Raw genomic sequence first — 56,250 nt, 5'->3', positions numbered from 1 at the left:
ACCAAGTATAGGAGTGCAGCACTCCCTAAGGTTAGCAGTAAGAAGTTTAGACTAAGCAGTCCCCAAGAAAGTGCTAGGACAAAAAGACTGATGACCAAGCGATTGCTCTCAAACCAAGATTGATTTAGGGCCTGTGTCCAAGTATTCGGGCTGCTTAAATCTTTGGTTTCTAGTTTATCATAAGAAAGGCGAGCAATCTCCTGATTGGATTGGAACAATCGTACATCGTCTTCCCGGAATTCCCAGACAAAATCTGGACTCTGTGGAGCCTCTTCCCCAATGACAATCCAATCTTCTCCAACCTGCCAGGAGGTTTTCTGAGAAATTTGAGCCCGTCCCTGGTTAAACGTGATTCCAGTAGCAGCTATTTTCTCCACCTGTTCTTGGTCAAAGACACGATAGGCTTGAGGGACCAGCTGCTCCAAGGGATAGGAAGTCCGTTGCAAACTTGTCCAACAGACAGGAATACAGGTAAGAGCTAATAGGAAAATACAGGTAAAGAGCAGCTGAGGCCAGCTGAGGAGTCTCCGTTGCTCAAAGGCTCGGCGAAAAGGGAAAAGATTTTGGAAATAGCTAAAGGGGTAGGGCAAGGTTGTGTCCTTTCTAAGTGGCGAAAAAGGTGGGACAAGCTTATCCCTTGTCACCACCGCTAGTTAAACCAGAAACAAAGTTCTTTTGTAGGAAGAAGAAGAGGATACAGATTGGCAACGCCGTTAACACGGCCCCGGCAGCGAAGAAGGAGATTTTTAGATTCTTAGGATCGCTGACGAAGGTACGGAGACCAACAGCCACTGTATAATATTCTTTTTCCCGTAAAAGGAAACTGGAGAGAATGTAGTCTCCAAAAGGTCCCATAAAGGCCCAAAGTGCTTGAACTGCAACCATAGGACGAACAAGGGGGAGGACAATCTGCCAGAAACGGCGGAAGTGTCCAGCACCATAAATCTTGGCGGACTCATCCAAAGAAATAGGGACTGTATCAAAGTAGCCTTTCATCAACCAAGCATTCATTGGGATGCCACCACCAACATAGAGGAAGATGAGGAACCAGCTTTGGTTTAGAGCATTGAGCATCAAGGCCATAACAAAGAAGGCTGTGAGGGCTGCAATGGTCGGTACCATTTGAATGATGAGGAAGAAGACCAAACTTTGTTTACGGGCAATAAAGTTGTAACGGCTATAAGCATAACCAGCTAATACAACAATAGAGGTTTGAATCAACATTGTCAAGACAGCAATGATTAAAGTATTGGTGTACCAAGTTCCAAAGAGGGTGTCGGTAAAGAGACCGCTAAAGTTATCTAAGGAAAGCTGAATGTTGCTGTCCAATTTAAAGGCAACCACGTTCCCAGATTTGAAGGCTGAGGAGATGGTGATAGCCAAAGGGTACAAAATAATCAATGATAGGAGGCCCAAGTAAAGGTAGGTCAACCCTTGATTGAGGCGTCTTTTAAAGGTGATGGAACGTTGCATTATACATCCTCCATATCAAAAGCGTGTAGTTTCTTGAAGGCAATCATGGAGATACCGATGACGATGATGGAGATAATAAGGGTCACAGCCGCCGCCATGGAATATTGCGGAGCAGTACCAGTGGTAAGTCGGTAAATCCAGGAAATCAAGATGTCAGTAGAACCAGCACCTCCCCCAACACTTCCGGGACCTCCTTCATTGAAGAGGTAGATAATGGAGAAGTTATTGAAGTTGAAGGTGTATTGACTAATCAAGGTTGGAGCAGCGACTGCCAAAATCATTGGGAAAGTAATCTTGGTGAATTTTTGCCAGCTATTCGCCCCATCAATGTAGGCTGCCTCATATAAGTCATTTGGAATGGATTGTAGGATACCTAGAGTAAGGACATAAATATATGGGAAACCTAGCCAACCTTGCATCATAATGAGAGCTACCTTGCTCCAGAAAGGATCCGTCTTCCAAGGAATAAGGACGCCGTCTAAGAAGGGAATGACCTTGGAAATGGCAGGGATAACTTGGGTATTGATTGCTCCAATGGAATCATTAAACATGTTGGAGAAGGTCATGATTGTAATGAAGGCTGGAACTGCCCAAGGAAGGAGGAAAATAACCCCAAAAATTCGTTTCCCTTTGATAAAAGGTTGATTAGAGATAATAGCAGTAAAGATCCCAATGATGATTTGCAGGGTAGTAGCTGCCAAGGCCCAGATAATGGTCCAGCTTAAAACAGAACCAAATGCTGAGCGGAAGGTAGACAGTTGCCAAATGTTCATGAAGTTGGTCAAGCCGCCCCATTCCAATAGTTTAGCCGGAGGCAAATGCTTGAAATCATAATTGGTAAAGGCAATCAAAATGGTTACCAAAACCGGGAAAACAATGGCGAAAATCATAGCCACATAAGAAGGGACAATTAGTAAATAAGGGAATCCATTCTCATAAATGGAGTGACTCATTTCCTGCCAGCTTGTAGCGACAGGTAGTCCTTGATTCCAACGATTGGCAGTCTTGTGAGCATCCCATAGATTAAAGCCATAAAAGACCAGATAGGCAATGACAAAAATCAAGTGGAAGGTTCCTTGAATTAAGAGGAAGAGGGAATTATCTCGGCCCCTCATGGATCCAAGTGTCACCAAGCCTTGCAATTGGAATAGCGCTGTTGTAAAGAAATAAATTAAGAATAAGAGTGTTATCCCTAAGAAAATTCCTCCCTTAACTTTCTGGCGATTGTAAATCTGCCCCAGTCCAGGAATAAGGGATAAAAGAAGTGCTTTTTTTGCGTTTTGTTGTTCCATAAATCAGTCCTCGTAGAGATAGGATTGTCTGGGGATAAAGAGTAGTGTTGGGATTGTTATACTCTTTTAGTTTATCTTTTATTACTGTGTTAGCTCGTCTTGCCGTACTTTAGTACTGCCTGCGACTCGCTGCCTTGTACTAAAAGCAAACTAAAAGACTATATCTCAACTTTCCCTATTTTAGTTCGTGAACATACTTTGACTGAACCCTATAGAAGTAAGTTCTAAAATAATAGAGAGGCCAAGACTTTAGAGTCCCAGCCTGCTCTCACTAACAGTTAAGGGTTCTGAGAAATTTGTCTCTTATCACCCGGTATAGAGAGATGGGCTACTCTCCGAATTTTTGATCAATGCTATCTTTGATGAGTTTTACAGCATCGTCAGCAGCAGCTTTAGGGGCTTTTTTACCACTTACAGCTTCAAAAAGCATTGTTGCTGCTGGATCCCAAACAGTAGACATTTCAGAAATACTTGGCATTGGTTGAGCAGAGTCGAACTGTTTCACAACGGCATTTGCCAACTCATCTTTGCTATCTACAGCATATTTACGAGCTTCAGTATTTGCAGGAACTTCATGGTTCTTGTCATAGAAAGCTTTTTGTTGATCGGTTGAAGTCAAGAAGTTTAGGAATTCTTGAGCGCCATCGATGTTCTTAGAAGCTACAGGGATAACCCAAGCTTTACCGCCTGCAAATGCTTCATAGTTGGCTCCACCTGGAAGAGTTGGGATTGTTGCTACACCGTAGTTGATGCCTGCATCCTTATAAGCAGCAGCCTTCCAAGGCCCATCAATCACAGTAGCTGTTTTCTTTTCTTGGAATTGAGACTCAATCAAGTTGGCAGCACCTTTTTGGTCTTGCATCCCTTTAGGCCATTTTTCATACCAAGTTTTCGCATATTCTAGACCTTTGATAGAACCGTCGTTAGCAAGACCGATATCTTTGGCATCTGTACCATCCTTACCAAAGACATAACCACCGTTACCACCTAGAAGTCCGTATGCATAGTAGAAGTTTACCCAGTCAGCAAGGAAGGCCGTGTTTTTACCTTCTTCTCCTTCAAAGTTGTAGGCTGGATCTTCGGCTAATTTTTCAACTTCTTCGAAAGTCTTAGGAGCTTCTTGGATTAAATCCTTGTTATAGTAGAGGACCAACGTTTCGATAACAGCAGGAGCTCCATAAACATGACCATCGGCAGCTGTTACCAATTTTTTGGTTGTGTCGTCAGTCATGCTTTCTTCAGCCGATTCAACTTCTGCTAGTTGGCCATCGTTACCAAGGCTTCCGACACGGTCGTATGGCGCCATCATAACATCCACAACATCACCAGATTGGTTATCCAAGGAAAGATTATCCAAGCCAGTCAATTGATCTCCAGTCTTGATGTTGATTTTTGTTCCGCTTTCTTTTTCAAAAGCCTGAGCAGCTTCTTCGATGTAAGGTTTGTATTGTTCTTCAACATAAACCGTTAGTTCTTTACTACCGGAGTCAGAATTTTGTGAACCATTACTGCAGGCTACCAAAACCCCTGCAAAAGCAATCGTTGAAAGAAGGGCGGTCGTTTTAAGAATTCTCTTCTTCATGATGAGTGTCTCCTTTATCTAGCTCATTAGAGCAAACGTTTTCTCTTGACAAAAAAATTATATCAAAAATTGCAAGCGGTTGCAAGCGGTGTAGAAAAAATTTTTATGATAAAATAAAACAAGGGAAATCTTCTTTATATAAAGGGATTTCCGAGCAAAACCCAAGTGATTTTTTCAAGAAATTTTCAAGAAAAAATGAAAGTGGAAAAATTATCCAAATTCATCTTGCTTTTGTGAGTCAAAAGGGATATAATGGCGATGCAAACGTTTTCGCAAAGTGCTTGCGTAACGTGATTGAAAAAAACAGGCGAGGTATACTTATGAAGCAACGTCAAAGTGGTGTCTTGATGCACATTTCTTCCCTTCCAGGGAAGTACGGGATTGGATCCTTTGGCCAAGCAGCTTATGACTTTGTGGACTTCTTGGTCCGTACAAAACAGCGCTACTGGCAGATTCTTCCATTAGGAACAACTAGTTACGGAGATTCTCCTTACCAATCATTTTCAGCATTCGCTGGAAATACTCATTTTATTGATTTTGATATCCTCATCAAGGAAGGTTTGCTGATGGAAGCCGACTTGGAGGGAGTGGACTTCGGTGATGATCCTTCTACAGTGGATTACGAGAAATTATTCTATAACCGTCGTCCATTGCTAGAGAAGGCAGTGGCGAACTTTATGGCCCGGGGTTATAACCCAGAGTATCAACATTTCTTAGTGGACTCCGCTAGTTGGTTGGATACGTTTGCGGAATACATGGCTATTAAAGAACACTTCCAGCAAAAATCATGGTTGGATTGGCCAGATGAAGCTGCTAAAAGTCGCGAACCACGTGCAATTGCAGAGTATCGGGAAAAACTTGCTCCTGCTTTGAATTACCACCGTGTCACTCAATACTTCTTCTTTAAACAATGGTTAGCTCTTAAAGGCTATGCCAATGAGAATCACGTTGAGATTGTTGGAGATATGCCAATTTATGTGGCAGCTGACTCTTCTGAAATGTGGTCTCAACCTCATTACTTCAAAACAGATGAAGAAGGCCGTCCATCATGGGTTGCCGGAGTTCCACCTGATGCCTTTACGGCTGAAGGTCAGCTCTGGGGTAATCCAATCTATGATTGGGAAGCTATGAAAGCTGATAACTATGCATGGTGGATCAAACGTTTGGAAGAAAGCTTTAAGGTCTATGACGTTGTCCGGATTGACCATTTCCGTGGATTTGAGTCCTACTGGGAAGTGCCTGCTGGTGCAGAAAATGCTATCGGTGGTCGTTGGGTCAAGGGTCCAGACTATGACCTCTTCAAGACAGTCAAGGAAGAATTGGGTGATTTAAATATCATCGCCGAAGATCTTGGCTATATGACCCAAGAAGTCTATGACTTCCGCGAGAAAACTGGCTTCCCAGGAATGAAGATTTTGGAATTTGCCTTTGATCCAGACGGTGATAGCCAAGATATGCCGCACCATGCTAAGAATAACTCTGTTATGTATACAGGTACCCATGACAATGAGACAGTTCTTGGCTGGTATGAAAATGAGGCGGACGAAGCCACTCGTCGTTTTATGGAACTCTACACCAATAAACGACCTGATGAGTCTGTACCGGCAGCGATGTTGCGGACCGTCTATGCATCTGTCAGCTTTATGGCGATTGCGACTATGCAAGATCTTCTTGGCTTAGGTAGCGATGCCCGAATGAATACCCCATCCACACTTGGTGGAAACTGGGTATGGCGGATGACAGAAGAACAACTAAACCAAGAGGTAGAAGATTTGTTGACCTACCTCACTGTGACTTATCGTCGTTCTAACGAGAACCTGTCTAAGTAAGAAAGGTAGGGACAATTCCTATGGCAACTTTATCCCTTAAAAACATTTACAAACGTTATGATAATGGATATGAAGCCGTGAAGGATTTTAACCTGGAGGTGGCTGACAAAGAGTTTATCGCTCTAGTTGGTCCATCTGGGTGTGGAAAATCAACGACCTTGCGGATGATTGCAGGTCTAGAAGATATTACCCAAGGTGAATTTTACATCGATCAAGAACTGGTAAACGATGTGGAACCTAAAGATCGTGATATCGCTATGGTTTTCCAATCCTATGCCCTTTATCCACACATGACCGTTTTTGAAAATATGGCCTTTGCTTTGAATTTGCGCAAAGAATCAAAAGAGGAAATCAAGAAAAAGGTGGAAGAGGCTGCGGAAATTTTAGGACTCAGTCATCTGCTAGACCGTTTACCTAAAGCTTTGTCTGGTGGGCAACGGCAACGGGTTGCTTTGGGACGGGCTATCGTCCGCGCTCCCAAAGTCTTCTTGATGGATGAGCCCTTGTCTAACTTGGATGCCAAATTGCGCGGAGACATGCGGGCAGAAATTATCCGCATCACGCAACGCTTAGGTGCGACAACCATCTACGTAACGCACGACCAAACCGAAGCCATGACCATGGCAGATCGGATTGTCGTGATGAACATTGGTGAGGTTCAACAAATCGGAACTCCAAAAGAAATTTATGAAAATCCACGCAACTTGTTCGTGGCTGGTTTCGTTGGAGCTCCGACCATGAACTTCATCCAGGGGCGGATTCAGGGAGACCATTTTATTTCCGAGGATGGGACTGATTTCAAATTGGCGCAAGGGCAGTATGCACAGTTGAAGACCAAAGGGTATGACGGAAAAGAAGTAACTTTGGGAATTCGTCCGGAAAATATTTCCAATGACCCACTGGTGTTGGAAACTTATCCTCAATCCCAATACAAGGCAGAGGTTGATTTTGCGGAGCTTTTGGGAGCGGAGTACATTGTCCACACACATCTGGGTGAGACTACTCTCAAGGCTATTGTTCACAGTCGACAAGATGTGCACATGGGGCAAGAAATGACCTTGGCCTTTGATATGAACCGGGCCCATTTCTTTGACCGGGAAAGTGAAGAAAATATTTTACATTCATAAATAGAAATTATATTTTTTAGGAGATAGAAATCATCATGCTTAATTTTAGAGACTATATGAGTCAAGTTCAGCAGAAAAACTTGGCGGATTGTTCAAATGAAGAGATTTATGTAGCCTTGTTGAACTATACCAAAGAATACAGTGCTGAGTTGCCCTACAACGATGCAAAGAAAAAACTCTATTACATCTCTGCAGAATTCCTTATCGGAAAACTCTTGTCCAATAACTTGATCAACCTTGGCTTGTATGAGTCAGTGAAGGAAGACTTAGCTGTTGTAGGTAAGAGTTTGGCAGAGGTGGAAGATGTTGAATTGGAGCCATCTTTGGGTAACGGAGGATTAGGACGTTTGGCAGCCTGCTTCCTAGATTCAATTGCTACTCTTAACTTGAACGGAGACGGTGTTGGTTTGAACTACCATTACGGTCTTTTCCAACAAGTCTTGAAAAACAATGAGCAAACAACGATTCCAAACCACTGGTTGGAAGAGCAAAACTGGTTAATCCGTTCAGAACGTACCTATGATGTGCCATTTGCTCACTTCAGTCTTCGTTCAACGCTGTACGATATCGATGTGCCAGGATATAAAACTGGTAAGAAAAACCGTTTGCGTCTCTTCGATTTAGATACAGTTGACGGCGCTATCATTCATGATGGCATCCAGTTTGATAAGACGGATATCTTGAAAAACTTGACCCTCTTCTTGTATCCAGATGATTCGAACCGCCAAGGTGAATTACTCCGTATTTTCCAACAATACTTCATGGTTAGCAATGCAGCTCAGTTGATTTTGGATGAAGCGGTTGAAAAAGGAAGCAACTTGTATGATCTTCCAGACTATGCTGTGATTCAAATCAATGATACTCACCCATCCTTGGTAATCCCAGAAATGATTCGCCTTTTGCAAGAACGTGGACTTAGCTTCACAGATGCTGTAGCCATTGTGAAACGCATGACTGCTTATACAAACCACACGATTCTTGCAGAAGCTTTGGAAAAATGGCCGTTGGAGTTCCTTGAAGAAGTAGTTCCACACCTTGTTCCAATCATCAAACAATTGGATGCAGATGTAAAAGCGAACTACAAAGATGCATCTGTAGCCATCATTGATGAAAATAATCGTGTGCACATGGCTCATATGGACATCCATTACGGATACTCTGTTAACGGGGTAGCAGCTCTTCATACAAATATCTTGAAAGATACTGAGTTGAATAACTTCTACAAGTTGTACCCAGAAAAATTCAACAACAAAACAAACGGCATTACTTTCCGTCGTTGGTTGATGCACGTTAACCCAGAATTGACTAAATTGATTGACCAAGAAATTGGTCGTGACTGGCACCATAATGCAGAGCTCTTGCAAGGTCTTTTGGATGTAGAAAACCGTGCTGCCGTTAAAGAACGTTTGGAAGTGATCAAACGTGAAAACAAAGAGAAATTGGCAAAACACTTGAGGGAAAAACAAGGGGTTGAATTGAATACCAACGCCATCTTTGATACCCAAATTAAACGCCTTCATGAGTACAAACGTCAACAAATGAATGCTCTTTATGTCGTGTACAAGTACTTGGACATTAAGGCTGGAAATATTCCTGCTCGCCCAGTAACGATGCTCTTCGGTGGAAAAGCAGCACCTGCCTATACGATTGCCCAAGACATCATTCATATGATCATGACCCTTTCTGAAATTATTAAAAATGATCCAGAAGTGGCACCACACTTGCAAGTGGTTATGGTTGAGAACTACAACGTTACAGAAGCAAGTTATTTGATTCCTGCGACTGATATCTCAGAACAAATCTCCCTTGCTTCGAAAGAGGCATCCGGAACTGGTAACATGAAATTCATGTTGAACGGTGCCCTTACCTTGGGAACATCAGACGGTGCGAATGTGGAAATCCATGAATTGGTTGGCGACGACAACATCTTCATCTTTGGACAAGATAGCCAAACTGTTATCAATCTATACGAAACACACGGCTACGATTCTTACCACTACTACGAAAAAGAAGCTATCCGCCCATTGGTAGACTTCATTGTTAGCGATCAAATGCGTGCAACTGGACATCCAGAACGCTTGGAACGCCTCCATAATGAGTTGATGAACAAAGACTGGTTCATGACCCTTCTTGATTTGGAAGAATACATCCAAGTAAAGGAAGCAACCTTGGCAGCTTACGAAGACCGTGATAGCTGGTTGGATAAAGTCTTGGTTAACATTGCCATGGCAGGATTCTTCTCATCTGACCGTACTATCGCTCAATACAATGAGCAAGTATGGCATTTGGAGCCAACTAAATAACTGAAAAAGCAAAAGGTTTGAAAACGACGTTTTCAAACCTTTTTCAAAACAGGACTTTGCCTTTACAAATAGCAGGGCAAGGGTTAAAATAGTAATAGAAAGTCTACCAGGAGGTCCCACATGCGAACACGATTGTTTCTACTGTTTACCAGTTTCACTATTATTTTAGCCGCTTGTGGTGCTAAGTCTGCATCGGAGTCGAAAGAGAGTTCTTCTACCAGTGTAAAACAAGAGGTCTCCAGTAGTTCGAAGGCTTCCTCTTCAAGCGAAACAACCAGCTCAACTCAAATCCAAGAGTCCACAATTGATACTCAGGGGATTTTAGCTGGGGACTATTCCACATTAGTCGGTACTTGGGTCAATGATAAGGGGGAGGCTCTTCGTATCGAGCCGGATGGCAGTAGTGATCGCTTCGATGCCTCTATTTTTAATGGACTAGAGGAGAACGAGGGTACCCTGGTATCTGACCACTATAAGATTGGTGGGGCCTCCTCTGCCCTCACCATTGTTCCAGCAGGGCAAAAACTGCCCTTTCATGACCAAGTCGCTACTGTCGACAGTCTGGTTATTGGAACAAGCGCGGAGGCAGCCAAGCATGCCTTTACGCGAGCACACTAATTTTTCCTATGGTTAAAGAGGCTGGATCCCACAATCCCGCCTCTTTCTTGCTATCTAGAAAGAGGATTTATTGTGACAGAAATTCTTGAATTACCAGAAGTCCTGGCTAACCAAATTGCTGCTGGAGAAGTGGTTGAGCGCCCCAGCAGTGTGGTCAAGGAACTCTTAGAAAATGCCATTGATGCTGGCAGCCAGTCTATTGAAATCCGCTTACAGGAGGCTGGACTTAAACTCATTGAGATTCGTGATGATGGTCGAGGAATTGCTTTCGGAGAATTATCTTTGGCCCTTAAACGTCATGCAACCAGTAAAATTAAACGTCAGGCTGATTTATTTCGGATTCGGACTTTAGGTTTCCGTGGGGAGGCTCTGCCTTCTATCGCTTCCGTCAGTCGCTTGACCCTGGAAAGCCAGGAGGCTGGTGCTCATAAGGGGCAACGGTTGGTGACGCAGGCTGGTGAGATTTTGGAAGAAGAGACCATTAGCCGTGCTCAAGGAACGACCGTTCGAGTGGCGGATCTGTTTTACAATACTCCAGCTCGGCTTAAGTATATGCGCAGTCCCCAGTCGGAGCTTTCTCATGTTGTGGATGTGGTCAACCGTCTAAGTCTAGCCCATCCAAGCATATCATTTACGCTCATTCACGAAGATAAGCAGCTGCTTCAAACAAGTGGACAAGGAGATTTGCGTCAGGTTTTAGCAGCTATTTATGGCTTGACAACTGCACGAAAGATGGTTGAAGTGGAGGCTCACGACTTGGATATTTCCGTTCATGGTTATGTGAGTTTACCGGAATTGACCCGTGCCAACCGTTCTTACATCACCCTGCTCGTTAATGGCCGTTATATCAAGAACTTCCTGCTGAATCGGGCTATACTTGAAGGTTACGGCAGTAAGCTCATGGTTGGCCGTTTCCCTCTCGTTGTTTTGGATATTGAATTGGATCCCTTCCTTGCCGATGTGAATGTCCATCCGACCAAGCAAGAATTGCGTTTGTCAAAAGAAAAAGAAGTGATGGATTTGATTCGCCAGGCTATTCAAGAGGCCCTAAAAGAGCAGGATCTGATTCCCGATGCCTTGGAAAATTTAGCCAAATCAGCGGTTCAGAAAGTAAATAAACCGGTACAAACCAGCCTGGTTTTGGAAGAAAATCCTATCTATTTCCAAGTCCCTTCCCAAGAAGAGGCTCAAGGTTCAACCCCTGAAGTAGTAGTGGAGGAAGCGCCTCCGGCATCTAACTCTGTTCACTTTGCCCAAAGACAGGAAGCTGATTATGGTGATTTAGACCACCCTGAATTGGATTTAGCCAGTCTAGAAAAGGCATATGGGAAACTAGAAGGAGAGGAGACAGCAACCTTTCCCCAACTAGAATACTTTGGCCAAATGCATGGGACTTATTTGTTTGCCCAGGGGAAAGAAGGTCTCTATATTGTGGACCAACACGCAGCCCAGGAAAGGGTTAAATACGAAGAATATCGCCAATCCATCGGAGAGGTTTCTGGTGATCAACAACAATTGCTGGTACCTTATATTTTTGAATTTTCAGCGGGAGATGCCTTTCGTATTAAGGAGCAGCTACCGGTCCTCGCGGAAGTTGGTGTTCATTTATCTGATTACGGAAACAATCAGTTTATTTTGCGGGAGCACCCGATTTGGTTCAAGGAAGAGGAGATTGAAGCTGGTGTTTATGAGATGTGTGATATGCTCTTGATGACCAAGGAAGTCTCTATCCATAAGTATCGAGCTGAATTAGCGATTATGATGAGCTGTAAACGATCAATTAAGGCCAACCATGCCTTGGATGAACATTCCGCCCGCCATCTTCTCTATCAATTAAGACTCTGTCAAAATCCTTATAATTGTCCTCATGGGCGGCCAGTTTTAGTTCATTTTACGAATAGAGATATGGAGAAGATGTTCCGGCGCATCCAGGAGAATCATAAGAGTCTTCGAGAATTTGGTAAATACGAATAGAAAGTAAGAAAGTCATGTTTGAATATATGAAAGGTCAGCTGACCAAGATTCGCACCAATGCTCTTGTTTTGGAGGTTGGGGGGATTGGCTACTTAATCCATGTGGCCAACCCTTACGCCTACAGCGGTCATGTCAACCAAGAATTGACGGTTTACCTCTATCAAGCGGTACGGGAAGATGCCCAGACCCTTTATGGTTTCCGAGATGAGGCAGAGAAGGAGCTCTTTTTACACCTCATTTCAGTGTCTGGGATTGGGCCTACTTCAGCCTTAGCCATTATTGCTGCGGATGATCATGAAGGTTTGGTTCAAGCCATTAGCGAGAAAAATAGTACCTATTTAACCAAATTCCCTAAAATTGGGAAAAAAACTGCCCAACAAATGATTTTAGATTTGGAAGGCAAACTACAGGCGGGTGAGGTTCAGCCGCTTAAGACTGCTGTGGCAGCCGATAATCAGGCATTGGATGAAGCTATGGAAGCCTTGCAAGCTTTGGGTTACAAAGCTACGGAATTGAAGAAAATTCGGAAGTTCTTTGATGGAACTTCGGATACGGCTGAAAATTATATGAAATCAGCCTTGAAAATGTTGGTGAAATAAAGGAGACGGCCATGAAGGCAGAGATCATTGCAGTAGGGACGGAGCTTTTGATGGGGCAAATTGCCAATACCAATGCTCAATTCCTGTCTCAAGAATTGGCAGGTTTGGGGATTGGGGTTTATTACCACACGGTTGTTGGGGATAATGTCGAACGGCTGACAGAGGTGCTAAGTCTGGCAAAAGAACGAGCGGATTGGGTGATTTTATCCGGGGGTCTAGGTCCGACAGAAGATGATTTGACCAAACAAACCTTGGCTACTTTTTTAGGTCGGGACTTGGTGCCAGACCCAGAAGCCATGGCCAAGATCGATGCCTTTTTTGCCAGCAATCCTAAGCGAATCCGGACAGCAAATAATGACCGTCAGGCAGATACTATCGAAGGGGCGCGTGCCCTCCCCAATCGAACAGGCTTAGCCGTGGGGAGTCTTGTTGAGAATCAGGGGGTTACCTATGTCCTTCTTCCTGGTCCACCAAGTGAACTCAAGCCTATGTTTTTAGAACAGGTGGCCCCACTTTTGAAACAAGAGCAAGCTCTCTATTCGCGCGTGCTTCGTTTCTTTGGGATTGGTGAAAGTCAGTTGGTGACCCGCCTCGCTGACCTAATTTCCAATCAAACCAACCCTACTCTAGCTCCTTATGCTAAGGTAGGCGAAGTGACTCTACGACTGACCGCTCAAGCCGCCAGCCCAGAGGAAGGAGAGTCTTTGTTAGACCAATTGGAAACGGCCATTCTGCAAGAAGGGGATTTGCAAGATTATCTCTATGCTTATGGAGATCATCAGAGTTTAGCTCAGACAGTCCTCGATTTGCTGAAGGAGAAGGAGTTGACCTTGACAGCAGCGGAAAGTTTAACGGCTGGATTGTTACAGGCCGAATTAGCCCAATTACCAGGGGCTTCTGCAGTCTTTCCTGGTGGTTTTGTGACCTACAGTCTAGAGCAGAAAAACCAGATGCTAGGGATTCCTCTAGAGAAATTGCAGTCGGCTGGTGTCGTCTCCGCCTGGACTGCTGAACAGATGGCTGCAGGTGCCCGAGCCCGCACGGGAGCGGACCTAGCCCTTAGCCTGACAGGGGTTGCGGGCCCTGATCAGTTGGAGGGACAAGAAGTGGGGACGGTCTGGCTAGGTTTGGCTGGTCCCCAAGGGACCAGCAGCCACCGTCTTTATTTAGGAGGTCGAGACCGCAACACCATTCGCCAGATGGCTGTTCTAGAGGCTTTTAATTTAATACGGAAAACTTTAATCAAGTAAGAGAGTTTGCTATAATGGAAGAAGTGTCTTGTATTTGAAATAAGGAGAAAAAATGGCAAAAAAACAAAAAAAATTACCTGAAATTACCAAAAAATTTGGTGATGAACGGAAAAAAGCCCTTGAAGATGCGATGAAAGTCATCGAAAAGGATTTCGGTAAAGGGTCGATCATGCGTCTAGGTGAACGGATGGATCAGAAGGTTCAGGTCATGAGTTCAGGAAGCCTGGCTTTGGACATTGCTCTGGGTGCCGGTGGTTATCCTAAAGGTCGGATTATCGAGATTTATGGACCAGAAAGTTCTGGTAAGACGACGGTTGCCCTGCATGCGGTAGCCCAAGCGCAGAAGGAAGGGGGCATTGCTGCTTTTATTGATGCTGAGCATGCATTGGATCCAGCTTATGCCCAGGCTCTTGGAGTGAATATTGATGAGCTTCTGCTCTCTCAACCAGACTCTGGGGAGCAAGGTTTAGAAATTGCTGGAAAGCTGATTGATTCTGGAGCGATTGACTTAGTGGTGATCGACTCGGTAGCAGCCTTGGTTCCGCGAGCTGAAATCGATGGAGACATCGGAGACAGTCACGTTGGTTTGCAGGCCCGGATGATGAGCCAGGCGATGCGAAAATTAGGATCTTCCATCAATAAAACCAAGACCGTTGCGATCTTTATCAACCAGCTTCGGGAAAAAGTTGGAGTTATGTTCGGAAACCCTGAAACCACACCGGGTGGCCGTGCCCTTAAATTCTATGCTTCTGTCCGCTTAGACGTTCGTGGCAATTCTCAAATTAAGGGAACGGGTGACCAGAAGGATGAGAATATTGGTAAAGAAACCAAGATTAAGGTTGTCAAAAATAAGGTTGCGCCGCCATTTAAAGAAGCGGTCGTTGAGATTATCTACGGTGAGGGGATTTCTGCGGCCGGGGAACTGGTCAAGATTGCTAGTGATTTGGAAATCATTAAAAAATCGGGAGCTTGGTATTCTTACGGAGACGATAAGATTGGTCAAGGTTCTGAGAATGCTAAGAAGTTCCTTAAGGAAAATCCAGCTATTTTTGAAGAAATTGATCGCAAGGTCCGTCAACATTTTGGCTTGCCAGTAGCTGATCTTCCAGAAGGAGAGGCTGCAGATAGCTCGGAACAGCCTCAAGTCGATGAGAAGGTTTTGGAAGAAGCTGCGGACATGGTTCAAGATCTTCCTTTGGATTTGGAAGAGATTGAAATCGAAGAATAAATGCAAAAGTCGGTCTGGGGACCGATGGCCTTTTTTTCAAAATCCGCTAAACTAACAGTAGTGTAGCGAAAGGAGGATTTTGTATGATCAAAATTTACACAGTTTCAAGTTGCACAAGCTGTAAAAAAGCAAAAACCTGGTTAACTCAGCATCAATTAAGTTATAAAGAAAAAAACATTGGAAAAGATGGTATTACAAGAGAAGAACTAATGGCAATCCTCTCTAAGACCGATAATGGCGTTGCTAGCATTGTTTCTTCTAAAAATCGCTATGCCAAGAGCCTAGGGGTTGATTTAGAAGATCTACCGCTTAGTGAGGTAGTGGATATTATCCTTGAGAACCCACGAATCCTTAAGAGCCCGATTATGGTAGATGAGAAACGTCTACAAGTAGGTTACAAAGAAGATGATATTCGAGCCTTTCTCCCACGATCTGTTCGCAATGTTGAAAATGCAGAGGCTCGCTTACGTGCGGCTCTCTAACTCCAAAAAAGCTGGCCTTATTTGCGCCAGCTTTTTTGTCAGTAGAAAGACAGTATGATAAAATAGAGGCTGAGAGGAGACTCAAATCATGAAAAAAATACTCATAACAGCCACGCTAAGCCTCCTTGTGCTAGCAGGGTGTGGTCAAGCTAGAAAAGAAAACAAGGAAGCTCAAAAGGAGATTGAAATTACTTCGACTCTTCCAATTTTGACGGAAAAGGTCGATGAAAATGCTGTGCAGAAAAAACGCCTGGAGTTTCCAACAGCTGCAGATGGAACGACCACTGTTCAAACTCTGACTTATCAAGGAGACAACTATCTGACGTTTGAAATAGAGCTCATTAGTCCTTTGACCGATGAATTGAAACAATCCGTTGATGAAGTAGGAGTAGCGGAAACCAACAACCGTTTACGAGCTGGCCTTGAAGAGGATGAGAACTATAAGGCAGCGACAGCCGTTCGAGGTTTTACCAATAATGTCGAGGTCTTAGAGGATCAGCGGCTTAAAAATGTTTCGACTTACAACTTTCAAGACTTGGATTTAGATGCCATCCGATCAATCGCCTACTTCCAAGGCAGTGGTATTGTAGAGATGAGCGAAGTTACTCCAAGTAAATTCTTGGAAGTTCGGCAGACGAACGGTGCCGTTGTGACTGATGCTCCGTAACCCCCAATTGTTTTCCCCTCTGGAGTGTGGTATAATGGGGAAATACTATATGAGAAAGAAGGTGTAATAGTGAGTTTTACAGATGAAACAGTTCGTTTTAATCTTGATGATTCCAATAAAAAGGAAATCAGCGAGACTTTGACCCATGTTTACACGTCCCTAAGCGAAAAAGGTTATAACCCAATCAACCAGATTGTCGGGTATGTTTTGAGCGGGGATCCAGCTTATGTGCCTCGTTACAACGATGCTCGGAATCAAATCCGTAAATACGAACGCGATGAGATTGTTGAAGAACTGGTCCGCTATTACTTGAAAGGACAAGGAGTCGATTTTTAATGAGAATTATGGGGTTGGATGTGGGCTCTAAAACAGTTGGAGTCGCAATCTCCGATCCCTTGGGATTTACTGCCCAAGGCTTGGAGATTATTCCCATTGATGAAGAGAAGGGTGAATTTGGCTTGGACCGCCTTTCTCAACTTGTCCAAGAATACACAGTAGATCAATTCGTAATTGGTCTGCCTAAGAATATGAACAATACCAGCGGTCCTCGGGTTGAAGCTAGTCAGGCCTATGGAGAATTACTGACCAAGGAGTTTGGCAAGCCAGTATCCTACCAAGACGAGCGCTTGACCACTGTGGCCGCTGAGAGAATGCTGATTGAACAAGCGGATATCAGTCGTTCTAAACGCAAAAAAGTGATTGATAAATTAGCGGCTCAATTGATTTTACAAAATTATTTAGACCGCCATTTTTAGGAGGAAACCATGTCACATTCACACGAAGAACACGAACGCGATGTTATCACTCTGGTAGATGAGGCCGGGAATGAAAGCTTATTTGAAATCATCTTAACCATCGATGGGCGAGAAGAATTTGGTAAGAACTATGTTCTCTTGATGCCCGTCAGCGCTGAAGAAGACGAAGATGGCCAAATCGAAATTCAAGCCTATTCCTACACAGAAAACGAAGACGGCACCGAAGGCGACCTCCAACCGATCCCTGAAGATTCCAACGCCGAATGGGACATGATTGAAGAAGTCTTCAACAGCTTCATGACAGAGGAGTAAAAAGGTCCTGCGGACCTTTTTACCAGCCGACCGGAAATGAAGACTTGGCTCAGGTCCTGTGGACATTTTCAGGGGTTGACATGAAATTGAGACTCACCCCAATCTCTTTTTATAGTCTTTTAGTTTGCTTTTAGTACAAGGCAGCGAAGTCGCAGGTAGTACTAAAGTACGGCAAGACGAGCTAACACAGTAATAAAAGATAAACTAAAAGAGTATACCAGCCAGCTTGAAAGAAGCTAGGTAAAGCAATTAAACTGAAGAGAAAAACGATTTGTAGGGGTCGGGGCAGGTACTTGCCTCGGCTTTTTCTGTATTCGACTAACGAGGGTCGGATGGATGCTGGAGGGAGTAGCTATTCCAGTTTCGGCCAGCGGGTCTGTATATTGATGAACCGATCGGCTAATTTGTTTCAGGAGTGTTTTAGAAAAGGGGGTTCTAATCATGAATCTGGAGGCGTTAGAGTCTTGGTTTGATAGTCGGATTGGACTGAATTTTCATAAGGGTCAGGAGCGGTTGTTGGAAGCTTTAGAACTTCTGGACCATCCTGAGCGACAGTTTGCGAGTATCCAGATTGCGGGGACAAATGGCAAGGGGTCAACCCAGGCGATTTTAGGCCAACTGTTGCTGGACCAGGGTTATAAGGTGGGCGCTTTTACCTCTCCGCACTTAGAAGATATGCGGGAACGGGTGTGCTTGAATGGACACGTACTTCCGTTGGAGCGTTTGTCTCAGTTGGCCCTGCGTCTGCAGGAGGTGGAGGCTCAGATGCAGTTGGGGCCTCTGTCCTATTTTGAGCTGTGGACTTGTGTGGCCTTTCTCTATTTTGCGGAGGAGGCCGTGGATGTGGCACTTTTAGAGGTTGGGATTGGCGGTCGCCATGACGCGACTAATGTGGTGGCAAGTGAATTGGCTCTCATCACTTCTATTGGCTTGGATCATCAGGAACTCCTGGGGTCTAGCTTGACTGCGATTGCGTGTGAGAAAGCAGGGATTGTGAATGCAGAGCAGGAGTTGCTCTTGGGCCCGCTGTCCGCAGACTTGCTTCCAGTTTTTGAAGAAGAAGTGGCTCGTTTTGGGAATCCTATTTTCCGCTTTGGTCAGGAGTTTGTGTGGCAGGACCAGACTTTCTGGACGAATGGGTTGACCTTGGAAGAACTCAAGTTGAGTCTGCCGGGGGCTTATCAGAGAGAGAATGCAGCCCTAGCCTTGATGGCTGCCCTTCGCTGGGCTCGGATCAGGGGACAAGACCTTGACCTGGCTCAGATGCGACGGTCGCTGGAGCGTGTGCAGTGGCCGGGCCGTTTGGAACTGTTGGCACCGGGAGTTTACCTTGATGGGGCCCACAATGTGCCAGCCTTGGAGCGCCTGGTCGAGTTTATAAAGGCCCAGGCCTGGGACACGCCGATCTTCCTTTTAGGTTTTTTACCAAGAAAAAATTACCAGGAGATGGTCGCTTATTTACGGCACCACTTACCACATGCAAGCTACTATCTTGTTCCTTTTGATGGAGGCTTAGAGGATGGATCTTCCCTAGGACTGGAGCGGCTTGAAAAAGGGATAGCGACCTTTATCCGGGAAGAGGAAAGGCGGCCAATCTTTATTACAGGTTCTTTACATTTTGTCGGTCAGGTGCGTAAAGGTTGGATAAGTGAGTAAATTAGCTAACATTTTGGTAAAAATGGTGTATACTAGATGGGAGAAAATAGATTAGGAGTAGCAGAATGTCCAAGAAATGGCTGACCGTAGGGTTGACGTTATTGGTTGCCCTAGGATTGACAGCCTGCTCGGCACGATCCAGTCAAGAGCAACCGGTTGAAGAAGAGACGGTATTGGCAATTCCGGAAAATCTGGATGGAACCTATGCAGCTTCAACGGAAGATGAAAACTACCATTTGACCATGAAAGATGGTCAAGGGACCTTGATCTCGGACGATGGTGCTGGGAATAAAATTGTACGTCAGGTCCAGGTGGTTGATCCTGAAGGCATGATGGTGGACGAAGAGTACATGCTCTATCGTGTGGAGAACCATCAACTTTACATCCAAGATATTGAATATGATTATGATGGGGAGCTAGAGGCTGAGAAGGTCTTTAAGCGAACAGGATAAGTGATAAAGAGGAAGAAGTGTGCGTAAATTACGATTAATCATGTGGAAATATGGTTTTAGTGTTGCAATCATGTTGGCGGAATTAACCTTGGTTTTAGCCGCCTTCTTTTATTTCGGCCGTATGTTTCCCTATATTTGGCTGAGTTTGATTTTCTTAATCACAATAGCCACGATCATTTCCATTTTTAACCGTAATATGGCCCCTGATAGCAAAGCTACTTGGCTCTTAGTAGCCCTTTTGCCAGTACTTGGTCCCCTACTCTATATCATGTTTGGGGAGCGCCGTCTGTCTCGCAAGGAGATTCAGCAATTAGAAACGATTGGACAGTATGATTTCTTTGTACCCGCATCACAGGAAAGCCTGGATGAGGTGCGAGAGGAAAATCAATCAGTGGCGGGGATTATGCAAGCTCTTTTGAAGATTGACCCTAGCTCGGCCATTTACAAAGGGACTCAGTCTGATTACTTTGCTTTAGGTGAGGACTATTTTCAGGCCCTCTTACAGGATTTGGAAGCTGCAGAGAAGTTTATTTTCTTGGAGTACTACATCGTGGAACCAGGGATTATGTGGGACCAGATTTTGGATATTCTCAAGCGAAAGGCAGTCCAGGGGGTGGAAATCAAGTTCCTCTATGATGACATTGGCTGTATGGCTACCCTTCCAGGTAACTATGCCCGCCAGTTGCGTGATCAAGGTATTGAGGCTTACCAGTTTAATAAGGTCATTCCCCGCATGACCGTGGCCTACAACAATCGAGACCATCGTAAAATTCTGGTCATTGATGGCCACATTGCCTATACCGGCGGAGTCAACCTAGCGGATGAGTATATCAATGAGCGCCTTCGCTTTGGCCATTGGAAGGATGGCGGAATTCGACTTCAAGGTGACGCAGTTCAAGCTATGGTTCGCCTCTTCCTCACGAACTGGTACATTAACCGAGGTGAGCTGGAAGACATTGATCGCTATCATTTCTTAGAAGAAAAAGAAGAGGGGCAGGGCTATTACATTCCGTATGGTTCTGGACCAAAGCCTATGTATAAGGAGCAGGTAGGAAAAAAAGTTTACCAAAACTTAATTACCCAGGCCCAGGACTATATCTACATCACCACTCCTTATCTGATTATGGACTACGACTTGACCGAGGATATCAAAAATGCAGCCCTCAGGGGTGTAGATGTTCGCATCGTGACACCATATATTCCAGATAAAAAGGTTATTCAACTCGTAACGAGGGGAGCTTATCCTGACTTGCGGAGTGCGGGAGTCCGGATTTTTGAGTATGAGCCTGGATTTGTTCATTCGAAAAATGTCTTAGTGGACGGTCATCTAGGAGTAGTGGGAACCATTAACTTTGACTACCGTAGTCTAGTACATCATTATGAAAATGCGGTGCTCATGTACCAGACCAATAGTCTAGAGGCTATGCGTCAGGATTTCCAAAGTATTTTTGATGAATCTATTGAAGTTACGGATCATACTATCAAGCCGGTTTGGTACCAACGTTTGATCAAGGAAATAGTGCAGATTTTTGCTCCTATGTTGTAAAAAAAGTGATAAAGAAGGGAGGGACTTTCAGTTGAAGGTGCCCGCCTCCCTTCTTTTTTGGTATACTAGAGAGGAATGAAAAAGGAGAATACGATGACGGAACAAATCATGGAATCTAGAGGAGACCGGCGGTCTTATCAGCGATCCAACCGGGAATCAAAAGAGAATGTTCAACTTCCTTTTGTAACTCCCTTAATTTGGAGCTTCCTTCTGGCCTTTTTTAGTGTGGCCAATCCTTTCCTGACTCAACTAGCGACGAATTTGCAAGAGCAAATCCTGTATGGGGGCTGGGCCCTTCAGCAAGGGCAGATGGTCTATGAGAATTTTTATGGAACTGCAGGTATTTTATTTTACCTCTTGATATGGCTAGGTTCCTTTTACCAGGGAGCAGCTCTCCTAAGTCTCTTTCAGTTTGTATTCTTTTATATCAGTGGACGTAAGGCTTATCGGTTCGCTTATAACCTAACAGGGAATCAACAAGTTGCTGGGGCCTCCACCCATTTCTTTTATTTCTTGACATTGATTTTGGGATTTGGCGGTCTCTATGCTCCTCTTTTTACCCTTCCACTTTTATTGGTAGCGCTAGAGACTTTACTGCAGATTTCCCAAGGAGAAGTAGGGAATAAGATTTTTCTTAGGTATGGTGCTTTGGCGTCTATTGTAGTGATGATAGATCCGTTTGTAGGGACTTTCTTTTTTGGAATCAACTTCCTCTACCTAACCTATCACAATCTTCGACAGCGTCAGATTGGTGTGGGCGTTTCCCAGCTCCTATCCGGCTTGATTGGTTTTTCGCTGGTCTTTTATCCTTTAGGCTATGTGACAGTTTTTAATGGAACCTTTGGGTTGGCTTTGAATCAAGGTTCTTATATCTGGCAGACCATGAATTTCCATATGGCTAGTTTCTGGCAACCAGCTCTTTTCTATTTCTTGGTTTTATTGGGCTTAGGTCTTCCAATTGGTTTGTGGGGTCTGCGGCAGGCGCCCCGGACCCGAGAAGGGCTCTTTTTCCTCCCTCTTGGTGTCCTGGGGTCTTTGGCTACCTGGCTTGTGGCCAGCAGTCAGGCTGAATTTGGTTTCCACCAGTTATTGCCAGGTTTAGTCTATTTCTGGCTGATCCAAATTTTTCTCTTTGATCGCTTGCAGGCAGGTGTCCAACATGGACGGCACAAAAAAGCTCAGACAGAACGTCCCCTATTCCGGAAGTATGTCGCCACCCTTTTCTACCTTCCCCTACTCTTGGGAACTGTTTTAGTTCTTCTTCCTTTAGGCATTCGAACTATTGGAGAAGCCGAGGTGCAAGAGGAACGTCAAGAATTGCGATCCTATATCCAAGCGGAGGCGGATCGCTCTGATACTCTCTATGCTTGGGATAGCCGGGCTAATTGGTACCAGGAGGTGGAGATGTGGTCGGCGTCCTCACTTTTGAGTCCGGATTATTATTTGGCTTTACCGGAAAATCAAATCCGCCTGACTAATGATTTGGAAGGCGGCCGGCCGCGCTACGTGGTGGTTAATCAGTCTCAACCGCTCTTGGATGAGGTGGAGCGAGAGCTGTCGACCAACTACTCTGAGATTGAGACAGATTTGAATCAATTCAAACTTTACGAAAGAAAGTGATATCGATGGGTAAATATCAATTAGATGATAAGGGCAAGGCTCAGGTTCGTCGCTTCCATGAAAAACAAGCACGAAAACAGGAAGCAAAACCAACTTCAAAGACAGCCTTGCTTGAAAAAATGAAAAAATTGCAGTCCCAGCAAAAAGAGGGATAACTGTGAGAGGCTTCTGGCCTCTTTTTTGGTTTAGAAAGCTTGACAAATCAGGATTTGTGGTATAATAGGAGAGATTGAAGAGTGGTCAGATTTTCTTGCAAGATAAGTGAGGCTGGGAGTGACCACCTTTGAACGGAATCCATTTTTGGATTGGTTACGACCGCTACCGGGTATGAAATCTGGGCGGGAGTGTAAGAATTTTGAAAAAAGTAAGGATGGAGCCCATTGGGTTTCCGAAAGGAAAAGATGTCAAGAAGTAGAAGAAATCGGGTTAGGTCCAACCCTGTTTTGCAAATCGTCAACTGGTTCCTATGGGGCTTAGTCTTTCTGCTATCCGCTTATCTGATTTACAGTGTGATTCGCTATAACATTTTAGCGGTCTACCATGTTAATTTGATGTTGTCCTTCCTGGCCATAGTAGTTTTAGGAATTCTATTCTGGGTGCTTTTGCGTTTCCCTGGGCGTGTTTGGGTAACGCTAGTTTTGGTAGTCGGATTGGTGTCAACGGGATTGTCTTCGATTGGGGTCCAACAGTTGGTAGGTCTTTCCACGCGCCTCAATCATCAGGCCAACTACACAGAGTATGAATTGACCGTCTATGTTCCTAAAGACAGTGACCGTAAGGACATTAGTCAGGTGGAGAAAATTTTAGCACCAATGGATACCGACCGGGATAACGTGACGAAATTGCAGGAAGACTTAAGTGCGAAAAAGCAGGTGACTCCAAATTTCGACACCTCATCCTCTTACGTAGATGCTTATAAGCAATTGCAAGAAGGTCAAGCACAGGCCATTGTCGTCAATAGTATTTTTGCCGATACCATCGAAAGTGAGTATCCAAACTTCCAGGACAATTTGACTCCTCTTTACACCATGAAGGTAAGACGGAAGTTGGAGACAGGTCGTCAAGACCCGAATGCTCAAGCCTTCACCATCTATATCAGTGGGATTGATACTTATGGGCCCATCACTTCTGTATCTCGCTCAGATGTTAATATTTTGATGACTGTTAACCGTGAGACCCAGAAGATTCTCTTGACGACTACTCCTCGGGACTCCTATGTTCCCATTGCAGATGGTGGAAACAACCAGCCAGATAAATTGACCCATGCAGGTATTTACGGTGTGGATGCCTCTATCCACACGCTGGAAAATCTTTATGAGATACCAATCAATTACTATGTCCGCCTCAATTTTACATCCTTCCTCAAATTGATTGACTTGGTTGGAGGGGTCGATGTGGAGAACGATCAAGCCTTTACCAGTCTTCATGGGAATTATGAATTTCCAGTTGGCACTGTTCATCTGGATTCAGATAAAGCGCTGGCTTTTGTGCGGGAGCGCTATGGCCTTGATGGTGGAGACAACGATCGTGGTAAGAACCAAGAAAAGGTTATTGCAGCTGTCTTGCGCAAACTGATGTCCACCGAGGCTTTACGAAACTACCCACAAATCATTCAAGGTCTGCAGGATTCTATCCAAACCGACATGAGTTTGGAAACCATGATGACCTTGATGAACAGCCAGCTGGAATCAGGTGGTCAATACCAGATTGAGTCACAGGCAATTGAAGGAACCGGAACCATGGACAAACCATCTTATGCCATGCCAGGTTCCCAGCTCTATGTCATGGAGATTAACCCCGATAGCCTAGCAAATGCCAAATCCAAAATCCAAGCAGTTTTGGAGGGACAATAAGATGATTGATATTCACTCACACATTATTTTTGATGTGGATGATGGGGCTCAGACACTCGAAGATACCAGGGCTCTTTTGGAAGAATCCTATCGCCAAGGTGTTCGAACCGTCATTGCGACCTCCCATCGTCGTAGGGCTCTCTTTGATACCCCGGAAGATAAGTTTGAGACAAATTTTCAGCAGATCAAAGCCTTAGAATCTGAAATTGGCCCTGGATTCACCATTCTTTATGGTGCCGAGATTTATTTCAATTCAGATGCTTTGAAAAAATTAGAAGAGCGGACCATTCCTACTCTAGGTGGGACTGGATATGCCCTAATCGAATTTAGCATGGACACGCCCTACCGGGACATTCATAAGGCTCTTTCAGCTATTCTGCAATTAGGGATTACTCCTGTGGTGGCCCACATTGAACGCTACCATGCCTTGGATATGGATGCTGACAAGGTCAAGGAACTCATTAATATGGGCTGCTACATGCAGATTAATTCCTCGTCCGTGCTTCCCCCCAAGCTCTTTGGGGATAAGTACAAATTCATGAAGAAAAGGGCCCGTTTCTTTTTGGACCAAGATTTGGTCCATTTTGTCGCAAGCGATATGCACAATTTGGATAGACGACCTCCATACATGGATCAGGCTTATAAACTGATTCGGAAAAATTATGGCTTGGAGCGAGCGCATCGGCTCTTTATCACCAATCAAGAATTGTTACTAGAAGATGAAATTATATAGGAGAACTCATGAAAAAGCAAAATAACCAAGTGGAAGTGGACGTGCTTAGTTTGATACGTACCGTCTGGAAACGCAAGTTTTTGGTCCTCTTCTTCTCCTTGCTCGTGGCGATTATGGCCTTGGGTTATAGCCTCTATGTAGCCACTCCCATGTACCAAAGTACAACTCGGATTTACGTGGTGAACCGCCAGCAACAAGACAATCCGGGTTTGACCAACCAAGACCTTCAGGCCGGTAGTTACCTGGTTAAGGACTACAAAGAAATCATTCTCTCCCAAGATGTGATGAGCCGGGTTGTATCTGAACTCGGTTTGGACATGGGAACCTCTCAGTTGGCCTCTAAAATCAACGTAACGGTGCCGGCAGATACGCGGATTGTATCGATCAGTGTACAAGATGAATCAGCTGAAGAAGCCGCGCGGATTGTTAATGGTGTCCGTCAAGCAGCGGCTGATAAGATTATTGAAGTTACTCGCGTGTCTGATGTAACGACCTTGGAAGAAGGACAAGTCAACAGCCAGCCCGTTTCACCAAACATTCGCCGCAATGTTCTCCTTGGTTTTGTAGCCGGAGGAGCCTTGATGGTTGTGATTATCTTGGTTGCAGAAATCGTCGATGACCGCGTGAAGAAGCCAGAAGATGTGGAAGAGATGATGGGCTTGCCCCTTTTGGGTGTAGTGCCAGATTTTGCCAAACTAAAGTAAGGGAGCTAGCTGTATGCCAACATTAAAACTAAATCGGACGCGTCGAGAGGATGCGGAAAAAACCGAAGAATACTATAACGCCCTACGAACCAATATTCAGTTGAGTGGTGACAGCATTGATGTCATCTCCATTAGTTCCGTACAGCCTGGAGAGGGGAAGTCAACGACCTCCGTGAACTTGGCCATTGCTTTTGCTCGGTCTGGTTACCAAACTCTTCTGGTGGATGCGGATATTCGGAACAGTGTGATGTCTGGTGTGTTTTCAACGCGGGATAAAATCACAGGTTTGACAGACTATCTGACAGGAAAAACCGATTTATCGGAAGGGCTCTGTGATACAGACATTGAGAATCTCTATGTCATTCAATCTGGTCCGGTTTCCCCAAACCCGACTGGACTCTTGCAAAGCCTGAACTTTAACAAGATGATTGGTATTTTACGCAAGTACTATGACTATATCATCATTGATACTCCACCGATTGGGATGGTTATTGATGCGGCGATCATCACTCAACAAGGAGACGCGACTATCTTGGTGGTGGAGTCGGGTTCTAATAAACGCCGTGCTGTTGAAAAAGCGGTGGAGCAATTGGAGCAAACCGGAACACCTTTCCTTGGTGTGATCCTCAACAAGGTGGACACCAATATGGAGCGCTATGGTTCCTACGGTTCCTACGGTGATTACGGAAATTACGGAAAAAAAACTCAAAAAGAAAAGAAAAAATCCAAGAGAAATAAAGAAAAACGAAGCAATTCACGTCGAAACCGCGATAAGAAGAAATAAGGGAAGGGGAAGAGCGGATGGCAGAAACAATCTTGGTGACAGGTGGGGCCGGTTATATCGGTTCTCATACCGTTTTAGAGTTGTTGGAGACCAGCCATCGAGTGGTGGTCTTAGACAACTTCAGCAATTCGCATCCCAAAAGCCTGGAAGTGGTCAAGGAATTGACCGGCCAGGCTTTCCCTGTTTATGTAGGAGATGTGCGGGATAAGGGTCTGCTAGAGCAGATATTCCAAAAAGAAGAGGTGACAGGGGTTATTCACTTTGCTGGCTTTAAGGCAGTTGGGGAATCTTCACAGATACCCCTGGCTTACTATGACAATAATCTTGTAGGCCTGCTTCATTTGCTGGAAGTCATGCAAAGTGTTGGCTGCCGAAACCTCATTTTTTCCTCCTCTGCCACCGTTTACGGGGATCCCCAAGAACTGCCCTTGACAGAAACAGCCCCTCTATCTGTTACCAATCCCTATGGCCGAACCAAGCTTATGGGTGAAGAGATTCTTCGAGATCTATTTGCTGCTGATGGAAGCTGGAATCTGGTCATTCTCCGTTACTTTAATCCCATTGGTGCCCATCCTAGTGGACGTTTAGGAGAGCATCCCCAAGGAATTCCCAGTAACCTAGTTCCCTACATCACTCAGGTTGCCTGTGGATTACGTGACCATGTTCGGGTCTTTGGGGATAATTATGCCACTCCTGATGGAACAGGTGTGAGGGATTATATCCATATCCAAGACCTTAGCCGGGGGCACGTGGCAGCAATGAAACGATGGGCAACAGGATCAGGCCTATCTGTTTACAATTTAGGGACTGGTCAAGGCTATTCCGTTTTGGAAATGATTAGAGGTCTTAGCCAAACAGCTGGTCAGGAAATACCCTATCAGATTTATTCTCGGAGACCCGGCGATATCGCTGCCTGTTACGCAGACCCCACTAAGGCTCGAGAAGAGTTGGGCTGGGAGGCCCAACTCGGACTGGAAGAGATGTGTCGTCATGCCTGGAAGTGGCAGCGCTTGAACCCCAATGGATTTCAGGATTAAGGAATTCCAAAACTTGTTCGTTTCTCCATTTTGTGAATGATGAGAGTGGTGACGAACAAGTTTTTGTAATTTCATAGTCTTTTATAGTCTTTTATAGTCTTTTAGTTTGCTTTTAGTACAAGGCAGCGATTCGTAGACAGCTCAAAATCTCTGGGGGAGATTTTGAGCTTGCCGATACAATTTTCGAAGAAAGTTTCAAATAAGTACGGCAAGACGAGCTAACACAGTAATAAAAGATAAACTAAAAGAGTATATACTCATTGGATTTCAAAATCTGACTTTGTCAAGCCTCTTTGATGAACTTATTGATTGCATGCCTTGCATGCTTAATGGATAAAATTCAACAGGTCTCCCAGACCTGTTGCACTATTTTCTCCCTCCTCTGGAAGCTAGGGGTGAGGGAGTTTTTAGAAAGGATTGTATGACACGCCATCACCTCCCCGGCCTTGTGGCCGCTCTTTTTGTAACAATCTTAGCCGTTATTTTGGCTCAGTTTATTCCCTTGGTTGGAGTTGCTCCCTTGACCCTTGTACTGGGGATGATCCTGGGGAATACGCTCCTTCGGTCTCCCCAATTAAACTTGGGAACGAAATTGGCGGAACGTCGATTCTTGGAATATGCCATTATTCTTCTAGCCTTTACCATGGATACCAAAAATTTTAGCCAGATGGGGATTCCCTCTATGGCTTTTGTGAGCTTCGTGTTTATCCTATCTTTAGGAGCTAGTTATAAACTGGCTCAGAGGCTAGGTTTCTCGCAGGATGCGTCGATATTGTTGGCTGGTGGAACGGCCATCTGTGGATCATCAGCGATTGGGGCTCTAGCTCCTATGACCAAGGTTTCCGAGCAGGAGAAGGGGACAGCCATTGTTCTAGTGAATCTCTTGGGAACCTTGCTCATGTTTCTCTTCCCTCTAGCCGCTGCTCTGCTCCATTTCCAAGAACTACAGCAAGCTGCTCTCATTGGCGGTACCCTGCAATCTGTTGGGCAAGTTGCTGCAGCGGCCACCCTTCTTGCCCCGGCCGTGCTTCCCTTGGCTATGCTCTTTAAACTGACCCGCATTCTTTATCTGGTTCCTGTCCTTTTTTTCCTTGAATTTTGGAAAAAAGAAAAAGAAGCGGGAGCAGTCAAGAAGGCTTGTCTCTTGAAAAAAGTTCCTTATTACCTCTACGGATTTATCTTGGCGAGTCTGCTAAACACCTTATTGGAGTTACCAGAGGCCTTAACGTCTAACCTTCAAAGTTTGATGACTTGGTTGGAATGGTTGGCTCTGGCAGCCATTGGTCTCCGACTAGATTTGCGAACTTTTATGAAAAATGCTCCAATCTATGGCTCCTATATTCTGGTCATTGGACTGGTTCAATTGATGTTAGCCTTAGTTGGAATTTGGATTTTTGGATTGTAAGAGGTGCTCTCTTAATACTTGACTCTTGTCACATGGAGGATTATACTGGGGGTACGAATTGTCGGGAATAGCTTGAATCAATTAAGGTGTCACCGGACTCATTCTGAAAGCTAATCCAAATGCTGTTCCACCTACAAAACTAGGAAGTTTAGACTCCCTACCTATGGGGAGGAAAATCGTAGTCAGAGTCCTTGTCGACCGTCATCAGTGGATGAATTTGTTTTTTGAGGAGGATAAAGTATGGAGAACAACTATTACACCAAGACCGAAATCGACTTAAAATTTGATGCGATTCAAAATGAGTTGCGCTACAATCGCGAACTCACCCAATTGGGTTTTGAGAAAATCAATGAACGCTTTGAAAGAGTTGATGAAAGATTCGAAAGAGTCAATGATCGTATGGATGATCTATTGACCAAAACCCAACTCATGTTCTCCAACTTTAGAGAAGAACAGTCTCTTGCAAGGATTGATGAATTAGAGCGTGAACGCAAGATCAAACGAGAGTTCATCTTGTGGTCTATAGGGACCACTATAGCTCTCTTAGCGGTACTAATTCCGCTGATTATCCGTTCTTGATAGAGAAGGGGGGAAGAACATGGAGAACAACTACTACACCAAGACTGAAATCGACTTAAAATTTGATGCGATTCAAAATGAGTTGCGCTACAATCGCGAACTGACTCAGCTGGGTTTTGAGAAAATCAATGAACGATTTGAAAGAGTTGATGAAAGATTCGAAAGAATAAATGATCGTTTTGAAAGAGTTAATAACCGAATGGATGATCTATTGACCAAAACCCAACTCATGTTCTCCAACTTTAGAGAAGAACAGTCTCTTGCAAGGGTTGATGAATTAGAGCGTGAACGCAAGATCAAACGAGAGTTCATCTTGTGGTCTATAGGGACTACCATAGCTCTCTTAGCGGTACTAATTCCACTGATTATCCGTTCTTGATAGAGAAGGGGGGAAGAACATGGAGAACAACTACTACACCAAGACTGAAATCGACTTAAAATTTGATGCGATTCAAAATGAGTTGCGCTACAATCGTGAACTCACCCAATTGGGCTTTGAAAAAATCAATGAACGATTTGAAAGAGTCAATGATCGGATCGATGATATGGCTACCAAAACCCAACTCATGTTTTCCAGCTTTAGAGAAGAACAGTCTCTTGCGCGAATTGATGAATTAGAGCGTGAACGCAAGATCAAACGAGAGTTCATCTTGTGGTCTATAGGGACCACCATAGCCCTCTTAGCGGTACTAATTCCGCTGATTATCCACTCTTGAGAAGGAGTCTAAAAAAGCACTTGAATTTTTCAAAGTTCAAGTGCTTTTTAATCATCTTTTACAGATTTTACATTTGTTCAGGTGCTTCCACTCCCAATAAACGAAGGGCTTCTTTAAGAACGATACCGGTTGCGTAGCTGAGGGCTAGGCGGCTTTCACGTTCGGGGCTGTCTTCCAGGATGCGGGTGTGGGCATAGTATTTGTTGAAGTGTTGTGCCAGGTTGATGGCATATTTTGCGATGATCGATGGTTCGAACTGGTTAGCTGCCCGTTCGATAACGCGGCTGAAGTCTTGAAGAATTTTCAAGATTTCCCAGCTTTCGCTGTCTTCTAAGTGATAGTGAGCAGCTGGATCTGGTTGATAGTCTGCCTTACGTAGAATAGACTGAATACGTGCATAGGCGTACTGCACATAAGGACCAGTTTCACCTTCGAAGGATAACATGGCTTCCAAATCGAAGTCATAACCGTTCATACGATCGGTTTTCAAGTCGTAGAACTTGATGGCTCCTACACCAACTTGGCGGGCCACTTGCTCCTTGTTTGGAAGATCTGGATTTTTCTCAGCAATTTGCTTTTCTGCCCGTGCAATCGCCTCAACGATGGTTGGCTCGAGCAAGATGATGTTGCCCTTCCGAGTGGACAATTTTTTCTTATTTTTCGTTACCAAGCCAAAAGGAATATGGGACATGTCTTTGACCCAGTCATAGCCCATTTTCTCCAAAACGGCATTGAGTTGAGCAAAGTGGCCAGATTGTTCGTGCCCAGTAATGTAGATGTTTTTGGCGAAATCGTAAGTCCGTTTCCGGTAGAGGGCAGTTGCTAGGTCACGAGTGATGTAGAGGGTAGCCCCGTCAGACTTTTTAATCAAAGCTGGGTTGAGGTTGAATTCCTCCAAATCAACAATAGAAGCTCCTTGTGATTCCTGAAGGAGGCCTTTTTCTTCCAAGATTTCAATGACTTCATCCATTTTGTCATTGTAGAAAGCTTCACCGTTGTAGCTATCAAAGGAGACATTGAGAAGTTCATAAATGCGGTTGAATTCAACCAAGCTTTCAGAACGGAACCATTCCCAGAGTTCCCATGCTTCCTGGTCGCCCTGTTCCAATTTGAGGAACCATTCCCGTCCTTGTTCGTCCAATTCTGGTTTGGTTTCCATTTCCTCGTTGATGCGGACATAGAGTTTAAGCAACTCGTCAATCGGGTTGGCTTCAACAGCTGCCTTATCCCCCCAAAGTTTGTAAGCCACAATCAAAAGTCCGAATTGTTTTCCCCAGTCTCCAAGGTGGTTAATCCGGATAGCGTTGTAGCCTAATTTAGAAAAGAGGTTCGCTAGAGAATCACCGATAACGGTTGAACGTAAGTGTCCGACTGAGAAGGGTTTTGCGATGTTGGGACTAGACATGTCAATGGTGATATTTTGTCCCTGACCGATCGTTTGAGATCCATAAGTGTCTTTTTCTTCAATGACAGAACGGAGAATTTGGTCTCCCATGCTGACCTTGTCTAGGAAAAAGTTGACATAAGGTCCAGTTGCGACCACTTTTTCAAAACCAGTTGCGTCAATGGCGTCAGCGATTTCTTGGGCAATCACAGCAGGTGCCTTGCGAAGAACCTTGGCCAAGCTGAAGGCAGGGAAGGCGATATCTCCCAAATCAGAAGATTTTGGGGTTTCTAAAAGGTCCAGAATGGCTGCTTCATCAAGGCTTTCAATTTGAGCCGCTAGCCGTTGGGCCACTAATGATTTTTGGTTCATAATTTCTCCTTTTTTCTCTTTATTTTATCATAAGGCTGGACTTAAATCCAACAAGGACAGGCTGATAAAAAATTTGTTATAATTGAAACAGAATGCATGAGGAAAAGCTATGAAAAAAGCAGATAGACAGGATTTGATTGGACAACTTTTGAGCGAGCGGCGGTTTCATCGGCAGCAGGAACTACAAGCTGCTCTCAAGGAAGCTGGTATTGAGGTGACCCAGGCAACCTTGTCCAGAGATATGAAGGAGCTAGGGGTGGAGCGCTATATGCCAGCTCAAGGTCCGTCTTTTTACCGCCTGCCGCGGACGGGACCTGAGACGAGTTTGGGGGATGTTGCCCTCTATGTGAAGAGAGTGGACCGGGTTGAGTTCAGCCTGGTTTTGCATACTGGATTGGGGGAGGCTTCCGTTTTGGCCAATAGCCTAGATGCCAGTGGCGATTGCCGAATTTTGGGCACGATTGCAGGGGCTGACACCCTTTTGGTGGTGACACGTTCCAGTCAAGATGGTGCCAGTTTAGAAGAAGATATTCGCTCTTATGTCGAGGAGGCCTTATGAGTCAAGCTAAATTATCACCTGGCATGCAGCAGTATGTCGACATGAAAAAAGATTACCCCGATGCCTTTCTGTTCTTCCGCATGGGGGATTTTTATGAGCTCTTTTATGAAGATGCGACTAGAGCGGCGCAGATTCTTGAGATTTCCATTACGTCGCGAAATAAAAATGCGGAGGAACCCATTCCCATGGCGGGGGTTCCCTATCACTCAGCCCAGCAGTACATTGACACCTTGATAGAACAGGGCTACAAGGTAGCCATAGCTGAGCAAATGGAGGATCCCAAACAGGCCAAGGGCGTGGTGAAACGTGAGGTCGTTCAAGTAGTGACTCCAGGAACTAGCTTGGACGGGCCTAGTCGTGATGGCCAGAACAATTTCTTGGTTGGCCTTTATACCCAGGGGCAGGCCTATGGCTTGGCCCACTTGGATTTGGCTACGGGGGAATTTGCGGTGACCCAGTTGGATCGCTGGGAGTTGGTTTTGAGTGAAATCCGAAATCTCCAGGCTAAAGAAGTGGTTCTGGCAGGCCAGGTGTCAGAGGAACAAGAGGCGGTTCTAAATCAGCAGCTGCAACTCCTAGTCTCCTGGGTAGACAAGCCATTGGATGCCAGTCCTCTCTTGCCGATTAGCTTAAAGGAGCTGGAATTTACGGCAGCTGCGAGCTTGCTGGCTTATATTTACCAGACCCAGATGCGGGATCTGGACCATTTGAAGCCGGTTGAAGTCTATCAAATTGCGGATTCTCTCCGGATGGATTTTGCGACCAAACAAAGCTTAGATCTAACCGAGAATGCTCGGAGCGGCAAGAAGCAGGGCTCCTTATTAGGGGTCTTGGATCAAACACGGACGGCCATGGGCTTGCGGCTCTTACGCCGATGGATCCAACAGCCACTCCTGGATCGAAAGCAGATTGAGCAGCGGCAAAATCAGGTGACGATTTTGTTAGAGGCCTTTTTTGAGCGCCAGGACTTGGTAGAGAGTCTGAAGGGGGTCTACGATATTGAACGCTTGGTTAGCCGGGTTTCCTTCGGTAAGGTCTTGCCCAAGGATCTCTTGCAGCTATCTGCGACCTTGGGGCAGGTGCCACAGATTCGGCACCTGCTGACCAGTTTGCAGCAGTCAGCCTTAGAGCCTCTGATTCAAGGTTTGGATCCCTTGGAGGAATTGTATACCTTGATTGATGCGGCTATCGATCCGCAGGCTCCAAATCAACTCATGGATGGAGGCCTTATTAAGACAGGATTTGATCCAGTTTTGGATCAGTACCGAAAGGCCTTGCGGGAAGGAACTTCTTGGTTGGCGGATTTGGAAAGCCGGGAACGTCAGGCGACGGGCATCAATAATCTCAAGATTGATTACAATCGGAAGGATGGCTATTATTTCCATGTCACTCAGTCCCAACTTAGCCATGTGCCTGACCATTTTTACCGTAAGGCAACCTTGAAAAACTCGGAGCGTTTTGGAAGTCAGGAATTGGCCCAAATTGAAGGCCAGCTCCTAGAGGCTCGAGATCAGTCGTCTCAGTTAGAGTATGACCTCTTTATGCGGATTCGGGAAGAGGTGGCCAAGTATATGCCCCGCCTGCAAAGTCTGGCTGGAGCCCTGGCCAGTATCGATGTTCTCCAAAGTTTAGCCTCGGTTGCAGAAAGTCAGCTTTGGGTCAAACCGACTTTTAATGAGACAGGTCAGATTCGAGTACTGGAAGGCCGCCATCCGGTGGTGGAGGCAGTCTTGGGTCGCCAGTCCTATGTTCCTAACAGCCTAGTCATGTCGGTAGAGGACCGGATTCAGTTGATTACAGGTCCTAATATGAGCGGGAAGTCGACCTACATGCGACAGATTGCAATGATGGTTATCCTAGCTCAGCTAGGCTCCTATGTTCCCGCTAAGGAAGCAGATTTGCCGATTTTTGATGCCATCTTTACCAGGATTGGAGCTGCTGATGATTTGGTTTCTGGCCAATCAACCTTTATGGTGGAGATGATGGAAGCCAACCAGGCTGTGCAGCATGCTAGCGCCCAGTCCCTCATCCTCTTTGATGAGTTGGGCCGTGGAACCGCAACCTATGATGGCATGGCCTTAGCTCAAGCTTTGATTGAATATATCCATGATAAAGTTGGAGCCAAGACTTTCTTTGCCACCCACTACCATGAGTTAACGGAATTGGAAGAGGATCTCGCGGGACTGGCCAATGTGCACGTTGCCACACTAGAAGAAGGAGGTACGGTGACCTTCCTCCACAAGATTGAACCTGGCCCTGCCGATCAATCTTACGGAATCCATGTGGCTAAAATTGCAGGTCTACCTCCAGCTCTCTTGGCTCGAGCCCAGGTTATCTTGGATGGATTGGAAAATCAGGAGTTTCAGCCTCAGACGGGGCAATTGGATTTATTCCAAGTGCCAGAAGTCTTGCCTAGTCAGCCCCACCCTCTACTGGAAAAATTAAAAACAATCAATCTGAGCCAAATGACTCCTTTGGAAGCTTTGCTGTTTTTGGATCAGGTTCAGAAAGAACTAGAATAGAATAATACCTCTATCAGTGAGGATTAGCTTGAAAGGAGGAACTATGCTCTATATTTGGAACTATTTGAAAAAATACCCTCAGCTGCTGGCCCTAGATATTTTTGCGGCTTCGCTGTTTGTGATTGTAAACCTGGGTTTACCGACTTTTTTGGCTCGAATGATTGACCAGGGAGTGGTCGCGGGAGATGAGTCACGGATTTACTTCTGGGGAATCACAATGGTTATTACAGCCCTTGTCGGAATTTTGGGGCGTTTCTTGCAGACCTACGCCGGGAGTCGCTTGACCAATAAGATGATCCGCGATATGCGTTTGGATGTCTATAAACGGCTTCAGTACTATTCGCATCAGGAATATGAACAGATTGGTGTTTCCTCCTTGGTCACTCGGATTACCAGTGACGCCTTTACCCTGATGCAATTTGCGGATCAGACCTTGAAATTTGGGGTTATTACGCCGATTATGCTCTTTTCGAGTTTGGTGATGGTCTTTATGACGAGCCCGTCTCTTTCATGGATTGTGGCCTTTTCTATCCCATTCTTGGTGCTGGTAATCTGGTATGTGGCGGTAGCCAGTCGTCCTTTATCGGAGAAACAACAGGAGAGTTTGGACCGGATTAACCATTTTGCGCGGGAAAACTTGACGGGTTTGCGCGTGATTCGGGCCTTTGGCCGGGAAGAATTTCAGGAGGATCGGTTTGCTCAGGAGAATGACATTTACCAAGCCAACTCCAATCGCTTATTCAAATTGACGGGTTTAACCGATCCCCTTTTTGCTCAGATTATTATTGCGATGATCGTGGCCATTGTTTGGTTTGCTTTGGATCCGTTGAATCAAGGTCAGATTCAGATTGGGGTCGTGGTCGCCTTTATTGAATATAGTTTCCATGCTCTCTTGTCTTGCCTACTCTTGGCCAACCTCTTTACGACCTACCCACGGACGGCTGTATCAGCTCGCCGTCTGCAAGAGGTGATGGATATGCCTCTGTCTATTTCGCCGAATGAAGACGGAGTGACTGAAACCGAAACCAAGGGATATTTGGAATTTGACCGGGTGACCTTTGCTTATCCGGGTGAAACTGAGAATCCAGTTTTACATGATATTTCCTTCGAGGCCCAGCCAGGTCAAACCATTGCCTTTATTGGTTCAACGGGTTCTGGGAAGTCTTCCTTGGTGCAGTTGATTCCCCGCTTCTTTGATGTGACCTTGGGGCGCATTTTAGTGGACGGAGTCGATGTTCGCTCCTATAACCTCAAGGCTCTGCGGCAGAAGATTGGGTTCATCCCGCAGAAAGCCCTGCTCTTTACCGGAAGTATCGCTGAAAACCTCCGCTTCGGGAATGCCCAGGCGGATCAGGAAGATTTGGAAACTGCCTCTGATGTGGCCCAAGCCTTGGACTTTATCCAAAGCAAGGAAGATCAGTTTGAGACCCATCTGGCAGAAGGTGGAAGCAACTTGTCGGGTGGTCAGAAGCAACGCTTGTCCATTGCCCGTGCCTTGGTGAAGGAGCCGGAAATCTACATTTTCGATGATTCTTTCTCGGCCCTGGATTACAAGACGGATGCCCTTTTGCGCCGCAGACTTAAAGAAGTGACCCAGAACGCTACCGTTTTGATTGTTGCCCAAAGGGTTGGAACCATTATGGACGCCGATCAAATTATTGTCCTGGATAAGGGTGAGATTGTGGGACGTGGAACCCACGAAGAACTCATGGAATCCAATGCGATTTATCGTGAAATTGCTAATTCGCAGCTGAATAGAGGGGAGGAGTAAGGCATGAAAGAAAATAATTTTAAACGTCTGTGGTCCTACCTTCGTGCCTACCGAGGCAGTGTTTATTTAGCAGTGGCCTTCAAAATCTTGAGCATTGTCATGTCAGTCTTGGAGCCCTTTGTTCTGGGATTGGCCATTACAGAGTTGACCCAGAATCTTCTGGATATGGCGCAAGGAAAGGCCAGCGGTCTCAATGTCTCCTATGTCTTCTGGGTGCTGGTTCTCTACCTGATTCGGGGAACGCTCTATTCAGTTGGTGCTTATTACGCCAACTACTTTATGACCAATGCGGTGCAGGCCACCGTTCGTGACCTGCGCAAGGAATTGAGCCACAAGGTTAACCACCTGCCGGTATCTTACTTTGATCGCCAGCAGTTCGGGGATCTTTTGGGCCGCTTCACCAGCGATGTGGAGACCGTCTCCAATGCCCTCCAACAAAGTTTCTTGCAGATTGTGAATGCCATCGGCACCATTATTTTGGTTCTGGTCATGGTCTATTCCATCAATCTGCCCCTAGCCCTTGTCGTAACCCTAATTATTCCGCTCACCTATTTAACTTCGAGCCAGATTCTCAAGTTGTCTCAACCGTCTTTTAAGCGTCAAGCAAATATTTTGGGAAAATTGAATGGGTTTGTACAGGAACACCTGACAGGTTTCCAGATTGTAAAACTCTATGGCCGTGAAGAACAGACCGTAGAAGAATTTCAGGACATCGTGGATGAGTTAGAAGAAGTCGGCTTCAATGCCAGCTTCCGCTCAGGCCTCATGGCCCCCCTCCTTCACGGACTCTCTGATTTTGCCTATGTTGTGGTGGCCTTTCTCAGTGCCCTCCAAGTCTTGGCAGGTCGCTTGACCATCGGAAACATGCAGGCCTTTGTCCAGTATGTCTGGCAAATTAGCCAGCCCGTACAAATCTTGACCCAGATTGCGGGTCAACTCCAAAGTGCCCAGTCCTCTCTGGACCGTATCTTCCAAGTCTTGGATGAGCCAGCTGAAAATCAAACCGGTGAAAAAGCTCTTGCCCAACCCCTCAGCGGTCAGGTATCCTTTGACCAGGTCTCCTTTAGCTACACTGCGGATAAACCGCTGATTCAAAACTTTAACCTTGAAGTAGAACCAGGACAAATGGTGGCGATTGTCGGACCAACAGGAGCCGGAAAAACTACCTTGATTAACCTGCTCATGCGCTTCTATGACGTGGACGGCGGCGTTATCCGAGTCGATGGCCAAGACATCCGCACCATTGACCGCCAAGAATACCGCCGGCAATTCGGCATGGTCTTGCAGGACGCCTGGCTTTACGAAGCCAGCATTGAGGAAAACCTCCGCTTCGGGAATTTGGAGGCCACCCATGAGGAAATCGTGGCAGCCGCTAAAGCTGCCAATGTGGATTACTTCATTCGCAGCCTCCCAGGTGGTTACAAGATGCAGATGAATCAAGAATCCAGCAACATCTCACTCGGTCAGAAACAACTCCTGACCATCGCCCGTGCCCTCCTAGCGGATCCTAAAATCCTTATCCTAGATGAGGCCACCAGCTCCGTGGATACCCGCTTGGAACTTCTGATTCAAAAAGCCATGAAAACACTCATGCAGGGTCGCACCAGTTTTGTCATCGCCCACCGCCTTTCCACCATCCAAGAAGCTGATAAAATTCTGGTCCTCAAAGACGGCCAGATCATCGAACAAGGAACCCACCAAAGCCTCCTTGCCGACCAAGGCTTCTATTATGACCTCTACCAAAGCCAATTTGCGCGTGAAGAGGAATAATACTCTTTTAATTTCAAAATCTGAATGTGTTAATTCTCTTTGCCGAATTGATTGATTGCGTGCCTTGCACGCTTAATTGGTAAAATTCAACAGGTCTTCCAGACCTGTTGAACTATCCCCAGCTGCCTTCAGCTGGGGATTTTTGAAAATGGATGACGAAAATGACTGGTTGTTAGTTGGCAATTTTCATGCTATAATAAATTGAGTATGAAAACACTTACAACGGGAGGGACTTGTATGATTAACAAAGAAGAATTAGGATTAAGAATCCGCCAAGAACGTGAAAAACAAGGCCTCAGCCGCGAAGCCCTTTGTGGGGATGAGGCAGAACTAACCGTAAGACAATTACTCCGCATCGAGACAGGAAAATCCCTACCCAAACTTGAAAAACTTGAGTTTCTTTCACGCGTTTTAGGTGCGGATATCTCAACCTTCTTAGGAGAAGAAAAGTTGGATATCCCAGCCGAGTACTTTGATTTGAAGTATAAATTATTTAAGAGTAGTACTTATGGAGATTTGGAACGACTGGAACAGAAACGACAGTTATTAGAACAAATCTATGAGTCTTACTATCATTTATTACCTGAAGAGGAATTGTTTTCTCTGGATATTCTTGAACGTATTTGGGATTTTATTGAGAGTAGAGGGGTATTGAGTTCAGATACTCCAGACATACTTTATGAAGATTATCAGAAACAATTGTTGTTGAGGAAAATATATGACTTAAATGATTTGTTGTTGTTGTCTTACCATTTCATGTGTAGGCAAAACAAGGAGTATGAGTTAGAAAATTTCACGAAACTAGAAGAAAATCTCTTGATTCAAACAAGTAACGGAGATGAGTTTTATAATCGAGAACTATTAAACTGCCTTTCCTTGCTGATTGGTGCACATGTTGCTCGTGGTAATATGGAGAATATTTTAAAGATTACTGAAAAAATGGAGGGTCTTGTTGAGCTAACTGCTCAGCATACATACTATCCTTTGATTTTGACATCAAAGGCTAAGTATTATCGTTATTATGAAAATAACCTTCAACGAGCAAAAGAACTTTATTCAGAAGCGTTAGTAATGGCGAAGGTTTTTGGAGATCAAGTTTTTTTGAATCATTTGGAGAGTGAAATGAGAAAGGATTTGTGAATTATTTATAGACATTTATGCAATTTCGAGTCAGGTAAAGTTTGTGATACATTATGAAGAAAGAAGAATAGTGACATTAATGTCCTGTTCTTCTTTTTTTGTATTGCTTATACTAAGTTTATAAAAAGTTAAAGGAGATAGATGTTTTGAGAATTGTTATGTTGCTTTTTATGCTCTGGCTGTACATAGTGCATTAAAAAAGGAGGGGTTATTTGACTAGCCGAGGAAATATTATTTCAATTGGTTCAAAAAATACATTTGTCAATAGATATTTCAATGAATATTCTTATAAGTATGGAGAAGTGTTGATATTGAATGATGAAACTTATGAATTTAATAGTCATAGTATTCAAGAATTTGTTAGCAAACGAAAGATACCAATATCAAAAATATTTTTTTCGATTAATTTTTCAAACGACATGGTAGAAGAATCCAATAGACTGGGAGAGATATTCCTATGTTTAAAAACTTTGACGAGTTTTTTGAGTAAAACGATCGAAAATGTTGATTCGAGTTTATCAGTAGTTGTTCTATTGATTTTAGATTCAGAAAACTTTTCAAGTGAACAAGAAAAAATAATAGATCAATTTCAACGGGAGATTAGAAAGAATTATAGAGACTTGGTATTTACAATGAGTTCCGAGTATAGAATCAATTCACTAATACCTCTTTTTCATACTGATGGTACTGACTTGAGTCCCTGGATGCGTCGCCTTCAGATACGTCAGCCTATTGGAAAGTATGTTACATCAGACGATGTAAGTAATTTTTTGGAATTTCTATTGTCAGATGAGAGTAAGGCTTTAAGAGGACAGCAAATTATTTTAGATTATGGGTATCTTAATTGAAAACAAATGTAGCCCATTAAAGTAAAAAATGAAGGAGAATTATGAAAATGTTTAAAGGAAATATGGTACAAAGATATTCTTTGAGAAAATATTCAGTAGGTTTATGTTCCGCGTTGCTAGGGTTGTTTTTAATTGGTTCACCTAGTATTGTAACTGGTTAAGCTATATTTCTGGATCAGGCGTAAGACGCTATATCGCTATAAATTAGTTGAGAAAAGGATAGGAAATGAAAAAATATACAGTCTTCTTAATGGCAGCTTTCTTACTAGCTGGTTGTTCTTCAAATTCTCAGGATGCGACATCTGTTGAAAGTTCTTCAACTTCTATTCAGTCTTCGGCATCAAAATCGTCTACTTCAAGCAATTCAATGGCTTCTAAAGCTAGCACTCAACAAGATTCTGCAGCAGGTTCGAATTCAAAAACAGTATCTGCTAGTTCAGCTGCAGAAGCAGGTGCTACGGATGTGGAAGATGCACCAGTCAGCCAAGCTGCAATCGCAGATGCTGGGACAACATTGGTGGCAGGAGATTTTTCAACCATTGCTGGTACATGGGTAGATGAGTTTGGAAACCAATTGATTGTGGATGGGGCTGGAAATGTTCATGTAGAAATGGCTGCGGGTTCCCACATTCCTGAAGAAGCGCGTGGTCATCTCACGCGAGATTTATATCTGGACAATAACTTTGCCTCTTTTGATGGAACTTACTATGAAGGTGTTCTTGCCAATGATGCCCACACCTCTGGTCTGCCTAGACTTTCCGTGAATACAGAAGACGGTACGGTCCGTCTTGTGAATGAATATGCAAAGACTTATTCTGGAACTTTCACCAAAGTTCAGTAATGAAAAAAGACAAGATGTCCGAGAAGGTAGGACTCTTGTCTTTTTTGGGTTTCTTCGTGTAGGATGGCTACTCTTTCAAAAATTGAAACTTGTTTAATCCTCTCTGAACTGTCATTGCCGAATATCTTCTTAATCCTTAGATTGTTGAGATGTTGAAGTTAATGCTGAATTTATATCCGAATAGATAGTAAAGGTGTGCTTCGATCTATTTTACTCGAAGCATTTTTTATTGATGTCATGCTATTGTTTGGATTTATAGGAGTTTTTTGCTAGTATGGGTGTTAGAAGAGTTGGACTGAATGAGAAACGGAAAATAATATTTGGTTGTTTTCATGGAACGAGTGAGAAAAAGGCTCTATCTATCATGATGGATCAACAATTTAGGGTCAGAAATCGTTCGAATCATTGGTTGGGGAATGGCGTTTACTTCTTTGTGGATGATGAGAAGCAGGCAGAATGGTGGGCTAGAAATCAGTGTCGGAATGCCTACGATAGTCCGGTGGTATTATACTTTCCATTAACCTTATCGCGGGATGAATTATTGAACTTGAATGCCTTGGCTGATTTGAATACTCTGGATTTATTTGCCCGATCTTTGAATCAAGTGATTGACTTTGAGTCTTTGGATGTAAGACAATTTGATAATTATCGATATCGATGTGCCTTGTTAGATTTATTTTTTGAAAAAAATCCTCGTTACAAGGCTGTTAGAAGAACTTTTCTTTCAACCAAAACAAGGATTGGTTCTAGTGGTTTTTCACAATTATCAGATCAACTTTGTATTTTTGATCAGTCTCTTATTCCTTTTTCGAGAATTGGGATACTGGAATCATAATTTTGGAGGTGTCATATGGAAATAACACGAGAAGATATTCGTAGAGTTTTTAGTCGCTATGGTATGGAATGTCGTTTTGATTCTCCTAATCCTGGTGTGCATTACAAGGATGGTCGTTTCTTAACTTTTGATCAATTACCTTTACCAAGTGAGATGTTTAGTGACCCCGCCTTAATCGAAGAGCATGAGCGTCGTACACGTTTAGCCCTTGAGATGGAGGAATAGTTGTCTTTTAATAGGGAGGTCGTAATTGGAATGAATCTGGGAGGTATCCTATGGAAATAACACGAGAAGATATCCGTAAAATTTTAGATCGCTATGGAGCAAAGTATCGTTTTGATTCTCCTACACCAGGTATTCGTTTTAAAGATGGTCAATTTTGGACTTTTGATCAGGTTCCAAGTGCGGAGGAGTTATTTGGGAACCTTGAATTGATGGATGCTTACCAGGAGAAGTTGCTGAAGAGATTTGAAGAGGGAGACTAATCTTCTTTTAGAGTGAATTTTGTGAGTTTTAAAAGTCGTTCTTCCTACACAAAACACCAGAGTTCTTGTTGACTCTGGTGTTTTTACCTATTTCTCATCTGTTTTCGTAGAAGGTAGAGGAAGTAGGGGCTGCCGATGAGGGTGAGGGTGATGCCGGTGGGGATGTTGCTGCCGACTAGATAGGTGCGGGTGAGGGTGTCGGCGGTTAGGAGGAGCAGGGCACCGGTTAGGAGAGCAGCGGGGAGGCGCCAGCGGTGGTCGGCTGGGAAGAGGATGCGGGTGATGTGGCTGGCTAGGAGGCCGACGAGGGTCATGTTGCCGGCTAGGGTTAGGCTGAAGGCGACGAGGGTGCTGGCTAGGATGAGGAGGATGCGGCGTTGGCGGCTGAGGGCTAGTCCTAACCCAATGGCGGTTTGGTCCGAGAGTTGGAGGAGGTTGAGGGGCCGGACTTGGGTGTGGGTCAGGATCCAGAGAATCAGGAGAATAGGGGCAGCCAAGGCCAGGCTGTCCCAATTATTTCCTGTCATCCGGCCAGCCAGCCAGGAGACGACATAGTTGAGTTTCTGGGTATCGACGCGGCCGGTGATGGCGACCAGGCTCGAAGAGAGGATGGTGGAGAGGGTTACGCCCGCGATGATGAGCTTGATGGGTTGAATCCCCTCTCCTTTTTTGTGGGAAAGAAAAGAAGCGAGGGCAACCGTAGCAAGTCCGCCTGGGATGGCCAAAAAGGGAAGGTAGCGGATCAAGAAGGGATCGGTTAGATCCATCTGCGTCAAGGCTAGGGTCAGAACCAGACCAACTCCAGCGTTCATCCCTAAGGTCGAGGAATCCGCTAGAGGATTGTGGGTGAAGGTCTGTAATAAGACTCCGCTCAAACCTAGAGAGGCCCCTGCTAGCAGGCTAACCAAGATTCGTGGCAAACGAATTTCTTGGAGAATAAAGCGGATTTGGTTGGAGGCTTGGCCTTGGAGGAGGTCTGCCAGGTCTGCTAGCCTCCATTCTCCATCCCCCATGGCCAGGGAAAGGAGCGAGCTAACCAGAACCAGGAGGCCCAGTATCAGCATTTTTAGGGCTGGGGACAGCCGCTTAGGTTGGTTCATACAATTGTCCTTTTCGCATCAAAATCAAGAAAATCGGAAGTAGCAGGAGGCTGATCAAGGCGTTGAGAGGGGTGCCAGGAAGCAGGATGGCCAGCAGGTCACACAGGAGGAGGAAACTGGCTCCGGTCATGGCAGCGAGGGGAAGGAGTAGGCTATAGGAGTGCCCGACCCAATGGCGGAGTAGGTGGGGGATAATCAGTCCCACAAGGGCTAGGCTTCCGACCAAGGCTACGGCAGCGGCAGAAAGTAGGAGGACGACTAGCAGCAGAACCAAACGGAACCAGGCTGTGTCTTGTCCCAGCCCTTGAGCGACTTCTTCATTCAAGCTAAAAATCGTTAGTTGGTAGGCTAGAATGTGGGCTAGGAAGAGGCCGAGCAGGATAGGCGGCGCAATGACGGCCAGCATCTGCCAGTTGGTTGCGGCTAGTCCACCAGCGAGCCAGCCAATAAGGGCTGTGGACAGGTTGAAGGCCAGAATGAGCCCCTGCCCCAGAGCCGTAAAGAGACTGGCCACCATGGCTCCGGCTAAGATGAGACTGGTGGGTTCCAGCCCCCGTCCCCGCCGGTAGGAAAGACCTAGGACGAGAGCGGTTGCCATCCCCGCCCCCAAGAGGCAGAGGAGGAGAATCTGGCTATAGTGGAGGGCGCCCAGAAAGGCATACCCCCCAGCCAAGGCTAGTCCTGCCCCAGCATTGATGCCAAGGAGACCGGGATCAGCGATGGGGTTGCGGGTCAGACCCTGCATGATGGCGCCGGAAACGGCTAAACTGGCTCCCACTAATAGAGCAGCCAGGGCGCGTGGCAGGCGGATATCCCAGACAATCAAACTGCTTTGGTCCTGCTGCTGCGGATGCAAGAGGACCTGCAGGACAGTTTCAAAATCGTACCAAGGTTGTCCCCAGCTGAGGTTAAGCAGGACTTGACCGAGGATAAGGAGGGCGAGACTGCAAAAAACAAGCCAAAAAAATCTTGGCTTGTTTTGCGGAATCCCTGTTAGGGTTGCTTTCATAGGAACTCCTAGTTCATTTTTTGGAATCCTTCTTGGATGGTTTTTAATTCGTATTCTAGACTGAGTGGGTCGTTGAAGTAGAAGGCGTTGGCATCAACTTTGAGGACCCGATTTTTCTCAACAGCTGGTTGGGATTTCCAGAGGTTGCTTTCGTAGAGGGCAGATTCTGTTTCTTCATTTTCTGCAGCTACGACGACGATATCCCCTAGATACTCTGGGAGGGCATCTTGGTTGACCGCTAGATAGCCAGGTTTAAAGACCTCCTCTTGCACTTTTTGAGGGGCCTTGAAACCAAGAGCTTGGTAGACAACCTCGCCCCCACGGCCCCAGTTATTCCCGAAGAGGTAGATGTCTTTTTCAAAGAGGCCCATGACCGTCACAGTCACATCTTCTCCCAACTGGTTACGGAGTTCTTGGCCGATTTTGGCTGTCCGGTCTTTCCAATTGGCGATCCACTCATCCGCTTCTTTTTCTTTGTCAAAAACTTGACCAAAGGAATTCAAGAGTTGGAGATAGTCGTTCTTGCCATAGGTTACAGCCAAGGTTGGCGCGATCTTCTGGAGCTCCTTGAGGTTAGGGTCGTTGGACTCAACGACAATCAAATCAGGGTTGGCTTTGGCAATGCTTTCCAAGTCTACTGGCATGAGCACTTGCGCATCCTTGACCCGGTCCTTGAGGACGGGATTCTTGGCATCATAAGTTGTGACCGACACGGGATCAAAGCCGAGCTGGTAGAGGTAACCGGTATAGCTAGAGGAAAGACTGACAATCCGCTGAGGATTCTGGGGAATATCCCCCGAGTAATCAAAGCCGTCAATCTTAGGCTTGCTCGAGAGGACAATCTCCTCCTTAGCGTTGGATGTGGAAGAGGACGACGCGCAGGCCGCAAGCGTCACAAGTAGCAGGCCGAGACCGAGCCAAGTAAGCAGTTTTTTCATAATCTCTCCTATTCTTTTAAAAGCTGATAACTAAGACAAACAGGCTTGCCGTAGATGGGATCTTGGACAATTTGCGCCTCTATGGAAAAAATAGAACGCAAAACCTCAGCTGACATCACCTCTGAGACCGAACCCTCAAAAGCGATGTGCCCATCCTTCATGGCCAACAAACGATGGGAAAACCGGGCTGCCAGATTGAGATCATGCAAGACCATCACGATGGTCTTGCCCTGGCTTTGGTTCAGCTCTGACAATAACTCCAGAACCTCCAGCTGATGATTGAGATCTAGGTAAGTCGTCGGCTCATCCAAAAAAATCCAGTCCGTATCTTGCGCCAAGGCCATGGCAATCCAGACCCGCTGTCGCTGCCCACCAGACAAGGCGTCCACCGGCTGGTCCTGAAAGTCCACCACTCGCGTCACTTCCATTGCCCAGGCAATCTTTTCCCGATCCTCTGAGCCCAAGCGCCCCAAGGCCGACAAGTGTGGATACCGCCCATAAGAAACCAAATCAAAAACGGTAATCCCCTCCGCCGCCGACTGTACCTGCGGTAACAAGGCTAACTTGCGGGCCACCTCTTTGGTTTTCATCTGAGCAAGGACTTGCCCATCCAGAATCACCTGCCCCTTGTCTAAGGGGAGAATCCTCGTTAAAGCCTTGAGAAGAGTGGACTTGCCACTGCCGTTGGCCCCGATAATGGTCGTCACCCTGCCCGATTCTAGCTGACAAGACAGCCCATCCAGCACCAGTTGATTTCCATAAGAAACCTGAATGTCCTTGGCTTGCATGGCCTAGCCCTCCCTTCTCTATCGTTCAAACAAACTCATTATACCACAAAATGGAGAAAAAGGAGATTTGTCAGACAATTCTAAGGAAAGGTATTTCTTATTAAAAATTATTTCATTAAAATTCCCAAATATTTTAAAATAGAATCTTAACTTTTACTTCTATTTTTACAAAATCAAGAAAATGATAAAATAGACGGCAAGAAATGGTTTCTATTTGAACAAAAGCGCCAAAATGTTAAAATAGACATAGAAAATGAGATTCTATTTTGACAAAAGGGCTAAAATGACAAAATAGAATCCAACGCTTCATTTCTATTTGAACAAAATTTGATTTTTTTAAGTAACAGAATGGTCGATCTAGCAGAGAGGAGGATTTGATGGATTACAAAGAGTTAAAGAAAGTCTATTATGGGAATTTTGATGCTTATGAGAGAGAGTATCAGCAACGTTTGGAAGGATATAGTACGATTGTTACCCAACTTTACCCAAGATTGATGAAAAGAGAAAACTTCCAAACATCTAGCTATCCCCTGTTCGTCGTGGTCTTGCCGACGATTCTAATGTTGATAGAGAAAATTACAGTTGCTTCTGGTAAGATTCAGGATTTGGCAGCGGATTTACCAGCTGTCGCCCATGATCAATTTTTTAGTGAGCAAATGTATCAATCAATCATCTCCACAAATGCTATTGAGGGCATTCGGACAAGGCGGAAGGACTTGGTAGAGGCTCATCGCATTGTGACAGAGGCTCCAGACGCTGAATCTACACGTAAAAACCTATCAACGGTGAAAATGTACCAGCAGATTTTAGAGGGAACGACTTTTAATCTCCAGACTTTGAAAGATATTCGCTCTCTTTATGATCTCTTGCTTGAAGGGGAAGTGGGCTCAGAAGATCAATTGGATGGGGAGCTCTTTCGAAAAGGGGGTGTTCAGATAAGCGATGATCGGACAGGAAAAGTCATCCATCGACCTCCCTTATCGGAAGAAGGGATATGCAATATGTTGGAGTCCTGGCTTCAATTTCTGGGAGATGAAGAACTTCCCTTTCTAGTGAAGGTTTGTATTGGTCATTTTTTCTTTGAAAATACGCATCCATTTTATGATGGGAACGGGCGATTTGGTCGCTATCTAATGGCTAAGACAGTCGCTAATAACTTCGATACTTTCACCGCTCTTGTGATTTCCCAAAAAATCAATGAGCATAAAAATACTTACTACAAACTCTTTCAACAGACGGGAGATTATTTGAATCGCGCTGATGCGACCTTTTTTGTTCAAGGTCTCTTATCCCTTATTCAAGAAGGACAAGAAGATATTCTTCTACTCCTATCTGAAAAACGGGATTTATTAGAAGACTATCGTGAGAAAATCCATGCTTTGGAAGAGAATTCGGAACAAGAAAAACACATCCTTTTTGTACTTGCTCAGGCAAAGCTGTTCGTGTCAGATAATAGTGGGATGGAGGAAAGAGAACTGGTTAAAATTGTAAGTCAAAATGCTCCAAAGATCTCTGTTCGCTCGATAAAACAAGCCTTGCGGACTTTAGTCGAAAAGAACTTTCTTCAAGTTGTCAGCCGCAGACCCCTTCGCTACCGGTTGACAGAGATCTTCTAGCAACAGAAAAACTCTCTCTCCTGCCAAATTGAGGAGAGAGAGTTTTCTTATCCACGGTTGCCCGGAGCTTGGCCTCCGCCTGGGGGCATACCACCTTGCATACCGCCTGGTCCAGCACCCATGCCACCAGGGGCACCGGGTCCGGTTTGGACAATTTCGGTTTGTTTTTCGCCGTTAACGGTTACAATTCCACCAGTGAAGCTGACGCTACCGTCGAAGTCGAAGGCGGATTGGGCGGTTATATCAATGGTGCCACCGCTGATTTCGAGGTTGCCATTGGAGTCGAAGGCGTCGGTATCGCCTTGGCCGACTTCGACCTTGATGTTACCGCCGGTGACTTTGATAAAGATATCGGCGCCGGTGACGTCGCTGGCTGCATTGATACCGTCGTCGGTTGCGTAGACATCAACTGCTCCACCGTTGATGGTGACGTTGGTTCCTTCTAGTCCTTCGACACTTTGTGGGACAGAGATATTTCCATCATTGATAACGAGGCTGGACTCAGCCTTGATGCCGTCATCGCCAGCGGATACAGAGATGTCGCCGCCGTTGATGGTGACATTCCCCTTGTTAGTGTCTTCATCGTTGTTGGATTTAATGCCGTCGCCTTGGGCGTTGACGCTAATATTGCCTCCATTGATGGTGACGCTGTCTCGGCCGCGGATCGCATCGTCTGCCGCGATTACTTGAAGGGTTCCGTTTTCGATGTAGAGGTTGTCTGTGGAGACGATTCCGTCCTGGTAGTTAGCTTCAACGGTTAGATTTCCTTGGCCGGTCACGATGAGATCGGCTTCAGAGTGGATGGCTCCTTCCAAGTCTTCATTGCTGTGGGTGCTTGAATCGCTGATCTTGTTTTCCGTTCCATCTTGAAGTTCCAACTGGACAGTTCCAGCTTCCTCTACATTGATGGCTGGGCCATCAGAGGAGGAGATGCTTGTGCCAGCTAGAATCAGGCGGACATTGCCAGATGTTTTCACCGTCACCCCTGCGCTGGTATTTCCCTTGAGAACGTAAGTTCCAGCCTCTGTAATGGTCAAGCCCTTATCGTCCAGCGTCACATCCTTGCTGGGAAGACTATCCCAGTCAATAGAAGGAGTCGTGGTGCTCTGCTTAACGATTTGGCCTGTCGTTGATTGCGTTTGGCTGCTCTGTAGACTGCAAGCTGCCAAGCTCGCCATGGTTAGGAAAGCAATGGTAGCGGTTAGGATTGGTTTTTTCTTCATATGAGGTTCTTCTTTTCTTTTTTATTTTCAAATAAGTATAAAAAGAAAAACTAAAAGTTCCTTTAAATTTAACTTAAAGAAGCCTAAAAGGAAAAATAAGAGTATAATATAAGAAAAAGGAGGAAAGCTTATGTTGCAAGTATCACACATGTCCAAAGCTTACGGGAACAAGGAGGTCCTCAAGGACCTCAACTTCAGTATCCCATCCGGAACCATCTGCGGCCTGGTTGGGAAAAATGGGGCTGGTAAGACGACACTCTTTCATTCCGTCCTCAACTTTCTAACCTATGAGGGCCAGATTCTACTGGACGGCCAACCCCTGACCAAAGAACGTTACTCGCAAATCGGCTACCTTCCGGAAGAACGCAGCCTCATGCCCAAGCGGACGGTTCTGGAGCAGGTCAGCTACCTGGCCAGCCTCAAGGGAATGAGCAAGAAAGAAGTGGCAGAGCGCCTACCCATCTGGATGAAAAAACTACAGGTCAAAGGCCGCATGAGTGACAAAATCAAGAGCTTATCCAAAGGGAACCAGCAGAAGATTCAACTGATCGTAACCCTCATTCATCAACCACAATTAATCATTCTGGATGAGCCTTTTTCAGGTTTAGATCCGGTCAACACAGGCCTTCTTAAAGAAGTCATTCTGGAAGAAAAGGCGCGTGGGGCGACCATCATTTTCTCAGATCATGTTATGACCAACGTGGAAGAACTCTGTGACCAACTGATTATGATCAAAGACGGCACCATCGCCCTCAATGGGGATATCCAAAGTGTCCGCCTTCAGTTCGGGCGCACCCGCCTCTTTGTCTCCCAAGATTTGGATAAGGAACAATTAGCTGCCCTGCCTCACGTCCTCTCCGTCGAGGATACCAAACAAGGCAAATGGCGCCTAATCTTGGATAGCGAAGATGCCGGACCAGAACTCTTTGACCTCATCAGCCAAGGCCGCTACCTCACCACCTTTGACCAGCAAGCCCCAAGCATTGATGAAATCTTTAAACTAGTATCGGAGGAAGCCTCATGAAACAAGTACTCCTAGTCGCCAAAGAAACCTACATCCGCCAAGTTAAATCCTGGGCCTTCCTTTTCTTAGTCCTAGGCCCCTTCCTCATGATCTTGCTCTCCATGGGGTCTGGCTATGTCGCCTCTCAATTTGGGTCAAACTCTAACGCCATCGCCCTAGTGGGTCAAAACCAAGACCTGTCCGATCTCGATTTCCTTAAATCCTATCCGGACGAAACTGCGGCCAAGGCCGCAGTAAAAGAAGAAGAGGTTGAAGGCTACCTAGTCGTCTCAGAAGAAAAGGGCTTCCTCACAGCCACCTACCACGGCGAAGAAGGGATGGCCTTTGAGAAAAAAGACCAAGTCCAAAAAGCCTTGGACCAAGCCCAAGCTGATCTCAACCGCCAGAATGCTCAATTGAGCACAGATCAGGTGGCTATCCTGGATCGCCAACCTAACTTTAAAGAGGAGCTACCAGAAGGACAGGACATGGCTCTCGGTGCTAAAATGGCGGCCATTTTTGGCTTAGTCTTTATCATCTACATGATGACCCTAACCTACTCAGCAGCCACTGCCCAAGAAATTGCTGGCGAAAAAGGGACTAAAATTCTAGAAATTATTTTTTCTAGCATCCCAGCTGACCTCTATTTCTATGGCCGTGTCTTAGGAGTGGTCTTGGCTCTTGTGACTCATTTGGGAATTTATGCCTTGGGAGGCGTTCTAGCCTACCTCTTCCTTTTGAGCCAACCCTTTGGAGCTTCCGCCCTTCCCTTCCTTCAAGCCCTCCTAGCACACTTGGATTGGCTCCTCTTGCCTTTCTTGCTAGTAGGCTTGAGCTTCTATGTTGTCATCGCCGCCTTCTGTGGCGCCCTCGTTGTACGCCAAGAAGATGCCAATAAGGCCGTTCAACCCCTCACAATCTTGGTTATGGTCGGCTTCTTCGGCACCTTCATCTTCGGCCAAGGAGGCCAAGACACCCTTATCTTACAAGTCCTATCCTACATCCCAGGCCTCTCCATCTTCCTCATGCCCGTCCGCATGATCAATGGCTACGCAGGTGCTCTGGAACCCCTCCTCTCCCTCTTACTCCTCCTAGCCACCACCGCAACCCTAACCTACCTCATCGGCAAATCCTACTCTGGCATCGCCCTCCAAACCGACGACCTCGGCCTATGGAAATCCCTCAAAAAAGGCCTCGCCAGCAAATAAAACGAGATCGGACTCCGTCCGACCTCGTTTTTTTGCAAGCCAAAAGCCTAAACAAGAGTGGAGATCTATTGTCGAGACTGTTTTCTACCACCTCCAAATAGATGAAATTTTTCATGATATTTTCCGCAAAATGAAAAGGACCACGGAATGCCCGTGACCCTTCTTAAGAGATTAGATGTCTTTTGACAATAACTTCATTATTTTGATACTGTATCTTCAAAGATCTGTAGGACCTTTGAACTCTGCGAAATCTGTGAGCTAGAGGGGCGGATGCCGAGCTTGCGAGGTAAAAAAGATATTCAGTGAACCAAGTATTCTCAAAAAATATAGCCAGTCTATCCAATCTATAATCTCCCCCGTGGTAAAAACCAATCCCTACTTTTCCAAAAGGAAAAGGCCCACGAAATATTCGTGAACCTTTTCAGGAGATTATGATGTCCGTCGCTGTTCGATACGGAGTGAGTTACAGCGAAGGATGCCGAACGAAAGAGAGGTAAAAAAGTGAGGAGCAAAGCGACGAAACTTTCACCTTAAAATAATAATCTCCCAAGCAGAGCAGTACTATCCTCTAGTTCAACCACATAACGAAAGACCTCGTCTAACAACGAGGCCTTTCAGGAGATTATTATGAAAAAGAAAAGTTTTATTAGGATTGAGATAAGTATAACCTGGAAAGATTAAACAAAGCTTAAAGGGAGAAAAAATTTGAATAGACAATGAGAAACGGAGATTATCGGAGAAAGAAGTTAAGGATAATTGAAATTGCTAGACTGGTGAGAGATAGGATTAAGCCGATGAACCAGCGCGTGGTTGTTTTCTTTTCGGCCTCTCTGGCTAATTTCTCAATCATTTCTCTTTCAAGTAGTAGAACCTTAGTTTGGGATAGAATTTGTTGGACACTGGCATCCCATTTTTGGTTGAGCAACTCGAATTCACTAGCCATCTTATCTTCAAAGGTTGAAAATTTCAAGTCAATTTCTGATTTGCTGTGACGGTCATGATTCATAACGAAAATCTTCTGTGCGTATTTTAATCGTCGTGTTATCCCCAAGCAAAGAATTTTTCATCAGGCAAGTCTTGTTGGTCCCACATTTGCTTGACTTTACCTCTGGCAATGCTGGCGAAATAGGGGTAACCGAGCTCTTGGTCATAAGAGGACTCTAAGGCTATAGTTACTTCCCCAGTTACCTCGTCAATTTCGATTAGACCTGGGTCTCGATTTTCAGGGATATACCAATAACCATTGGTGTTAGAATTGAAAACTTTAATGAGTTTTAGCATCAGTTTTCTCCTTTCATTTGAATCCATTCTGCCCATGCTTTTTGATAGTCGTAGACTTCGTTTGTTTTATTGTGTGCCTCTTCATATGAATGCCCATTAGCCATGAGTTTAAGTTCCATTAATTCATGGTGTAGCATGATGATGTCGTGCCTCTGAATCCCCTGTTTATTGTTCCTATCGGATAGTCTCCGCCAACTTTCTGCCATATCATAACTAGGGTCAAATCGCTTAAAACCATCTTCTAAATCATGCTCCTTGATAAAAATATGGTCGTAGATTTGTTCGATCTCGGAAATAGGGAAACCACTATTTTGCGAAACTCTCCTGATTTCAATAGCCTTATCACGATTTCGAATTTGCTGGTAATACATTCTAGCATGACGATCTCGTTCTTTGTGATAAGGGTCATTGCTGTTATTCCAAGCACCGTAGATAGCACCCGTAAACTTATTATTTTTATTATACGCCTTTTCCATAGTAGAATCAAAAACCTTCCTATCGTTTTGCAACAAATTTTTGAAGGGTCAATAATTCATTCGGAAAAGGAAAGTGAAAGAGCACTTAGATTTCTCTAGGTGCTCTCTTTACGTCTGAAAAGTAAGTCATAATGGCATATTTCTCAAATAATTCAATTTCTTCTAAAGTCAAGATAGATAGGGGATTGGAAGCATTGTCATCTTCGGTCTCTACCTTGGGAGGGTGTGCTCGATGGTACTCAATATATTCAATCAAGTCCATTCCAAGCTTTTGTGAGATAGAATCATATAAAGTCATTGTAACACCTCCAATTCAATATACTTCTATTATACTCTTCTTTTTTTTGAAAAGAAAAATCGTTACTATAGAAGTATGAAAACATGGTCATTCTTCATCAGTGTAAGCCTAAAATTGAAGTGAAGGAGGCAAGACAATGCTGAATAAGATGACACAAAACGACCTTTTTCATGAGTATTATAAACAGTGGATTCGAGTTTACAAGGAGGGGGCGATTCGAGATGTGACTATGTCTAAGTACCAAATGTCTTTGAAGTGGGTACAAGAGTTGGCACCTGATTTGACTTTGAAAGAAGTGACACGTATAACCTACCAACAGCTTCTGAATGATTATGCTTTGGAGCATGAGCGTGTTACAACAATGGATTTCCACCATCAACTGAAGGGAGCGATTTTGGACGCTGTGGATGAAGGATTAATAGAAAGGGATCCGACCAGAAAGGCCATTATAAAAGGAAAAAATCCATCGCCCAAGAAACCAAAATATCTCAATCAATTTGAACTCCATACCCTACTAACAAATCTTAATTTAACCGATCAGATTAATTGGGATTGGCTTATATTGCTCATCGCAAAGACTGGAATGCGTTTCTCTGAAGCTTTAGCAATTACACCACAAGATTTTGATTTTCCTCATCAGTCCTTGTCCATCAATAAAACATGGGATTATAAGGGACGAGGAGGATTTTTACCAACTAAAAATCGTTCTTCCGTCCGAAAAGTTCAGTTGGATTGGCAAACGGTCATTCAGTTTTCAGAATTAACGAGGTACTTACCACCTGAAGAACCGATATTTGTACACGGAAAAATTTATAACTCAACTATAAATCACTTGTTAGAACGACGTTGTCAAAAAGCCAAAGTCCCAATCATCACTCTGCATGGATTAAGACATACCCACGCCTCGCTCCTCCTTTTCGCAGGTGTGTCCATTGCTAGCGTAGCGAGGCGACTCGGTCATGCCAGTATGACGACTACCCAAAAAACCTATCTACACATCATTCAGGAACTTGAAAATCAAGATCTAGATCTAGTCATGAGATCGCTTTCAGGGCTAAACTGATGAAAACCAGAGGCTTACACTGTTGAAGGGTGATGAGGTGGTCGAGAAGTAAGAATTGTTTTACAAAACAATGTTGTTCTTCTAATTTTGGTATGAAGATAAGAATCTCTTTTAAATCGGAATTATGTAAATGAACAACCGTCTTTCCTTGAGCTCTTTTTGACAATTCCTTTTGAATGTATGAATAGGTTAGCTGTAGAGCTAAAAATTCTGGCAATATTATATCTTTGTTCGGTTGAACAATATTTAAATCACCACCAATTATAATACCTCCCGAGTTTATCACTTTGTGTTGTAAGCAATCCAGCTCAACCGCTTGATAGAACTGTATTTTTTCAACATTTTTTGCACAAAACTCTTGTTGTATATGGTTGTGTATGATATAATAGAAATATGGCTTTTATTAAAACGACTACTAACAAAGAAGGTCGGACTCACGTTTATCTTGTTGAAGGATATCGTAAGGACGGGAAAGTAAAACAAAGAATACTTCACAAATACGGTCTGCTTGATGAAATGGAGGAAAGCGAACCAGGTATCTTGGATCGACTGAAGAAGGAGGCTAAAGCTGGCCTTTTAAATCCAGAAAAAACTATCCAAGTTACCTATGATCTATTTGCTCCCATGAATGAACCAGACAAATCTTATGGCTGGATGGTCTTCGATGACATTTTTGAAGAGTTACGGCTTCCAAATTTTATGAAGCATCTAAAAACAAATGCCAAATTCGATTTGACAAAAGCACTAAAACTTCTTGTCTTCCAGAGAATTTTAAAACCAGACAGTAAGTTAGCGACTTTTGAATCTCAAGAGGAATTATTTGGAGATTGGGACATTAACCTAAATGCAGTTTATCGCCTACTTGATAAGTTAAACGATATTAAGGAGGATATCCAACTCCATCTTCATCAAGAAATCAGTCGCCTAACCAATCGGGAAGGACGCCTTGTATTTTACGATGTGACTAACTACTATTTTGAAACCGATATTCCTGACGAAGAAATCTCTGAAGATGGCGAGGTTCTCAAGGTTGGCCTGCGTAGACGAGGTCCAAGCAAAGAACATCGACCTAAGCCAATCGTTCAACTAGGTCTCTTTATGGATACAAACGGCATCCCCATTAGCTACAAGCTCTTTCGGGGAA

At 44.8% G+C, this 56,250-nt stretch carries 58 protein-coding genes and 1 pseudogene (1 of these 59 only partly in view); 44 read left to right on the top strand and 15 right to left on the bottom strand.

The genetic code is table 11. The annotated features are described in order from the left end of the window. From JEQ21_RS01365 to JEQ21_RS01350, 4 genes are all read right to left on the bottom strand, one after another. On the bottom strand, positions 1-590 hold the 5' portion of the coding sequence (locus tag JEQ21_RS01365; protein WP_199363647.1) for a DUF1189 family protein. It extends 211 nt beyond the left edge of the window; 590 of the gene's 801 nt are visible here — the first part of the coding sequence; it begins with the start codon at positions 588-590; its stop codon lies off the left edge, out of view. A 40-nt stretch (positions 591-630) separates the two neighbouring features. Continuing rightward, complete coding sequence (locus JEQ21_RS01360; RefSeq protein WP_199363646.1) at positions 631-1,473, bottom strand: sugar ABC transporter permease; 843 nt, start codon at positions 1,471-1,473, stop codon at positions 631-633. Beyond that, positions 1,473-2,765, bottom strand: a complete 1,293-nt coding sequence (locus JEQ21_RS01355; protein ID WP_199363645.1) for a sugar ABC transporter permease — start codon at positions 2,763-2,765, stop codon at positions 1,473-1,475. Before JEQ21_RS01355 ends, JEQ21_RS01360 begins: the two co-directional genes overlap by 1 nt. A 328-nt stretch (positions 2,766-3,093) precedes the next feature. After that, positions 3,094-4,347, bottom strand: a complete 1,254-nt coding sequence (locus JEQ21_RS01350) for an extracellular solute-binding protein (RefSeq protein ID WP_199363644.1) — start codon at positions 4,345-4,347, stop codon at positions 3,094-3,096. Between the two features lie 320 nt (positions 4,348-4,667). Here JEQ21_RS01350 and malQ point away from each other — a divergent pair, with 320 nt between their 5' ends. The 27 genes from malQ (at position 4,668) to JEQ21_RS01215 (ending at position 30,576) form a co-directional block, all read left to right on the top strand. Beyond that, positions 4,668-6,176: a 4-alpha-glucanotransferase gene (malQ, locus tag JEQ21_RS01345; RefSeq protein WP_199363643.1), complete on the top strand. Its 1,509-nt coding sequence runs from the start codon at positions 4,668-4,670 to the stop codon at positions 6,174-6,176. Positions 6,177-6,196: 20 nt separating this feature from the next. After that, positions 6,197-7,303 (top strand): ABC transporter ATP-binding protein, encoded by a 1,107-nt coding sequence (locus JEQ21_RS01340; RefSeq protein WP_196966870.1) that lies wholly within the window; start codon positions 6,197-6,199, stop codon positions 7,301-7,303. Positions 7,304-7,338: 35 nt separating this feature from the next. Further along, entirely contained in the window at positions 7,339-9,606 is a 2,268-nt protein-coding gene (locus tag JEQ21_RS01335; RefSeq protein ID WP_196966871.1) for a glycogen/starch/alpha-glucan phosphorylase, read from the top strand. A 120-nt stretch (positions 9,607-9,726) separates the two neighbouring features. Next, positions 9,727-10,224: a DUF6287 domain-containing protein gene (locus JEQ21_RS01330; protein ID WP_199363642.1), complete on the top strand. Its 498-nt coding sequence runs from the start codon at positions 9,727-9,729 to the stop codon at positions 10,222-10,224. 72 nt (positions 10,225-10,296) lie between these two features. Beyond that, a complete protein-coding gene (gene mutL / locus JEQ21_RS01325; RefSeq protein ID WP_199363641.1) occupies positions 10,297-12,198 on the top strand; it encodes a DNA mismatch repair endonuclease MutL in 1,902 nt (633 codons plus the stop codon). Positions 12,199-12,212: 14 nt separating this feature from the next. Next, on the top strand, positions 12,213-12,797 hold the full coding sequence (gene ruvA, locus JEQ21_RS01320) for a Holliday junction branch migration protein RuvA (RefSeq protein WP_199363640.1): 585 nt from the start codon (positions 12,213-12,215) through the stop codon (positions 12,795-12,797). A gap of 11 nt (positions 12,798-12,808) precedes the next feature. Continuing rightward, positions 12,809-14,047: a competence/damage-inducible protein A gene (locus JEQ21_RS01315; RefSeq protein ID WP_199363639.1), complete on the top strand. Its 1,239-nt coding sequence runs from the start codon at positions 12,809-12,811 to the stop codon at positions 14,045-14,047. A 52-nt stretch (positions 14,048-14,099) separates the two neighbouring features. Beyond that, positions 14,100-15,275, top strand: a complete 1,176-nt coding sequence (recA, locus tag JEQ21_RS01310) for a recombinase RecA (protein ID WP_196966876.1) — start codon at positions 14,100-14,102, stop codon at positions 15,273-15,275. 83 nt (positions 15,276-15,358) lie between these two features. Continuing rightward, a complete protein-coding gene (gene spx, locus JEQ21_RS01305) occupies positions 15,359-15,757 on the top strand; it encodes a transcriptional regulator Spx (protein ID WP_199363638.1) in 399 nt (132 codons plus the stop codon). Positions 15,758-15,845: 88 nt separating this feature from the next. Then, entirely contained in the window at positions 15,846-16,424 is a 579-nt protein-coding gene (locus JEQ21_RS01300) for an SP0191 family lipoprotein (protein WP_196090979.1), read from the top strand. 69 nt (positions 16,425-16,493) lie between these two features. Beyond that, positions 16,494-16,760: an IreB family regulatory phosphoprotein gene (locus JEQ21_RS01295; protein WP_196090980.1), complete on the top strand. Its 267-nt coding sequence runs from the start codon at positions 16,494-16,496 to the stop codon at positions 16,758-16,760. Next, a complete protein-coding gene (gene ruvX / locus JEQ21_RS01290) occupies positions 16,760-17,179 on the top strand; it encodes a Holliday junction resolvase RuvX (protein ID WP_196090981.1) in 420 nt (139 codons plus the stop codon). The genes JEQ21_RS01295 and ruvX overlap by 1 nt, the downstream gene beginning before the upstream one ends. A 9-nt stretch (positions 17,180-17,188) precedes the next feature. Beyond that, positions 17,189-17,491, top strand: a complete 303-nt coding sequence (locus JEQ21_RS01285; RefSeq protein WP_196090982.1) for a DUF1292 domain-containing protein — start codon at positions 17,189-17,191, stop codon at positions 17,489-17,491. A 441-nt stretch (positions 17,492-17,932) separates the two neighbouring features. Continuing rightward, a complete protein-coding gene (locus JEQ21_RS01280) occupies positions 17,933-19,147 on the top strand; it encodes a bifunctional folylpolyglutamate synthase/dihydrofolate synthase (protein ID WP_199363637.1) in 1,215 nt (404 codons plus the stop codon). 65 nt (positions 19,148-19,212) lie between these two features. Then, on the top strand, positions 19,213-19,599 hold the full coding sequence (locus JEQ21_RS01275) for a hypothetical protein (RefSeq protein ID WP_196090984.1): 387 nt from the start codon (positions 19,213-19,215) through the stop codon (positions 19,597-19,599). 40 nt (positions 19,600-19,639) lie between these two features. Then, complete coding sequence (gene cls, locus JEQ21_RS01270) at positions 19,640-21,145, top strand: cardiolipin synthase (RefSeq protein ID WP_199363663.1); 1,506 nt, start codon at positions 19,640-19,642, stop codon at positions 21,143-21,145. A gap of 93 nt (positions 21,146-21,238) precedes the next feature. Then, positions 21,239-22,765: a hypothetical protein gene (locus JEQ21_RS01265; RefSeq protein WP_199363636.1), complete on the top strand. Its 1,527-nt coding sequence runs from the start codon at positions 21,239-21,241 to the stop codon at positions 22,763-22,765. 5 nt (positions 22,766-22,770) lie between these two features. Continuing rightward, complete coding sequence (locus JEQ21_RS01260; protein WP_199363664.1) at positions 22,771-22,920, top strand: hypothetical protein; 150 nt, start codon at positions 22,771-22,773, stop codon at positions 22,918-22,920. Between the two features lie 246 nt (positions 22,921-23,166). Beyond that, positions 23,167-24,618: an LCP family glycopolymer transferase CpsA gene (cpsA, locus tag JEQ21_RS01255; protein ID WP_199363635.1), complete on the top strand. Its 1,452-nt coding sequence runs from the start codon at positions 23,167-23,169 to the stop codon at positions 24,616-24,618. Position 24,619: 1 nt separating this feature from the next. After that, complete coding sequence (gene cps4B / locus JEQ21_RS01250) at positions 24,620-25,351, top strand: capsular polysaccharide biosynthesis protein Cps4B (RefSeq protein ID WP_199363634.1); 732 nt, start codon at positions 24,620-24,622, stop codon at positions 25,349-25,351. An 8-nt stretch (positions 25,352-25,359) separates the two neighbouring features. Continuing rightward, the gene (locus JEQ21_RS01245) at positions 25,360-26,055 is read left to right on the top strand and encodes a Wzz/FepE/Etk N-terminal domain-containing protein (RefSeq protein ID WP_199363633.1); all 696 of its coding nucleotides are present in this window, start codon (positions 25,360-25,362) and stop codon (positions 26,053-26,055) included. 13 nt (positions 26,056-26,068) lie between these two features. Beyond that, complete coding sequence (locus tag JEQ21_RS01240) at positions 26,069-26,839, top strand: tyrosine-protein kinase (RefSeq protein WP_199363632.1); 771 nt, start codon at positions 26,069-26,071, stop codon at positions 26,837-26,839. A 17-nt stretch (positions 26,840-26,856) separates the two neighbouring features. After that, positions 26,857-27,876 carry a UDP-glucose 4-epimerase GalE gene (gene galE / locus JEQ21_RS01235; RefSeq protein WP_199363631.1) on the top strand — a complete coding sequence of 340 codons (1,020 nt, stop codon included), beginning with the start codon at positions 26,857-26,859 and terminating at the stop codon, positions 27,874-27,876. A gap of 421 nt (positions 27,877-28,297) precedes the next feature. Beyond that, positions 28,298-29,281, top strand: a complete 984-nt coding sequence (locus JEQ21_RS01230) for a YeiH family protein (protein ID WP_199363630.1) — start codon at positions 28,298-28,300, stop codon at positions 29,279-29,281. Positions 29,282-29,521: 240 nt separating this feature from the next. Continuing rightward, positions 29,522-29,860 (top strand): hypothetical protein, encoded by a 339-nt coding sequence (locus JEQ21_RS01225; protein WP_199363629.1) that lies wholly within the window; start codon positions 29,522-29,524, stop codon positions 29,858-29,860. Between the two features lie 19 nt (positions 29,861-29,879). Continuing rightward, a complete protein-coding gene (locus JEQ21_RS01220) occupies positions 29,880-30,239 on the top strand; it encodes a hypothetical protein (RefSeq protein ID WP_199363628.1) in 360 nt (119 codons plus the stop codon). 19 nt (positions 30,240-30,258) lie between these two features. Continuing rightward, positions 30,259-30,576 (top strand): hypothetical protein, encoded by a 318-nt coding sequence (locus tag JEQ21_RS01215; RefSeq protein WP_199363627.1) that lies wholly within the window; start codon positions 30,259-30,261, stop codon positions 30,574-30,576. A 67-nt stretch (positions 30,577-30,643) separates the two neighbouring features. Here JEQ21_RS01215 and argS read toward each other — a convergent pair whose 3' ends face one another. Then, on the bottom strand, positions 30,644-32,332 hold the full coding sequence (gene argS, locus JEQ21_RS01210; RefSeq protein ID WP_199363626.1) for an arginine--tRNA ligase: 1,689 nt from the start codon (positions 32,330-32,332) through the stop codon (positions 30,644-30,646). A 109-nt stretch (positions 32,333-32,441) separates the two neighbouring features. Here argS and JEQ21_RS01205 point away from each other — a divergent pair, with 109 nt between their 5' ends. From JEQ21_RS01205 to JEQ21_RS01155, 11 genes are all read left to right on the top strand, one after another. Continuing rightward, the gene (locus JEQ21_RS01205) at positions 32,442-32,891 is read left to right on the top strand and encodes an arginine repressor (protein WP_199363625.1); all 450 of its coding nucleotides are present in this window, start codon (positions 32,442-32,444) and stop codon (positions 32,889-32,891) included. Then, positions 32,888-35,413 carry a DNA mismatch repair protein MutS gene (mutS, locus tag JEQ21_RS01200; RefSeq protein ID WP_199363624.1) on the top strand — a complete coding sequence of 842 codons (2,526 nt, stop codon included), beginning with the start codon at positions 32,888-32,890 and terminating at the stop codon, positions 35,411-35,413. The genes JEQ21_RS01205 and mutS overlap by 4 nt, the downstream gene beginning before the upstream one ends. A gap of 43 nt (positions 35,414-35,456) precedes the next feature. After that, the gene (locus tag JEQ21_RS01195) at positions 35,457-37,184 is read left to right on the top strand and encodes an ABC transporter ATP-binding protein (RefSeq protein ID WP_199363623.1); all 1,728 of its coding nucleotides are present in this window, start codon (positions 35,457-35,459) and stop codon (positions 37,182-37,184) included. 3 nt (positions 37,185-37,187) lie between these two features. Then, the gene (locus tag JEQ21_RS01190) at positions 37,188-38,954 is read left to right on the top strand and encodes an ABC transporter ATP-binding protein (protein WP_199363622.1); all 1,767 of its coding nucleotides are present in this window, start codon (positions 37,188-37,190) and stop codon (positions 38,952-38,954) included. Positions 38,955-39,191: 237 nt separating this feature from the next. Then, positions 39,192-40,094: a helix-turn-helix domain-containing protein gene (locus JEQ21_RS01185; protein ID WP_199363621.1), complete on the top strand. Its 903-nt coding sequence runs from the start codon at positions 39,192-39,194 to the stop codon at positions 40,092-40,094. 212 nt (positions 40,095-40,306) lie between these two features. Next, on the top strand, positions 40,307-40,942 hold the full coding sequence (locus JEQ21_RS01180) for a hypothetical protein (protein ID WP_196091002.1): 636 nt from the start codon (positions 40,307-40,309) through the stop codon (positions 40,940-40,942). A 41-nt stretch (positions 40,943-40,983) separates the two neighbouring features. Further along, positions 40,984-41,103, top strand: a complete 120-nt coding sequence (locus JEQ21_RS10235) for a YSIRK-type signal peptide-containing protein (RefSeq protein ID WP_199363620.1) — start codon at positions 40,984-40,986, stop codon at positions 41,101-41,103. A 65-nt stretch (positions 41,104-41,168) separates the two neighbouring features. Then, positions 41,169-41,783, top strand: coding sequence for a DUF6287 domain-containing protein (locus tag JEQ21_RS01170; protein ID WP_199363619.1), 615 nt, complete (start codon positions 41,169-41,171; stop codon positions 41,781-41,783). A 274-nt stretch (positions 41,784-42,057) separates the two neighbouring features. Then, positions 42,058-42,618, top strand: coding sequence for a hypothetical protein (locus JEQ21_RS01165; protein ID WP_199363618.1), 561 nt, complete (start codon positions 42,058-42,060; stop codon positions 42,616-42,618). 15 nt (positions 42,619-42,633) lie between these two features. After that, complete coding sequence (locus JEQ21_RS01160) at positions 42,634-42,843, top strand: hypothetical protein (RefSeq protein WP_196967525.1); 210 nt, start codon at positions 42,634-42,636, stop codon at positions 42,841-42,843. Between the two features lie 50 nt (positions 42,844-42,893). Then, positions 42,894-43,103, top strand: a complete 210-nt coding sequence (locus JEQ21_RS01155) for a hypothetical protein (protein ID WP_196967526.1) — start codon at positions 42,894-42,896, stop codon at positions 43,101-43,103. Between the two features lie 83 nt (positions 43,104-43,186). Here the strand turns inward: JEQ21_RS01155 and JEQ21_RS01150 are convergent, their stop codons facing one another. From JEQ21_RS01150 to JEQ21_RS01135, 4 genes are read right to left on the bottom strand one after another with little or no spacing between them, the layout of a single operon-like run. After that, the gene (locus tag JEQ21_RS01150; RefSeq protein WP_199363617.1) at positions 43,187-44,203 is read right to left on the bottom strand and encodes a FecCD family ABC transporter permease; all 1,017 of its coding nucleotides are present in this window, start codon (positions 44,201-44,203) and stop codon (positions 43,187-43,189) included. Next, on the bottom strand, positions 44,190-45,212 hold the full coding sequence (locus JEQ21_RS01145) for a FecCD family ABC transporter permease (protein ID WP_199363616.1): 1,023 nt from the start codon (positions 45,210-45,212) through the stop codon (positions 44,190-44,192). Before JEQ21_RS01145 ends, JEQ21_RS01150 begins: the two co-directional genes overlap by 14 nt. Before the next feature lie 8 nt (positions 45,213-45,220). Next, a complete protein-coding gene (locus JEQ21_RS01140) occupies positions 45,221-46,150 on the bottom strand; it encodes an ABC transporter substrate-binding protein (protein WP_199363615.1) in 930 nt (309 codons plus the stop codon). Positions 46,151-46,158: 8 nt separating this feature from the next. Beyond that, the gene (locus JEQ21_RS01135) at positions 46,159-46,938 is read right to left on the bottom strand and encodes an ABC transporter ATP-binding protein (RefSeq protein WP_199363614.1); all 780 of its coding nucleotides are present in this window, start codon (positions 46,936-46,938) and stop codon (positions 46,159-46,161) included. A gap of 377 nt (positions 46,939-47,315) precedes the next feature. Between JEQ21_RS01135 and JEQ21_RS01130 the strand changes: the two genes are divergently transcribed. Continuing rightward, positions 47,316-48,554: a Fic family protein gene (locus JEQ21_RS01130; RefSeq protein WP_199363613.1), complete on the top strand. Its 1,239-nt coding sequence runs from the start codon at positions 47,316-47,318 to the stop codon at positions 48,552-48,554. 47 nt (positions 48,555-48,601) lie between these two features. Here the strand turns inward: JEQ21_RS01130 and JEQ21_RS01125 are convergent, their stop codons facing one another. Next, positions 48,602-49,777: a carbohydrate-binding domain-containing protein gene (locus JEQ21_RS01125; RefSeq protein ID WP_199363612.1), complete on the bottom strand. Its 1,176-nt coding sequence runs from the start codon at positions 49,775-49,777 to the stop codon at positions 48,602-48,604. Positions 49,778-49,907: 130 nt separating this feature from the next. Here JEQ21_RS01125 and JEQ21_RS10230 point away from each other — a divergent pair. The 3 genes and pseudogenes from JEQ21_RS10230 to JEQ21_RS01115 all read left to right on the top strand — a co-directional run. Then, positions 49,908-50,447, top strand: a pseudogene (locus JEQ21_RS10230) (ABC transporter ATP-binding protein); the annotation flags it as partial. A 21-nt stretch (positions 50,448-50,468) separates the two neighbouring features. Further along, a complete protein-coding gene (locus JEQ21_RS10225; protein ID WP_442805110.1) occupies positions 50,469-50,801 on the top strand; it encodes an ATP-binding protein DrrA1-3 family domain-containing protein in 333 nt (110 codons plus the stop codon). Further along, positions 50,798-51,988, top strand: a complete 1,191-nt coding sequence (locus tag JEQ21_RS01115) for an ABC transporter permease (RefSeq protein ID WP_199363610.1) — start codon at positions 50,798-50,800, stop codon at positions 51,986-51,988. The genes JEQ21_RS10225 and JEQ21_RS01115 overlap by 4 nt, the downstream gene beginning before the upstream one ends. A 730-nt stretch (positions 51,989-52,718) precedes the next feature. Here the strand turns inward: JEQ21_RS01115 and JEQ21_RS01110 are convergent. From JEQ21_RS01110 to JEQ21_RS01095, 4 genes are all read right to left on the bottom strand, one after another. Further along, positions 52,719-52,994 (bottom strand): hypothetical protein, encoded by a 276-nt coding sequence (locus JEQ21_RS01110; RefSeq protein WP_199363609.1) that lies wholly within the window; start codon positions 52,992-52,994, stop codon positions 52,719-52,721. A 35-nt stretch (positions 52,995-53,029) separates the two neighbouring features. Further along, complete coding sequence (locus tag JEQ21_RS01105; protein WP_233340679.1) at positions 53,030-53,269, bottom strand: hypothetical protein; 240 nt, start codon at positions 53,267-53,269, stop codon at positions 53,030-53,032. Continuing rightward, positions 53,269-53,745 carry a hypothetical protein gene (locus JEQ21_RS01100; protein ID WP_199363608.1) on the bottom strand — a complete coding sequence of 159 codons (477 nt, stop codon included), beginning with the start codon at positions 53,743-53,745 and terminating at the stop codon, positions 53,269-53,271. The genes JEQ21_RS01105 and JEQ21_RS01100 overlap by 1 nt, the downstream gene beginning before the upstream one ends. A gap of 85 nt (positions 53,746-53,830) precedes the next feature. Beyond that, positions 53,831-54,043 (bottom strand): hypothetical protein, encoded by a 213-nt coding sequence (locus JEQ21_RS01095; RefSeq protein ID WP_199363607.1) that lies wholly within the window; start codon positions 54,041-54,043, stop codon positions 53,831-53,833. Between the two features lie 136 nt (positions 54,044-54,179). Here JEQ21_RS01095 and JEQ21_RS01090 point away from each other — a divergent pair, with 136 nt between their 5' ends. Continuing rightward, positions 54,180-55,106 carry a site-specific integrase gene (locus JEQ21_RS01090; RefSeq protein WP_199363606.1) on the top strand — a complete coding sequence of 309 codons (927 nt, stop codon included), beginning with the start codon at positions 54,180-54,182 and terminating at the stop codon, positions 55,104-55,106. Here JEQ21_RS01090 and JEQ21_RS09850 read toward each other — a convergent pair. Continuing rightward, the gene (locus JEQ21_RS09850) at positions 55,078-55,392 is read right to left on the bottom strand and encodes a restriction endonuclease subunit S (RefSeq protein ID WP_325176118.1); all 315 of its coding nucleotides are present in this window, start codon (positions 55,390-55,392) and stop codon (positions 55,078-55,080) included. The two genes, JEQ21_RS01090 and JEQ21_RS09850, sit on opposite strands and share 29 nt — an antisense overlap. Before the next feature lie 107 nt (positions 55,393-55,499). Between JEQ21_RS09850 and JEQ21_RS01080 the strand changes: the two genes are divergently transcribed. Beyond that, a partial coding sequence (locus tag JEQ21_RS01080) for an IS1634 family transposase (protein WP_442805109.1) occupies positions 55,500-56,250 on the top strand: 751 nt, incomplete at its 3' end.

Source organism: Streptococcus sp. 121 (genome assembly GCF_016458205.1).
In the GTDB taxonomy this organism is placed as follows: Bacteria; Bacillota; Bacilli; order Lactobacillales; family Streptococcaceae; genus Streptococcus.
This window is presented reverse-complemented; position numbering and strand designations above follow the sequence as displayed.

What these genes read in the sequence shown, in the direction of transcription:
- JEQ21_RS01265 (WP_199363636.1), top strand. Translation starts at nt 21,239, where the DNA reads ATGACGGAACAAATCATGGAATCTAGAGGAGACCGGCGGTCTTATCAG.
- JEQ21_RS01160 (WP_196967525.1), top strand. Translation starts at nt 42,634, where the DNA reads ATGGAAATAACACGAGAAGATATTCGTAGAGTTTTTAGTCGCTATGGT.
- JEQ21_RS01095 (WP_199363607.1), bottom strand. Translation starts at nt 54,043, where the DNA reads ATGACTTTATATGATTCTATCTCACAAAAGCTTGGAATGGACTTGATT.
- JEQ21_RS01140 (WP_199363615.1), bottom strand. Translation starts at nt 46,150, where the DNA reads ATGAAAAAACTGCTTACTTGGCTCGGTCTCGGCCTGCTACTTGTGACG.
- cls (WP_199363663.1), top strand. Translation starts at nt 19,640, where the DNA reads ATGTGGAAATATGGTTTTAGTGTTGCAATCATGTTGGCGGAATTAACC.
- JEQ21_RS01125 (WP_199363612.1), bottom strand. Translation starts at nt 49,777, where the DNA reads ATGAAGAAAAAACCAATCCTAACCGCTACCATTGCTTTCCTAACCATG.
- JEQ21_RS01205 (WP_199363625.1), top strand. Translation starts at nt 32,442, where the DNA reads ATGAAAAAAGCAGATAGACAGGATTTGATTGGACAACTTTTGAGCGAG.
- JEQ21_RS01190 (WP_199363622.1), top strand. Translation starts at nt 37,188, where the DNA reads ATGAAAGAAAATAATTTTAAACGTCTGTGGTCCTACCTTCGTGCCTAC.
- galE (WP_199363631.1), top strand. Translation starts at nt 26,857, where the DNA reads ATGGCAGAAACAATCTTGGTGACAGGTGGGGCCGGTTATATCGGTTCT.
- JEQ21_RS10235 (WP_199363620.1), top strand. Translation starts at nt 40,984, where the DNA reads ATGAAAATGTTTAAAGGAAATATGGTACAAAGATATTCTTTGAGAAAA.
- argS (WP_199363626.1), bottom strand. Translation starts at nt 32,332, where the DNA reads ATGAACCAAAAATCATTAGTGGCCCAACGGCTAGCGGCTCAAATTGAA.
- JEQ21_RS01350 (WP_199363644.1), bottom strand. Translation starts at nt 4,347, where the DNA reads ATGAAGAAGAGAATTCTTAAAACGACCGCCCTTCTTTCAACGATTGCT.
- JEQ21_RS01170 (WP_199363619.1), top strand. Translation starts at nt 41,169, where the DNA reads ATGAAAAAATATACAGTCTTCTTAATGGCAGCTTTCTTACTAGCTGGT.
- JEQ21_RS01195 (WP_199363623.1), top strand. Translation starts at nt 35,457, where the DNA reads ATGCTCTATATTTGGAACTATTTGAAAAAATACCCTCAGCTGCTGGCC.
- JEQ21_RS01105 (WP_233340679.1), bottom strand. Translation starts at nt 53,269, where the DNA reads ATGCTAAAACTCATTAAAGTTTTCAATTCTAACACCAATGGTTATTGG.
- JEQ21_RS01300 (WP_196090979.1), top strand. Translation starts at nt 15,846, where the DNA reads ATGAAAAAAATACTCATAACAGCCACGCTAAGCCTCCTTGTGCTAGCA.
- JEQ21_RS01145 (WP_199363616.1), bottom strand. Translation starts at nt 45,212, where the DNA reads ATGAAAGCAACCCTAACAGGGATTCCGCAAAACAAGCCAAGATTTTTT.
- ruvA (WP_199363640.1), top strand. Translation starts at nt 12,213, where the DNA reads ATGTTTGAATATATGAAAGGTCAGCTGACCAAGATTCGCACCAATGCT.
- JEQ21_RS01100 (WP_199363608.1), bottom strand. Translation starts at nt 53,745, where the DNA reads ATGGAAAAGGCGTATAATAAAAATAATAAGTTTACGGGTGCTATCTAC.
- JEQ21_RS01340 (WP_196966870.1), top strand. Translation starts at nt 6,197, where the DNA reads ATGGCAACTTTATCCCTTAAAAACATTTACAAACGTTATGATAATGGA.
- JEQ21_RS01185 (WP_199363621.1), top strand. Translation starts at nt 39,192, where the DNA reads ATGATTAACAAAGAAGAATTAGGATTAAGAATCCGCCAAGAACGTGAA.
- JEQ21_RS01285 (WP_196090982.1), top strand. Translation starts at nt 17,189, where the DNA reads ATGTCACATTCACACGAAGAACACGAACGCGATGTTATCACTCTGGTA.
- mutS (WP_199363624.1), top strand. Translation starts at nt 32,888, where the DNA reads ATGAGTCAAGCTAAATTATCACCTGGCATGCAGCAGTATGTCGACATG.
- JEQ21_RS01165 (WP_199363618.1), top strand. Translation starts at nt 42,058, where the DNA reads ATGGGTGTTAGAAGAGTTGGACTGAATGAGAAACGGAAAATAATATTT.
- JEQ21_RS01225 (WP_199363629.1), top strand. Translation starts at nt 29,522, where the DNA reads ATGGAGAACAACTATTACACCAAGACCGAAATCGACTTAAAATTTGAT.
- JEQ21_RS01230 (WP_199363630.1), top strand. Translation starts at nt 28,298, where the DNA reads ATGACACGCCATCACCTCCCCGGCCTTGTGGCCGCTCTTTTTGTAACA.
- JEQ21_RS01360 (WP_199363646.1), bottom strand. Translation starts at nt 1,473, where the DNA reads ATGCAACGTTCCATCACCTTTAAAAGACGCCTCAATCAAGGGTTGACC.
- cps4B (WP_199363634.1), top strand. Translation starts at nt 24,620, where the DNA reads ATGATTGATATTCACTCACACATTATTTTTGATGTGGATGATGGGGCT.
- JEQ21_RS01090 (WP_199363606.1), top strand. Translation starts at nt 54,180, where the DNA reads ATGCTGAATAAGATGACACAAAACGACCTTTTTCATGAGTATTATAAA.
- JEQ21_RS01355 (WP_199363645.1), bottom strand. Translation starts at nt 2,765, where the DNA reads ATGGAACAACAAAACGCAAAAAAAGCACTTCTTTTATCCCTTATTCCT.
- JEQ21_RS01245 (WP_199363633.1), top strand. Translation starts at nt 25,360, where the DNA reads ATGAAAAAGCAAAATAACCAAGTGGAAGTGGACGTGCTTAGTTTGATA.
- JEQ21_RS01240 (WP_199363632.1), top strand. Translation starts at nt 26,069, where the DNA reads ATGCCAACATTAAAACTAAATCGGACGCGTCGAGAGGATGCGGAAAAA.
- JEQ21_RS01260 (WP_199363664.1), top strand. Translation starts at nt 22,771, where the DNA reads ATGGGTAAATATCAATTAGATGATAAGGGCAAGGCTCAGGTTCGTCGC.
- JEQ21_RS01115 (WP_199363610.1), top strand. Translation starts at nt 50,798, where the DNA reads ATGAAACAAGTACTCCTAGTCGCCAAAGAAACCTACATCCGCCAAGTT.
- JEQ21_RS01215 (WP_199363627.1), top strand. Translation starts at nt 30,259, where the DNA reads ATGGAGAACAACTACTACACCAAGACTGAAATCGACTTAAAATTTGAT.
- JEQ21_RS10225 (WP_442805110.1), top strand. Translation starts at nt 50,469, where the DNA reads ATGACCAACGTGGAAGAACTCTGTGACCAACTGATTATGATCAAAGAC.
- JEQ21_RS01280 (WP_199363637.1), top strand. Translation starts at nt 17,933, where the DNA reads ATGAATCTGGAGGCGTTAGAGTCTTGGTTTGATAGTCGGATTGGACTG.
- JEQ21_RS01315 (WP_199363639.1), top strand. Translation starts at nt 12,809, where the DNA reads ATGAAGGCAGAGATCATTGCAGTAGGGACGGAGCTTTTGATGGGGCAA.
- JEQ21_RS01335 (WP_196966871.1), top strand. Translation starts at nt 7,339, where the DNA reads ATGCTTAATTTTAGAGACTATATGAGTCAAGTTCAGCAGAAAAACTTG.
- cpsA (WP_199363635.1), top strand. Translation starts at nt 23,167, where the DNA reads ATGTCAAGAAGTAGAAGAAATCGGGTTAGGTCCAACCCTGTTTTGCAA.
- JEQ21_RS01220 (WP_199363628.1), top strand. Translation starts at nt 29,880, where the DNA reads ATGGAGAACAACTACTACACCAAGACTGAAATCGACTTAAAATTTGAT.
- JEQ21_RS01330 (WP_199363642.1), top strand. Translation starts at nt 9,727, where the DNA reads ATGCGAACACGATTGTTTCTACTGTTTACCAGTTTCACTATTATTTTA.
- JEQ21_RS01135 (WP_199363614.1), bottom strand. Translation starts at nt 46,938, where the DNA reads ATGCAAGCCAAGGACATTCAGGTTTCTTATGGAAATCAACTGGTGCTG.
- JEQ21_RS01130 (WP_199363613.1), top strand. Translation starts at nt 47,316, where the DNA reads ATGGATTACAAAGAGTTAAAGAAAGTCTATTATGGGAATTTTGATGCT.
- ruvX (WP_196090981.1), top strand. Translation starts at nt 16,760, where the DNA reads ATGAGAATTATGGGGTTGGATGTGGGCTCTAAAACAGTTGGAGTCGCA.
- JEQ21_RS01275 (WP_196090984.1), top strand. Translation starts at nt 19,213, where the DNA reads ATGTCCAAGAAATGGCTGACCGTAGGGTTGACGTTATTGGTTGCCCTA.
- spx (WP_199363638.1), top strand. Translation starts at nt 15,359, where the DNA reads ATGATCAAAATTTACACAGTTTCAAGTTGCACAAGCTGTAAAAAAGCA.
- JEQ21_RS01155 (WP_196967526.1), top strand. Translation starts at nt 42,894, where the DNA reads ATGGAAATAACACGAGAAGATATCCGTAAAATTTTAGATCGCTATGGA.
- recA (WP_196966876.1), top strand. Translation starts at nt 14,100, where the DNA reads ATGGCAAAAAAACAAAAAAAATTACCTGAAATTACCAAAAAATTTGGT.
- malQ (WP_199363643.1), top strand. Translation starts at nt 4,668, where the DNA reads ATGAAGCAACGTCAAAGTGGTGTCTTGATGCACATTTCTTCCCTTCCA.
- JEQ21_RS01110 (WP_199363609.1), bottom strand. Translation starts at nt 52,994, where the DNA reads ATGAATCATGACCGTCACAGCAAATCAGAAATTGACTTGAAATTTTCA.
- JEQ21_RS01150 (WP_199363617.1), bottom strand. Translation starts at nt 44,203, where the DNA reads ATGAACCAACCTAAGCGGCTGTCCCCAGCCCTAAAAATGCTGATACTG.